At 35.6% G+C, this 57671-nt stretch carries 55 protein-coding genes and 1 other RNA gene (2 of these 56 only partly in view); 37 read left to right on the forward strand and 19 right to left on the reverse strand.

The window, feature by feature from the left end; translation table 11 throughout:
* The 8 genes from CES88_RS09170 to lon (CES88_RS09205) all read left to right on the forward strand — a co-directional run.
* Positions 1-1854 carry the 3' portion of an outer membrane protein assembly factor gene (locus tag CES88_RS09170; RefSeq protein ID WP_290733611.1) on the forward strand. 1020 nt of this gene lie to the left of the window's left edge, so 1854 of the gene's 2874 nt are visible here — the last part of the coding sequence; its start codon lies beyond the left edge, outside the window; it ends in the stop codon at positions 1852-1854.
* Positions 1855-2014: 160 nt separating this feature from the next.
* Positions 2015-2455 carry a 50S ribosomal protein L13 gene (rplM, locus tag CES88_RS09175; RefSeq protein ID WP_290733613.1) on the forward strand — a complete coding sequence of 147 codons (441 nt, stop codon included), beginning with the start codon at positions 2015-2017 and terminating at the stop codon, positions 2453-2455.
* A 15-nt stretch (positions 2456-2470) separates the two neighbouring features.
* Positions 2471-2875 carry a 30S ribosomal protein S9 gene (gene rpsI / locus CES88_RS09180; protein WP_290733614.1) on the forward strand — a complete coding sequence of 135 codons (405 nt, stop codon included), beginning with the start codon at positions 2471-2473 and terminating at the stop codon, positions 2873-2875.
* Positions 2876-2934: 59 nt separating this feature from the next.
* Positions 2935-5526 carry a hypothetical protein gene (locus CES88_RS09185; protein ID WP_290733616.1) on the forward strand — a complete coding sequence of 864 codons (2592 nt, stop codon included), beginning with the start codon at positions 2935-2937 and terminating at the stop codon, positions 5524-5526.
* A 103-nt stretch (positions 5527-5629) separates the two neighbouring features.
* A complete protein-coding gene (locus CES88_RS09190) occupies positions 5630-6370 on the forward strand; it encodes a hypothetical protein (protein ID WP_290733619.1) in 741 nt (246 codons plus the stop codon).
* On the forward strand, positions 6370-8160 hold the full coding sequence (locus CES88_RS09195; RefSeq protein ID WP_290733621.1) for a matrixin family metalloprotease: 1791 nt from the start codon (positions 6370-6372) through the stop codon (positions 8158-8160). The genes CES88_RS09190 and CES88_RS09195 overlap by 1 nt, the downstream gene beginning before the upstream one ends.
* Positions 8161-8238: 78 nt before the next feature.
* Complete coding sequence (locus CES88_RS09200) at positions 8239-8712, forward strand: hypothetical protein (protein WP_290733623.1); 474 nt, start codon at positions 8239-8241, stop codon at positions 8710-8712.
* A gap of 13 nt (positions 8713-8725) precedes the next feature.
* Entirely contained in the window at positions 8726-11218 is a 2493-nt protein-coding gene (lon, locus tag CES88_RS09205; RefSeq protein ID WP_290733625.1) for an endopeptidase La, read from the forward strand.
* Positions 11219-11266: 48 nt separating this feature from the next.
* Here lon (CES88_RS09205) and rpoZ read toward each other — a convergent pair whose 3' ends face one another.
* Both rpoZ and CES88_RS09215 read right to left on the reverse strand, forming a co-directional pair.
* The gene (gene rpoZ / locus CES88_RS09210) at positions 11267-11479 is read right to left on the reverse strand and encodes a DNA-directed RNA polymerase subunit omega (protein WP_290733626.1); all 213 of its coding nucleotides are present in this window, start codon (positions 11477-11479) and stop codon (positions 11267-11269) included.
* Positions 11480-11551: 72 nt separating this feature from the next.
* Positions 11552-13372, reverse strand: coding sequence for a long-chain fatty acid--CoA ligase (locus CES88_RS09215; RefSeq protein WP_290733629.1), 1821 nt, complete (start codon positions 13370-13372; stop codon positions 11552-11554).
* A gap of 108 nt (positions 13373-13480) precedes the next feature.
* On the opposite strand from CES88_RS09215, the gene CES88_RS09220 reads away from it, so the two are divergent.
* Together CES88_RS09220 and CES88_RS09225 are read left to right on the forward strand one after the other, a co-directional pair.
* Entirely contained in the window at positions 13481-13732 is a 252-nt protein-coding gene (locus CES88_RS09220; protein WP_290733631.1) for a hypothetical protein, read from the forward strand.
* Between the two features lie 31 nt (positions 13733-13763).
* Positions 13764-14015 (forward strand): hypothetical protein, encoded by a 252-nt coding sequence (locus CES88_RS09225; RefSeq protein ID WP_290733633.1) that lies wholly within the window; start codon positions 13764-13766, stop codon positions 14013-14015.
* Here the strand turns inward: CES88_RS09225 and CES88_RS09230 are convergent.
* The 5 genes from CES88_RS09230 to CES88_RS09250 form a co-directional block, all read right to left on the reverse strand.
* A complete protein-coding gene (locus tag CES88_RS09230) occupies positions 14008-14409 on the reverse strand; it encodes a hypothetical protein (RefSeq protein WP_290733635.1) in 402 nt (133 codons plus the stop codon). The two genes, CES88_RS09225 and CES88_RS09230, sit on opposite strands and share 8 nt — an antisense overlap.
* Positions 14410-14569: 160 nt before the next feature.
* A complete protein-coding gene (locus CES88_RS09235; RefSeq protein ID WP_290733637.1) occupies positions 14570-16294 on the reverse strand; it encodes an ABC transporter substrate-binding protein in 1725 nt (574 codons plus the stop codon).
* Between the two features lie 64 nt (positions 16295-16358).
* The gene (locus CES88_RS09240; protein ID WP_290733639.1) at positions 16359-16856 is read right to left on the reverse strand and encodes a RecX family transcriptional regulator; all 498 of its coding nucleotides are present in this window, start codon (positions 16854-16856) and stop codon (positions 16359-16361) included.
* A gap of 54 nt (positions 16857-16910) precedes the next feature.
* Entirely contained in the window at positions 16911-18038 is a 1128-nt protein-coding gene (gene recA, locus CES88_RS09245; RefSeq protein ID WP_290733641.1) for a recombinase RecA, read from the reverse strand.
* Between the two features lie 243 nt (positions 18039-18281).
* Complete coding sequence (locus tag CES88_RS09250; RefSeq protein ID WP_290733643.1) at positions 18282-18770, reverse strand: phosphatidylglycerophosphatase A; 489 nt, start codon at positions 18768-18770, stop codon at positions 18282-18284.
* 43 nt (positions 18771-18813) lie between these two features.
* Between CES88_RS09250 and CES88_RS09255 the strand changes: the two genes are divergently transcribed.
* Positions 18814-20040, forward strand: coding sequence for a TIGR04552 family protein (locus tag CES88_RS09255; protein ID WP_290733645.1), 1227 nt, complete (start codon positions 18814-18816; stop codon positions 20038-20040).
* Here CES88_RS09255 and CES88_RS09260 read toward each other — a convergent pair.
* Genes CES88_RS09260 through CES88_RS09285 form a run of 6 tightly spaced genes read right to left on the reverse strand, consistent with a single transcriptional unit; the run spans position 20037 to position 24562 of the window.
* Positions 20037-20921 (reverse strand): alpha/beta hydrolase, encoded by an 885-nt coding sequence (locus CES88_RS09260; protein ID WP_290733647.1) that lies wholly within the window; start codon positions 20919-20921, stop codon positions 20037-20039. The two genes, CES88_RS09255 and CES88_RS09260, sit on opposite strands and share 4 nt — an antisense overlap.
* Entirely contained in the window at positions 20911-21336 is a 426-nt protein-coding gene (locus CES88_RS09265) for a hypothetical protein (RefSeq protein ID WP_290733649.1), read from the reverse strand. Before CES88_RS09265 ends, CES88_RS09260 begins: the two co-directional genes overlap by 11 nt.
* 28 nt (positions 21337-21364) lie before the next feature.
* Positions 21365-23506 (reverse strand): ATP-dependent DNA helicase RecG, encoded by a 2142-nt coding sequence (locus CES88_RS09270; RefSeq protein ID WP_290733651.1) that lies wholly within the window; start codon positions 23504-23506, stop codon positions 21365-21367.
* Positions 23478-23954 (reverse strand): transcription elongation factor GreA, encoded by a 477-nt coding sequence (gene greA / locus CES88_RS09275; protein ID WP_290733653.1) that lies wholly within the window; start codon positions 23952-23954, stop codon positions 23478-23480. The genes CES88_RS09270 and greA overlap by 29 nt, the downstream gene beginning before the upstream one ends.
* A gap of 9 nt (positions 23955-23963) precedes the next feature.
* Positions 23964-24263 carry a hypothetical protein gene (locus tag CES88_RS09280; protein WP_290733655.1) on the reverse strand — a complete coding sequence of 100 codons (300 nt, stop codon included), beginning with the start codon at positions 24261-24263 and terminating at the stop codon, positions 23964-23966.
* On the reverse strand, positions 24263-24562 hold the full coding sequence (locus CES88_RS09285; RefSeq protein WP_290733657.1) for a hypothetical protein: 300 nt from the start codon (positions 24560-24562) through the stop codon (positions 24263-24265). Before CES88_RS09285 ends, CES88_RS09280 begins: the two co-directional genes overlap by 1 nt.
* Before the next feature lie 325 nt (positions 24563-24887).
* Between CES88_RS09285 and CES88_RS09290 the strand changes: the two genes are divergently transcribed.
* Entirely contained in the window at positions 24888-26606 is a 1719-nt protein-coding gene (locus tag CES88_RS09290) for an AarF/UbiB family protein (protein ID WP_290733658.1), read from the forward strand.
* Here CES88_RS09290 and CES88_RS09295 read toward each other — a convergent pair whose 3' ends face one another.
* Positions 26607-27635, reverse strand: a complete 1029-nt coding sequence (locus CES88_RS09295; RefSeq protein WP_290733659.1) for a GNAT family N-acetyltransferase — start codon at positions 27633-27635, stop codon at positions 26607-26609.
* A 273-nt stretch (positions 27636-27908) separates the two neighbouring features.
* Here CES88_RS09295 and CES88_RS09300 point away from each other — a divergent pair, with 273 nt between their 5' ends.
* The 3 genes from CES88_RS09300 to CES88_RS09310 all read left to right on the forward strand — a co-directional run bounded on the left by CES88_RS09300 (position 27909) and on the right by CES88_RS09310 (position 30956).
* On the forward strand, positions 27909-28757 hold the full coding sequence (locus CES88_RS09300) for a flagellin (RefSeq protein WP_290733661.1): 849 nt from the start codon (positions 27909-27911) through the stop codon (positions 28755-28757).
* Between the two features lie 277 nt (positions 28758-29034).
* Positions 29035-29868, forward strand: a complete 834-nt coding sequence (locus tag CES88_RS09305) for a flagellin (RefSeq protein ID WP_290733663.1) — start codon at positions 29035-29037, stop codon at positions 29866-29868.
* A gap of 89 nt (positions 29869-29957) precedes the next feature.
* Positions 29958-30956 (forward strand): sugar nucleotide-binding protein, encoded by a 999-nt coding sequence (locus tag CES88_RS09310; protein ID WP_290733665.1) that lies wholly within the window; start codon positions 29958-29960, stop codon positions 30954-30956.
* Here the strand turns inward: CES88_RS09310 and CES88_RS09315 are convergent, their stop codons facing one another.
* Both CES88_RS09315 and ssrS read right to left on the reverse strand, forming a co-directional pair.
* Entirely contained in the window at positions 30957-31490 is a 534-nt protein-coding gene (locus CES88_RS09315) for a hypothetical protein (protein WP_290733667.1), read from the reverse strand.
* A gap of 62 nt (positions 31491-31552) precedes the next feature.
* Positions 31553-31743, reverse strand: a non-coding RNA gene (ssrS, locus tag CES88_RS09320) — 6S RNA.
* Positions 31744-31981: 238 nt separating this feature from the next.
* Here ssrS and CES88_RS09325 point away from each other — a divergent pair.
* From CES88_RS09325 to CES88_RS09395, 15 genes are all read left to right on the forward strand, one after another.
* Positions 31982-32167: a hypothetical protein gene (locus tag CES88_RS09325; protein WP_290733669.1), complete on the forward strand. Its 186-nt coding sequence runs from the start codon at positions 31982-31984 to the stop codon at positions 32165-32167.
* Positions 32168-32287: 120 nt separating this feature from the next.
* Entirely contained in the window at positions 32288-32497 is a 210-nt protein-coding gene (locus tag CES88_RS09330) for a hypothetical protein (protein WP_290733671.1), read from the forward strand.
* On the forward strand, positions 32497-33003 hold the full coding sequence (locus CES88_RS09335) for a hypothetical protein (RefSeq protein ID WP_290733673.1): 507 nt from the start codon (positions 32497-32499) through the stop codon (positions 33001-33003). Before CES88_RS09330 ends, CES88_RS09335 begins: the two co-directional genes overlap by 1 nt.
* Before the next feature lie 32 nt (positions 33004-33035).
* Positions 33036-33287 carry a hypothetical protein gene (locus tag CES88_RS09340; protein ID WP_290733675.1) on the forward strand — a complete coding sequence of 84 codons (252 nt, stop codon included), beginning with the start codon at positions 33036-33038 and terminating at the stop codon, positions 33285-33287.
* A gap of 38 nt (positions 33288-33325) precedes the next feature.
* Entirely contained in the window at positions 33326-33799 is a 474-nt protein-coding gene (locus CES88_RS09345) for a hypothetical protein (RefSeq protein ID WP_290733677.1), read from the forward strand.
* Positions 33789-34319: a hypothetical protein gene (locus CES88_RS09350; protein ID WP_290733679.1), complete on the forward strand. Its 531-nt coding sequence runs from the start codon at positions 33789-33791 to the stop codon at positions 34317-34319. The genes CES88_RS09345 and CES88_RS09350 overlap by 11 nt, the downstream gene beginning before the upstream one ends.
* A gap of 87 nt (positions 34320-34406) precedes the next feature.
* Entirely contained in the window at positions 34407-35222 is an 816-nt protein-coding gene (gene cpaB / locus CES88_RS09355; RefSeq protein ID WP_290733681.1) for a Flp pilus assembly protein CpaB, read from the forward strand.
* The gene (locus CES88_RS09360) at positions 35222-36703 is read left to right on the forward strand and encodes a hypothetical protein (RefSeq protein WP_290733683.1); all 1482 of its coding nucleotides are present in this window, start codon (positions 35222-35224) and stop codon (positions 36701-36703) included. The genes cpaB and CES88_RS09360 overlap by 1 nt, the downstream gene beginning before the upstream one ends.
* Positions 36703-38931: an ATPase, T2SS/T4P/T4SS family gene (locus CES88_RS09365; RefSeq protein ID WP_290733685.1), complete on the forward strand. Its 2229-nt coding sequence runs from the start codon at positions 36703-36705 to the stop codon at positions 38929-38931. The genes CES88_RS09360 and CES88_RS09365 overlap by 1 nt, the downstream gene beginning before the upstream one ends.
* On the forward strand, positions 38931-39821 hold the full coding sequence (locus CES88_RS09370; RefSeq protein ID WP_290733687.1) for a type II secretion system F family protein: 891 nt from the start codon (positions 38931-38933) through the stop codon (positions 39819-39821). Before CES88_RS09365 ends, CES88_RS09370 begins: the two co-directional genes overlap by 1 nt.
* An 88-nt stretch (positions 39822-39909) precedes the next feature.
* Positions 39910-41538 (forward strand): DUF6531 domain-containing protein, encoded by a 1629-nt coding sequence (locus CES88_RS09375; protein ID WP_290733689.1) that lies wholly within the window; start codon positions 39910-39912, stop codon positions 41536-41538.
* Positions 41539-41652: 114 nt separating this feature from the next.
* Complete coding sequence (locus CES88_RS09380) at positions 41653-41841, forward strand: hypothetical protein (RefSeq protein WP_290733691.1); 189 nt, start codon at positions 41653-41655, stop codon at positions 41839-41841.
* Positions 41842-42028: 187 nt separating this feature from the next.
* A complete protein-coding gene (locus CES88_RS09385) occupies positions 42029-42223 on the forward strand; it encodes a hypothetical protein (RefSeq protein WP_290733693.1) in 195 nt (64 codons plus the stop codon).
* Between the two features lie 103 nt (positions 42224-42326).
* Complete coding sequence (locus CES88_RS09390; RefSeq protein WP_290733695.1) at positions 42327-43709, forward strand: aldehyde dehydrogenase family protein; 1383 nt, start codon at positions 42327-42329, stop codon at positions 43707-43709.
* Positions 43710-43834: 125 nt separating this feature from the next.
* Positions 43835-44023, forward strand: coding sequence for a hypothetical protein (locus tag CES88_RS09395; protein ID WP_290733697.1), 189 nt, complete (start codon positions 43835-43837; stop codon positions 44021-44023).
* Between the two features lie 34 nt (positions 44024-44057).
* Here CES88_RS09395 and CES88_RS09400 read toward each other — a convergent pair whose 3' ends face one another.
* The 3 genes from CES88_RS09400 to lon (CES88_RS09410) all read right to left on the reverse strand — a co-directional run bounded on the left by CES88_RS09400 (position 44058) and on the right by lon (CES88_RS09410) (position 47349).
* Positions 44058-44324, reverse strand: coding sequence for a hypothetical protein (locus CES88_RS09400; RefSeq protein WP_290733698.1), 267 nt, complete (start codon positions 44322-44324; stop codon positions 44058-44060).
* Between the two features lie 91 nt (positions 44325-44415).
* Positions 44416-44811 (reverse strand): response regulator, encoded by a 396-nt coding sequence (locus CES88_RS09405; protein WP_290733700.1) that lies wholly within the window; start codon positions 44809-44811, stop codon positions 44416-44418.
* 120 nt (positions 44812-44931) lie between these two features.
* The gene (gene lon, locus CES88_RS09410; RefSeq protein ID WP_290733702.1) at positions 44932-47349 is read right to left on the reverse strand and encodes an endopeptidase La; all 2418 of its coding nucleotides are present in this window, start codon (positions 47347-47349) and stop codon (positions 44932-44934) included.
* A 241-nt stretch (positions 47350-47590) separates the two neighbouring features.
* Between lon (CES88_RS09410) and glmU the strand changes: the two genes are divergently transcribed.
* The 7 genes from glmU to CES88_RS09445 all read left to right on the forward strand — a co-directional run.
* Positions 47591-48991 (forward strand): bifunctional UDP-N-acetylglucosamine diphosphorylase/glucosamine-1-phosphate N-acetyltransferase GlmU, encoded by a 1401-nt coding sequence (glmU, locus tag CES88_RS09415; protein WP_290733704.1) that lies wholly within the window; start codon positions 47591-47593, stop codon positions 48989-48991.
* A 137-nt stretch (positions 48992-49128) separates the two neighbouring features.
* On the forward strand, positions 49129-50952 hold the full coding sequence (gene glmS, locus CES88_RS09420; RefSeq protein ID WP_290733706.1) for a glutamine--fructose-6-phosphate transaminase (isomerizing): 1824 nt from the start codon (positions 49129-49131) through the stop codon (positions 50950-50952).
* A gap of 1 nt (position 50953) precedes the next feature.
* Positions 50954-53200 carry a UvrD-helicase domain-containing protein gene (locus tag CES88_RS09425; protein WP_290733708.1) on the forward strand — a complete coding sequence of 749 codons (2247 nt, stop codon included), beginning with the start codon at positions 50954-50956 and terminating at the stop codon, positions 53198-53200.
* A 98-nt stretch (positions 53201-53298) separates the two neighbouring features.
* Positions 53299-55563 (forward strand): hypothetical protein, encoded by a 2265-nt coding sequence (locus CES88_RS09430; protein WP_290733710.1) that lies wholly within the window; start codon positions 53299-53301, stop codon positions 55561-55563.
* On the forward strand, positions 55560-56615 hold the full coding sequence (mtnA, locus tag CES88_RS09435) for an S-methyl-5-thioribose-1-phosphate isomerase (RefSeq protein WP_290733713.1): 1056 nt from the start codon (positions 55560-55562) through the stop codon (positions 56613-56615). Before CES88_RS09430 ends, mtnA begins: the two co-directional genes overlap by 4 nt.
* On the forward strand, positions 56612-57520 hold the full coding sequence (locus CES88_RS09440) for a hypothetical protein (RefSeq protein ID WP_290733715.1): 909 nt from the start codon (positions 56612-56614) through the stop codon (positions 57518-57520). The genes mtnA and CES88_RS09440 overlap by 4 nt, the downstream gene beginning before the upstream one ends.
* Positions 57504-57671, forward strand: partial view of a cyclic nucleotide-binding domain-containing protein gene (locus tag CES88_RS09445; RefSeq protein WP_290733717.1) — the beginning only. It continues 303 nt past the right edge of the window; the window shows 168 of its 471 coding nt (coding positions 1-168); it begins with the start codon at positions 57504-57506; the stop codon falls past the right edge of the window. The genes CES88_RS09440 and CES88_RS09445 overlap by 17 nt, the downstream gene beginning before the upstream one ends.

Raw genomic sequence — 57671 nt, forward strand, 5'->3', positions numbered from 1 at the left:
CTCTCATTTGTCGGTAATTTTGACTTTTCTATTGAAGAGATTAGGACACATTATTTCGATAACGCTAGTGTCTTAGCGAGTAGAGGTTTTTTAGATTTAAACTATGTAAATAATTTCTCATCTCTCTTAAGAGAAAAGTATTTAAGAGCTGGTTATGTTCAAGTTGATATTTCTAAACCGAGAGTTTCTTATAATGACTTAAGGTCTAGAGTCGATATTGAGTATCGAATTAAAGAAAGGCAAAAAGCGATTCTGGCAAGTATCAATTTTTCGGGAGTCCCTTTAAGCTATAGAGACGAAATAAGAAGTATTTTGAAAAATAAGAAAAATTCCCCTGTTAATGTGTTAGAGCTTGATAGTGATATTGATACTTCCGTACAGTTTTTAAAGTCAAAAGGGTACTTCTTTGCAGTGGCCAATAAGTTGAAGCCTGATGAAGTATTGACCTATGATGCTACTTATAGCTCCGCGATTTTCAATATTGATATTAATATTGGAGATAAAGTAACTTATAATAATGCAGTAATTTCAGGATACTCTAAAACTAAGAGAATTGTTATTGAAAGAGAGATAGAGTTCGCCGAGGGAGAGATTCTAACACCAGGAAAGGTTCAGGATTTAAAGAATAGACTCACCTCATTGGGGCTATTCTCTAATATTGAAATTAAACCACTATTTGATAAAGAAACAAAGAATTACAATTTGTTAATTCAAGTACAAGAAAAAGATTTTGGAACAGCATTCTTTGCTCCTGGGTATAGAACAGATATAGGATATAAATTTTCTGTTGGGACAAATTATAATAATATTAATGGAATGAATAGGGTTGCTTCCTTGAGGGCCCAGGTAAACCGAAGAGATAGTTATCGTGCCTTCGATAATAGAAGAAGAACTGAAAAAAAAGATATGCTTGAATTTTACTTTAGGGGTAATTTGACAGAGCCATATTTCCTACCTGATATCTTTGGCAAAAAATTAGAAGCAGATATGGGATTTTCAATCGAAAGGAAGAGATATTATGAATTCGATGCAGATAGGTTGAGGATTTCTCCTACGTTATCTAAGAAGTTCAATGATTTCTTTTCAGCTTCTTTAAAATATCAGTGGGAAAGAATAAATCAATATGACGCCACAAGTGCTATCAATAATGATGACTTTAATATTGGTGGTATAACTCCAGGGATCTCTCTTGACTTTAGAGACGACCCTATTACTCCAAGGAAGGGAAGCTTCTTTAGTCTTTCAGTAGAGTTTGCTAATAGGTTCTTTGGTTCAATGGATAATGATACGATTAAGGTAAATTACTATAAGCTCGTTTCTCGTAATAGGTTCTATTACCCAATGGGAAATTTTGTTTTTGCATTAAGTGCGAGTTGGGGTGTTCAGAAAAACTTCGCCAATAAATTGAAAGTAGATAGCGCCGGTAACCCAGTTCTGGATGCAGATGGAAATACGCAAACAGAGGGCTATATACCGTCAATCAAGGTCTTTAGATTAAATGGTGTAGATATTGTAAGAGGTTTTGCGGAGGACGAGATTAACATCCTTCTAAATGATAGTGATATTGGTGACACGGTTATTAGAAATAAGGCCTATTTTGCAAACCTTAAGTTTGAAGCTAGATACTCGGTAACAGATACGTTTGTAATGGGGCCATTTTTCGATGCTGGACGAGTCTATGTTGATCAATTACAGCCACTTAAGCTTAGAACGGCTGCAGGGTTAACTTTAAAGTATATAACCCCAGTGGGATCCTTGGATTTTGACTATGGCGTTAAATTAAAGCGTTTTAGGAGAAGTGCTCAAGGTAGAGAAAGTTTTGGTCGATTTCACCTCTCAATTGGATTCTTTTAGTAAATTGTATCATCTGGGTTTTATTTCCATAAAAAAGGAAGAGTTTTATTTTAGTTCTTGACTAGTGGCCCAATAATCCAGTATAAGGTTGAACACTCGTGTTTTGAGTAATTAAAAATTAACATATTGCAGTAAAATATTTTTACTTGGAAGGTAGTTTATGTACACGCAGAAGTCTTTTGTATTGAAGCCAGCTGACGCAGACAAAAAGTGGCATCTTGTAGATGCTCAAGATAAAGTTGTTGGAAGACTTGCGACTGAAATAGCAAATATCCTGAGAGGGAAAAACAGTCCTAAGTATACTCCTCACACTGATTCGGGTGACTTTGTAGTCGTGATCAACGCTGAGAAAGTTAAGTTTACAGGTGCAAAATGGGATAAGAAAGTTTATCACTGGCACACTAACCACATTGGTGGATTAAAGTCTAGAACTGCTAAAGAGCAATTAGAGAGAAAGCCTGAGCAGATTCTTATGAATGCTGTTAAAGGAATGCTACCTAAGAATTCTTTAGGAAGAAAACAACTAACTAAGCTTAAGTTATTCGCAGGTGAGGCACACTCTCACGAAGCGCAACAACCTGTAGCTTTAGAAATTAAATAATTGAGAGGAATTGCAATGGCTACTAAAGGTAAAACTTACGATGCGCATGCTGTAGGAAGAAGAAAGACCTCTGTTGCTAGAGTCTACGTAAAAGAAGGTTCTGGAAAAATTACAGTAAATAAAAGAGAATTTAAAGAGTACTTTGATAAAGGGACTAACAGATATGTTGTTACTCAACCTTTAAACTTAGTGAAGCTTGCTGATAAATACGACATTAACGTAAATGTTAATGGTGGTGGAACTACTGGTCAGGCTGGAGCTGTTAGACTTGGAATTGCTAGAGCAATTTTAAAAGTTGATCCTGCTCTTAGAGCTGAGCTTAAGGCAGCTGGATTCCTTACAAGAGACTCAAGAAAAGTTGAACGTAAGAAATACGGTCTTAAAGGCGCAAGAGCTAAGTACCAATTCTCTAAGAGATAATAAATGTTATAATTTATATACTAAAGGCCCACTTTGTGGGCCTTTTTTATTTGAGAAAAATGAATCATACTCATATAAGAATAAAAGGGGCAAAGACTCACAATTTAAAGAATATCGATGTGAGTTTCCCCTTAAACTCTATTACCTGTATTGCAGGACCTTCCGGATCGGGAAAGTCTTCTCTTGCTTTTCATACCATTCTTACAGAGTCTAAAAGAAGATTCATGAACTCTTTTCCTAGTGATGTGAAGTTCTTTTGGGATATTCCTCAGTCTGCAGATGTGGATGAAATAACTCCTGTGTTACCAGTTTGGGGATTGGCACAACATAATCCAGTTGTTGGATCTAGACCCGCAGCAATTGATTTAATGAGTGTAGGAGATCTTTTTTCAAAGTTACTTTTTAACATGGGAAGAAATTATTGTTCAACTCACTTAGTTCCACTTGAAGTTAATTTATCTATAGTTGGAATTCTTGCCTTTTTGGAAGAGCAGAACTTGTCTGATAAGGATGTAGTACATTTCTTTTTAGACTCTGAGGATTATTTAAAGATTCATGGAGATGGTTTCTATCCCTCAAGGTCCTTCGGAGAAGGAGTAAATGAGTTTGATGAAGGCGATGAATATTGGGAATTATTTAGATTAAGGGCTTCTAAATTACAATCAATGGAGAAGAAGCTTGCTGATGTTGGCTTAGTTAATGCCTCCGGCCTGGTGCTTATTTATATACCAAATAAAAATTTAAAAAAGCTTTTTAGAATAAGTAAAAATAGGCAATGTCCAAAATGTGGAGAAGTGGAGAAAATAAATATTTCGTCACCATCTGTCTTTTCTCCCTTCACTCCATTAGGAGCCTGTATAGATTGTTCAGGACATGGAAGAAATTTAAAGTATGACAGAGTGAAGATAGTGAAAGATGAAAGACTTTCATTAAAAGAGGGAGCCGTGAATTTCTTAACGTATTCGAGATTCTCTCATTTAGAGCCTCTAATGCTTAAGGAGGCCAAGAAGGCTGGGTTTGATATAACAATTCCTTTTCACAAGTTGTCTCGAAAGGTTTGGAAGTTCTTAGAGGAAGGTGCAGGGCAATTCTGTGGACTGTTTGAGCTTTACGAGTACTTGGAGTCTAAAAGGTATAAGAAGAACGTCAGAATTCTTATTCGATCATTGAAAACTGAAGTCCTTTGCGAATCTTGTGAGGGAACAAGACTAAAGAAAGATGTTTTAAGCTTTAGAGTTCCAGAGGAAAAGAAGTATTCATTAAGAGATATTCTCTTGTTTAATTTTGAAGAGCTTTTTGCATTTATTGGAAGAATCAAGGAGCAAAGAGAGAGAATTGAGAATTGGGAAGAAGTTAAGAAGATAGTTGGCAGTCTTGAAAGAATTTTGAAAGTCGCTATTGATTTAGGACTTGGAAGAGTTCTGTTACAAGAAAAAGTGAAGTCTTTGAGTATTAATAACTACCAAAAAATATTACTTGTAAAATACCTGTCTTTCGTGGGGTCTGGATCTCTTTTCATTTTAGATGAAGCAAGCTTAGGTTTAGATGCTAATGAGGTAAAGGTTTTATGGAAGTATCTTCAAATACTAAAAAAGGAAGGAAACACAATTATTCTTGTAGATCATAATGATTACCTGCAGAAGAATTCTGATGAAGTTATTATCATGGGGCCGGGGGCAGGTCATAATGGTGGTGAAATTACTTATCAAGGAAAGTTTCAAAAAACAAAAAAACTAAAAGTTGAAAGTAGGAAAAAGAGAGAGCTTAAGAAGACGAATATTTCAGGAATAAGTATCGGCCAGTTTGTTCAAAAGGAAATAGAATTTAAAGTTCAGGGAGTTAATCTTGTTAGAGGAAAGAGCACTTCTGGAAAAAAAGATTTATATATTGAAGCTCTTGGAAATATTGTCTCTGAAGTTTTAGGGCTAGATAAAATATCCAATGTAGATGTTGAGTATAGGAGGCCAAAGAATTTATTTAAGTATGAAAAAGTATTAGTTCTAAATTCGAAATTTAATAAATTTAGTTCAAGATCAACAGTAGGGACAATGGTGGGTTTAACTCCTTACATTCGAAAGCATTTTGCAAATTTAGCAGTCTCAAAAAATTTAAACCTAAAAGAAGGTCATTTTTCTTCAAACTCAGATCTTGGAAAATGTTCTACATGCGAAGGGAGAGGTCTTCAAAGCATTGATATGCAATTTTTAGAAGATGTTCAATTTGTTTGTGACGACTGCAAAGGAATGAAGCTTAAACCATTTCTTGCAACAATTTCAGATGGCTTCCATACTATTTATGAAACCCTAAGTAAGCCTATGAATGAAATCTTACCAAATCTAAAATTAACTCCAAAAGGTAAGAGAATATGGGAATATTTGAAGTTATTGAATTTAGACTATCTAAGCCTAGATAGGTCGTTAAGCTCTTTGTCTGGTGGAGAGAAGCAGAGGTTGAAGCTTCTATCCGAGCTTCAAAAAAGTATTGAGAACTCATTAATCATTCTTGAAGATCTTTCTTTTGGGCTTTCTCGCCACGAAATTTATAGAATAGGAGAATTTGTCCAAGATCTAACGAATAATGGGAATACCATTGTCTTAATCGATGAAAACGAGCATTTCTCAGGCTTTGTGGACGAAATTATTCAGGTTTAACGTATTTCTAGTAGGTTGAGGATATTGATACCCGAGTAAAAGTGTAAAGTTTTGTCATTAATACCCGATAATATAGATAGGGTAATAAGTTTAGGACAAAAATATGCACCGAAAAACACTTCTTTTCATCACTTTTATTTTTAGTACTTCGGTACTCTCTTCCACTTTTATTCCAATTTCACTAGATAAACAAATGGAGAATGCGTCAGGTGTTCTAAGGGCGCAATTTAAAGGTGTTGAGTATAAGAAAGTTTCTGAAAACCAAATTATTACTGAAGCTACGTTTAGAATAATTGAAAGCGTGGGGATTAAGCAAAGTGAAATAATTAATAAGAATAATTTTAAAGTTATTTATCCCGGAGGAAAATGGCAGGATTTGGATTATAGAGTTTCTGGTGCGCCTCACTTTAGAGCGAGCGAAGAAACATTATTAATACTTAAGAAGACCTCCTTGGGTTATGCAGTGAAGGGCCTGGGAATGGGGAAGTATGATATCTATAAAAAAGATGATGTTATTTATTATAAATCATCAGTTTTTCCAGATCATGCAAGTCTGGGAAAAATTTCTCAAAAATCTTTTGATAATGCTCTTATTAAAAGGTTTGGGTCTGCCTTGCAGAAAGTTAAATCAGATAAATTTGTGAATATTCCGGTTGAGAATAAAGTTGAAATGGAGGCTAGGGGAGGAAGGTTTCCTGCAAGCCTCGAGAGAGACCCTGGTTCTGAGAGCTTGGATCATCACAGTGAGGAGCAATCGGGGAATCCGATATGGATAGTTGTAATTTTTTCTTTATTGGGAGCAATGTCTGTTTACACAATAAGAAGAACTAAGAGAAGAAAGTAATGAAGAGTGCTTTGATTTTATTGTTCTCTTTTTTCCAGTTTTCTGGTTACGCTTACGTTATAAATAGATCAGAGAGTGGAACAATTATAAAGTGGAGCTCGTCTAAAAACATTAATCTCTTCTTATCTACATCGACTCCAGATCTATCATCAATTGAGGTAAATAGTATTGTAACTGATTCACTCGGTGAGTGGTCAAGTCGAGTGAGTAACCCAATAAATATTTCTGTTAGCAATGATGGAGAAGTCTCTGGAAGAAATGATATTTACTTTCAAAGTGATAATGAATTCTTTAGTGACCCTTCAATCGTTGCTGTTACACAATATATTGTTAATTCTACAACTTCTTTCATTCAGGAAGCAGACATTGTTTTAAATGATTCTGCACATACTTTCTCTTCTAACTCAGCAAGCACAAAATTCTTGGGAAATGTTATTACTCATGAGTTGGGGCACTTGCTTGGAATGGGGCATAGTCAAGTAATCAGTTCGTCTATGTTTTATGAATTAAGAAAGGGACAGGCGACAATAAGTGCAGATGACGATAGTGGTATTCGTTACTTGTACGGATCATCAACTCTTGGAACTATTAGTGGAGTAGTTGCTGGTGGTAGTAATGCGACGTCTGTTTTTGGCGCACACGTATCGGCCTTTAGTTTAAGAGAGGGGAAAATTATTTCTGCTGCGGTGTCTGATTCTGATGGAACATTTACGATAAGCAATCTTCCTCTTGATGATACATACTTTATTTATACAGAGCCTTTAAATAATCTAAGCTCACTTCCAAATTACTATAGTGTGAGTAAGAAAGATTTTTGTGATTCAAATAAGGATTACAAGGGCTCTTTCTTTCAGAGATGCTTTGGAAGTGATAGGGGAAATCCTTACGGAATAAAGGTGAATTCTTCAAATAAGAATATTAATATCGGCACAGTTTCGATTAGGTGTGGGTTAGATGTCCCAGGAGATTACAACAGAGCGAAAGGAAGTTCATATGATATTTCTCTTGTAAGCGAAGATGTAAATAACTACTACATTGGTAGTTCGAGTGTTGGTTTTTTTAATTCTCGACTAGATGGCGGAGTTATTAAATTTGATGATACGGAAGATGAATATAATTTCGATCTATCTCTTTATGATCTTTATTCTTCGTTCCCAGGTAAAAACCTCTTTCTTGAAGTTCAAGTTCACTCACAGCCTTTCTTCTCTCCGTTACGTGTTGTTACAACCCTTGACCATGATGATTACATAACACCATCAGTTTATCCAAACCTTGGAGGCCCAGTCCCGGTTGATAGTGATGGAAATTATGATTTAGACGTTAAATTAAATATTCCTCTATTTGCAGATAGTTCAAAGAATATCTACTCTCTAAAGATTGCTCCAAAGAATATAGATCAACTTTACTCGTCAGGGGTTGTTTCAGATATATTTTCCGCAGGAAGATATAATTATAACGAAGAGAGGCACTTCTACTTTATAACGACTCGTCTCGTTGAAAAAGTTGGGAGTGAATTCTTCGGTGTAAGTGAGAAGAATTACGGTGAAATTACAGATAATAAATCCTGCCTTGATGGAAGTTCGACCTATAAAGTTACTGGAAATATAATTGGAACAGCAACTGAGACTCTGAGAAAATCTACTAAGAAAGATGATTCCTTAGGTCTTGCGTGTGGATCTATTAGTTATATGGACGGTAATCCTCCGGGGAATGGACCAGTTGCGTCACTCTTCTTTGTCATAATGTTTACAATTTTTGCAATAAAATTCAATTCTTCTAAGTTTGTTTAATAAAATCACTTGGATTCCTGTAGTATAAGTATCATAATATTAATGTGTTAATGACTGATTTCATTAGGAAATTACATTATGAGAAAATGGATTTTTTCAATTTTATTTTTACTTCTAACTTTTAACTCTTTCTCTCAAGATCTTATGGGTGAAAGAATTAGGCGCGTCTCCGGTTCTAAAAAGTCTGTCTACTTTGATAGTGGTATCTTTCACAATGGTGGCCCAAAGAGAAAGTCAGGACTTAAGGCCGTTCGGCATTCGTATACTGATAAGAAAGGCTATGAGAGAGTAGTTTTTGATTTTACTTCAAAAGAAATTCCAAGAGTGTATGGAAATATATCTTCCGGGGAAAAGAAGTTGTATATTGATTTATTTGATACAGACTTAGGTTCTAACATGGGATCTTTTGGTAAGAGTAAGTTTATAGACGAAATAAAATTCTTTCCCATCAGCAAAGATTCTCTATCTATAGAAATTACATTTAATAAAATTGTAAATGTAGATATTTTCTATCTGAATTCTCCAGGTAGACTAGTATTTGATATTAAATAATTAAGGAGACGTCATGTCAGATCATGAAAGTGATTATCAGGTCGAAATCAGACCTAGCGATATGGATGAAGCGACTTTTCCAGAGTCGGTAGTCATTATTCCAATAATGAATAGTCCAATTTTTCCAGGAATGATCGCACCGATTATTCTAACTGAAGATAAATTTACACCAGAACTTGATGAGCAGCTTTTAAAAACAGGTTACATTGCATTAAACCTTGTGAAGTCTGACTTAAAAGATGAGACTGGAGAATTCGTTCCTGAAGACGAGCTGGATTTAGAGTCGAGAGATATATCATCAAAAGATATCTATAAAGTTGGTGTGCTCTGTAAGGTTGTTAAAAAATTAAAACTTCCAGATGGATCTGTAAATATTCTTGTTCATGGAGTAAAGAGGTATAGGGCCTCAGGTATTTCTCAAGAAGCACCTCTTATTTTAACCAAGATTGATGTCTTTGAAGATATTCTCGAAGCTGATGAAGAGCTTGATGCTTACACACGATCGGTTATAAATCAGGTAAAAAAACTAAGTGAGATTAATCCATACTTTAATGAAGAGATGAAGCTTGCAATGCTGAATCCTCCATCTCCTGGAGCACTGGCAGATTTAGTAGCATTTGCAATTTCTCTAGATATTCCAGAAGCTCAAGATTTCTTAGAAACACTTGTTGTAAAAAAGAGATTTGCAAAGCTCCTCGTTTATTTAAAAAGAGAAAAAGATGTTGCAGATATCCAAAAGAAAATTTCTGATGAAGTTAACGATAAGGTTAATAAGTATCAAAGAGAATATTTCTTACGAGAACAGTTGAAGGTCATTAGATCTGAACTCGGAATGGATGAGGATGAGAAATCTCGTGATCTAAAGAAAATGAGAGAGCAAATTGAAGAAGCTGATCTTCCTGAGGATACAGTCAAGTCAATTAATGAAGAGCTTGACCGCTTGGAAGTAATTCCAGATTCATCTCCAGAATATAATGTTGCTAGAACTTATATTAATTGGATGCTTGATCTACCTTGGGATAAATCGACAGACGATAAAGTTGATATGCCAATGGCTGCAAAGATTTTAGAAAAAGATCATTATGGATTAGAAAAAGCTAAAGAAAGAATACTTGAGTTCTTAGCTGTTAGAAAATTAAAGCCTGGTTACGACGGGACAATTCTCTGTCTTGCGGGTCCTCCGGGGGTTGGTAAAACTTCACTTGGACGAAGTGTTGCTGAAGCTCTTGGAAGAAAGTTTTATAGATTTAGTCTTGGTGGTATGAGAGATGAGGCTGAGATTAAAGGGCATAGAAGAACTTATGTTGGTGCCATGCCTGGTCGTATTATACAGGCCCTTAAGAGAGTAGAAGTTAATAATCCAGTAATCATGCTTGATGAAATTGATAAGCTTGGGCAATCGTTTCAAGGGGATCCTGCTTCAGCATTATTAGAAGTTTTAGATCCAGAGCAAAACTCAACTTTCATTGATAACTACTTAGATATTCCATTTGATTTATCAAAAGTTTTATTTATTGCAACAGCAAATTATCTTGGAGATATCCCAGAACCACTCTTAGATAGAATGGAAGTAATTGAACTCAGTGGGTATACGATTGAGGAGAAAGTTTCAATTGCAAATAAGTGGGTAATTCCAAAGCAATTGAAGAAACATGGACTCTTAAAGGGGGACTTCTCTCTTTCTGCAACAGTACTTAAGAAATTAATTTCTGATTATGCTAGAGAGCCTGGTGTGAGAATTATGGAGCAATATGTGGCCAAGCTTTGTAGAAAAGCGGCCATGTTAAAAGTTTCGGCAAAGAGAAAGGCTAAGAAGTTTTCTCCAGGTGCGAGTGACTTAGAAAAGCTTGTTGGTCCAGCTCGTTATCAAAGTGATGTTGCCCAAAAGTCAGTTAAGCCTGGTGTAGTAACTGGTCTTGCATGGACTTCATTTGGAGGTGAGATTCTCTTTATAGAAACTCTTCCACTTGTAGGAAAAGGTGGCTTCAAGCTTACTGGTCAGCTTGGAGATGTCATGCATGAGTCAGCAAATCTTGCTTATAGCTATGTAAAGAAACTTCTTCAGCAAGAAATTGAAGAAGAGCTAAAAAAGAGCGGTAAGAAAAAGAAGAGATCCAAAGAGAGTGAGGAAGATGAAACTCCTGAGGATTACTTATCTGATCATGAGGTTCATTTGCACTTACCTGCGGGAGCAACTCCCAAAGATGGTCCAAGTGCAGGGATCACAATGGCCTTGGCCCTTTATAGTTTAGCAACGAATCAAAAAATTCGTCCACAGTTAGCAATGACTGGAGAGTTAAGTCTTACGGGTAAAGTTCTTCCTGTTGGTGGAATAAAAGAAAAAGTTCTTGGGGCTAAGAGAGCGGGAATCAAAGAAATAATTCTTCCAAAAGATTGTGAGAAGGATTTAATTGAAGTTCCAGATAGGCACAGAAAGGGACTTAAGTTCTATCCAGTAGAACATTTTGATGAAGTATTAAAAATTGCATTTAAAAAGAAGAGATAAAAAAAGGGAGCTACTAGCTCCCTTTTTTTATATGTGAATTTTTGTATTCTAGAATTCGTCAGAGTCGTACTCGCTTACAGGAGCATGTTTAACTTTTCCAGCAGCGATTTCTCTAAGAGCAGTAACAACTTCTTTGTTTTTGCTTCTTACAAGAGATTCAGAACCTTCTCTAAGTTGTTTAACTCTCTTAACGGCCAAGTGAACGAGCTCGTATCTGTTTTCAACTTTTTCCAAGCAATCTTCAATTGTAATTCTGGCCATATGTATCTCCGTTTTATTAAATATATGAATATTTCTAAATATGATAATTTTTTCTTAATGTCAAAAACTCTTCTAGTTATACATTGCATCAATCTCTTTATCAAACCTTTTTAATATTTCTTTCTTCTTTAATTTTAAAGAAGGAGTAATAAGCCCGCTCTCAGGTGTAAATTCTATTGGTGCAATGTAGAACTTCTTAATTGACTCAAAGCTAGCGAGGCCACCATTTACAGCTTCAATTTGCTCTTTGATTAAGTTAATAACCCCTTGATTCTTTGAAAGTTCTTCAAGTGTTACGTTTGGAGTAAGCTCAAGGGCCGGAAGAATTTCAAGAAATGACTCTTTTTCTATTCCAACAACTCCGCTAAGGAACTTTCTCTTATCCCCAATAACCATGAAGTGGGTAATATACTTTCGTATTTTGAGCAGATTTTCTATTTTTTGTGGTGCAACATTTTTTCCACCAGAAGTAATTATGATATCTTTCTTTCTATCTGTGATCTGGAGATATCCATTACTATTAAGTCTTCCGATATCTCCACTCTTAAACCAGCCGTCATTAAAAGATTTCTTAGTTTCTTCCTCATTTCTGTAATAACCACTAAATAGAGCAGAGGACTTAACAAGAATTTCACCATCATCATCGAATTTAAATTGTGTGTCTCCAAGTGGTAATCCAACTGTTCCTGCCATTTGCTTAGAGACTGGGTTTACGCAGCAGGGAGCTATGGTTTCTGTGAGACCGTAGCCTTCGAGAACTGTGAGATTAGCATTTCGTAGAAATTTAATTATATCAACACCTAGCGGAGCTCCTCCAGAAACGAAGAAGCGTATTTTGCCACCGAAGCGATTATAAATTTTAGAGAAGACCATTTGATATGCTAAATTTCTAGCGATGAGTATTTTACTTGGTGGAGATTGGTCTTTATCTAGATAATCAAAGTATTCTGTAGAAACATTTTCGGCCCACTGAAATAATTTCTTTTTAACTATTCCTTCACCTTCAATTGTTGCTTGTGTCTTTGCGTATATTTTTTCAAAAATTCTTGGAACTGAAATCATGACAGTTGGTTGTGCTAGCGTAATATTGTCGATGAGTTTATCAATGCTTTCGGCGTAAACATTCTCGATGCCAAGGGATAGATGTAGCATAGAGTCGCACCTTCCAAGAACATGGGAGAGTGGAAGAAAGGTTAGGAGTCGGTCAGCTTCATTTATATTGTGCCCGAGAGCCGATTTCACATTTTGAAGCATGGACCAAAAGGCATTGTGCCTAATCATTGCGCCTTTAGGCTGCCCTGTGGTTCCTGACGTGTAGACAATTGATGCAAGAGAATTATCTTGAACACTATCTATTAGTTCTTCTAACCTATTTGGTTTATCAAGGGTGATTAGCTTGCCTTTTTCAAGGAGTTCTTTATGAGTATAAATTTTGAAGTGTTTACTACATAATTGAATTAAGTCTTGATTCTTTATATCTTCTAGGATGACAAGAGACTTGATATTGCTCAATTCATCAATCACTTCGCAGACTTTCTTTAATTGTTTTTCATTGTCTAAAATGAGAAGGGAAGATTCAGAGTGATTTATAATATAGCTTATTTCGTCATCAGTGTAGGTTGGATAGATCGGTACAACTGTTGCGTTTAAGCAGAGGCACGACAGATCATAAATATTCCAAATGTAGGATGTGTCAGCGAGAATAGAAACTTTGTCGTTTGGTCTAAGTCCAATTTCTTCGAGTGCCGTAGTTATCTTTGAAATATACTCATAGTATTCATGTGTATTTAAAGTTGTAACCTTATTGTTCTTTATCCATCCAATAGCCTTTGATTGAGAGTTTGTTTTGTACTTATTAAAGAGTAGTGATGGAATATTTTTTTTAATTATCATTTATTAAATGTCCTCTAGAAACTATTTAGAAAAATCAGTTACTTATCAAATTAATTTATACTTCTAATTTTAATATATCTAAGGAGGAAAAGGAAATAGGAGAAAGTTTTGGATGAAATAATAGTTATTTCAATTTGTGAAAAGGCCATCAACAAAAAGAGACCTACTGGTTATGAATTTCACTTTAAGGGATACTTTAGAGGAGAGAGGATCAACAAAATAAATGTAAAGACACAGTGGAGTCTTTCGCTCGGAGAAGAGTATCTCTTACTGCTTTCTGTGGATAAGGTCATTTCAAATTGTCTAAACACTGAACTAATAAAGTCTACAGAGTTAAAAAAAATTAATTTTCCCAACTAGTAGTTATGTTATTATTGTTTAGGGAGTCTGTATGGAAATGACTATTGAAGAGCTGGCCTTAGGGGAAAGAAAATTCTTACATGAATTAAGTAATCAAATTGTTGTGGCACAAGGAATGAGTAATGTTGCTTTAAGGAATCTTCAGATTAGTGATGATCTTGATTCTCTGGACCCTAAGACTATTGATAAGCTTGAAAAATCAGTTAATGCTATTAATAAGATGATTATTTTGGTGAAAGAGCGTAGAGGAGTTCTACACTCTTTAAGTAGTAAGACTATTTAACTTTAACGTTAACCTTGTCTCCAATCATAAAACCGCCAATATCATATACTTTTAGATCTTTTCCAACATAGCTATCTTTTAAAGTCGCAATTGCTGTATCTTTTTCAGTATGAAGAACTTCTAGCTCTCCAATCTTTACTTGATATTGATAACGTTGTTTTGTTTCATATGGATCAAGTCTTGATATCGTTCTGTAAACATCGAGTGTTGTTCCCGAATCGAGTCCTTGTTCACTACCAATATTAACGTAGAAATTCTTATTTACGACTTCGTTCGTGTATCCCATAGGTAAATCTTGAACAATACTAAAAATAATAAAATCACGCGCAAATGCCATACTTGCGGTAAACATAAAAATTAATATAGCGATAATTTGCAGGTTTATCTTTTTCATTACAATTCCCAAGTAGCAGGTTAACCAAGGTTTTCTTGGTCATACTTACTAATCGTAAGAAAAACTCATAAACTAAAATGCTCAGGAGTTTTGATGGAATTGTGGGAAGAATGGTGGAGTTTTTTACCTAGTTAGTATGTGAAAGGGGCTACTTAGCCCCTTACTTTTGATTCAGTCTCAGGTATTTAAAGTTGTTATATATAAGATCTGAGTGGCGGTAATTATTAAGTCTTTCATGATAGAGAATATAGTTTCTTGAATAATACTGCATGACCCACGGTAAATCATGAACAATAATTCTTTCCATCTCTTTCATTATTTCAATTTTTTCTTCTCCATTTGGAAGAACTTTCATTTTATTAAACAATTTATCAAATTTTGCATTCGAGTAGAAAGTAGAGTTTGGGCCTGGTGCATGGTTCTTTGAAATTAAAAGTTGAAGAACATTTTCCGAATCTGGATAGTCTAATGCCCAACCATCTTGCCAGAATTGAAGTTTCCCCTGCCTCGCTTTTTCTAAAAAAGCAGGAAAATTATTAAGAGCAACTTGGACTTTAATCCCTACTTTTCCAAGCTCTGATTTAACGAAGTCTGCTTGTTGTCTATTGGTTGCACTAACTCCTCTTACATCATAGGTTAGGGTTGGTAGTCCTTTTCCATTTGGGTAGCCAGCTTTCTTTAAAAACTCTTTTGCCTTTTCCATATTGTATTCATATGGAAGCTGTGATGAAGGATCATATCCAGGAATACCCGGAGGGTAGATAGAGTTAGATTTTTGACCGATATTATTCGTGAATACTTTTATATATCTCTCTACATCAATGGCGTGTGCAATTGCTTTTCTGAGATTTAGATTTTTTCCTAGGAGTGGGTCCTGCATGTTAAATGACAGCCACCAATATGTTAGAGTTGGAAAAATCTGCAATTTAATTTTTTCCTCCTGCAATTCCTTTGTTAAGTTCCCATTTGGATCAACTGCGGAGCTATAGTTATCTTTTGGAATAATAAGAAAATCAATCTTCTTCGCTTTAAAGTTTAACCATCTTGTTTGTGCTTCTTTGTAGACGTTATATTCAACCTTATCGATAAATGGAATCACCTTTCCAGAGTCTTTTAAGAGATTTCTACTGTTGGCTATTCGATCCCCTTGTCCAGGGTAGAAGGACTTTCTATATTGGTCATTTTTAACTAGTCTTAATTTTGTTGAAGAAACCCATGAGTCTAATTTAAAAGGTCCTGTTCCTATAATCTTATCATTAAGATTATTTTCATACATCTCAATGGCCTCGATAGGCATTGGTGAAGTAAAGCTCATTGCTAGAGTATAGAGCATTTGAGGATAAGCTTCGTTAAGCTCAATTACTAACGTCTGATCGTCTATAGCCTTTAAGCCTTCAATATTTGTTCCCTTAAACTTTAAAAAATCTCTTCCTACAGTTTCACGAAATTTATTCAATCCTTTTATTTTCTGATCAAATAACCACCAACCATTACTATTTGTTGGTAAGAAAGCTAGTCTCTTAATTTGATTTATAAAATCTTCTGCCTTAACAAAACGTGGATTTCCTTTAAATGCAGGATCATCGTGGTATTTAATTCCTTTTTTTATTTTAATTGTGTATTTCTTCCCATTATTTTCAACTAAGGGAAGACTTTCAGCTAAAAGTGGTTGAAGAGTGTAAGGGCGTTTTAAGTAGTGATATTCAAATAATTGCTCGTATCCTTGATAGACAATAGACGCAGATATTGTATCGTAACTATTAGCTGGATCTAGAGTTGAGATTTCTCCAGAAATAGAGACATTTAAAGTATTAGAGTCATCTTTCTTCTTACATGAAAAAATTAATAAAGCCGATATCAGTATTAGTAACTTTGCAAAATTCATAATAATCCTTGGTTCATTAGAAATTTAACATAAATAATTTTGAGTGTGAACTTTGTTTAGTGGATCATTTTGATTTGAGACTAATTAACTCGTCAAATAAGAACTTTATTTCTTCTAAATCGTGACCCTTTGTTAAGATATAGCGTATTAGCTTAAATCTTAGCTGGTCCATTCTTTCTTGGTCTTTCTCAAAGTCAATTGAGCGCATTTTTTTAGAGAGAAGAGTTAGGATTTGATCTCTTGTTGTAACTTTATATTCTTTGAAAACCTCGTTAATCTCTTCGATTGTAATTTGAATATGCTCTTCTTCTAATTTTGTTTGAATAAAACTTGGATGAAGACCTTTATGTATCAATCCCTTTACCTTTGCAGTGGTATAGGTCTCTTCCTTTAAATAACCTTTTTCGATAATTTCATCAACGGCGTCTTGGATATGTTCCTCGTCGTAACCTCTTGTCTTTAATTTAAGTTGAAGTTTATGTTTTGAATAATCTCTTTTTGTGAGTAGCTTTATAGCGTAGAGATAGGCTGTTTTTTGAGTAGAGAGTTCTTGATCTTTCATAGTCTAAAAATCAAGGGCCAGATATTCATCTGGGCCCTGATTGTGTGATAGAAGTTATTGAATTACTTTTTCTGCTTTCTTTGATTTCTTTACTTTCTTTTCAACTGGGGCATCTTCTAGAATTTCACCAGTTGCTTCATCGATAATCTCTTCTTCCATTGCAATAAGACCATTCTTTGCGAGTACTTTATTTTTAATTTCTTCAAAGATTTCGGCATTCTCACTTAAGTATGTTTTTGAGTTTTCTCTACCTTGTCCAATCTTTGCATTATTATAAGAGAACCAAGCTCCGGCTTTTTCTACAACACCATGTTCAACAGCTAGGTCTAGAACATCTCCAGTCTTAGATATTCCTTCTCCATACATAATATCAAATTCAATTTGCTTAAATGGTGGAGCTACTTTATTTTTTACAATCTTTACTCTTGTTCTGTTACCAACGACTTGGTCACCATTTTTAATTGCACCAATTCTTCTAATATCAATTCTTACTGATGCGTAGAACTTAAGTGCATTACCACCTGTCGTTGTTTCAGGATTTCCAAACATAACACCAATTTTCATTCTTAATTGATTAATGAAAATTACTGTTGTGTTTGACCTTGAAATTGAACCCGTTAACTTTCTTAGAGCTTGGGACATAAGTCTTGCTTGAAGACCCATGTGAGAATCTCCCATGTCACCTTCAAGTTCAGCCCTTGGAGTTAGAGCAGCTACGGAGTCGACTATTAGTAGGTCAACGGCTCCAGAACGAACAAGCATATCAGCTATTTCTAAAGCTTGTTCACCTGAGTCTGGTTGAGATATAAGTGTGTTGGGAACGTCGACCCCAAGCTTCTCGGCATAATATGTATCTAAAGCATGTTCAGCATCAATGAAAGCAACTGTTCCACCAGCTTTTTGGCATTCAGCTGCCGCATGTAATGTAAGAGTTGTTTTACCAGAAGATTCTGGACCATATACTTCAATAATTCTTCCTTGAGGGATTCCACCAACACCTAGAGCAAGGTCAAGTCCAAGACATCCAGTAGAAATAGCAGGTACTTTTTCTAATTTAGTTCCAGCATCTAATTTCATGATTGCACCTTTACCAAATTGTTTTTCAATAGTGGCTAGGGCCAGGTCGAGCGCTTTAGTCTTGTTCGCATCAGTTGATGGTGTGTTTGTTGTTTTTGAAGCCATTTTTTCTTACTCCTGCATTAATTATTGAAATGTGTGATTACGTAACGCTATCACTTCTATTATCGTTAAGCACGACGAAACTTGTGCAAAAAAATTCTCTTTATTGAAATTCAAGTGCTTGTAATTAATGATTTTAATACAGACACATTCCAATATGTTCCAAACTTATTGATCAGTTTATATATTCTATTGTTTGCGTAAGTGGTGCGTAAGTCAAGAACAAAATGCGTAAGTTGCGTAAGTTTAAATGATGCCGAGCGAATTAATGGCTAAGTAGCTGAATCCTGCAAAAAAGCCGCTGATAATATCATCTAAAATAGTCCCTGCTCCATGTTTTACTTTCTTGTCGAAATAGCTTGCGGGCCATATTTTCACAATATCAAAGAATCGAAACAGAGCGAAAATTACTATATAATGTACTACCGATTGGTTTTGCAGAAAAAGCCAAGTTGTTGCGATGCCTAGGGATTCATCAATTACAATCCAAGAAGGATCATGTAGGTTGTAGGTTCTTTGAGTGAAGTCAGCTACGAAACATGCTCCAGCTGTCGCTATAACAAGAAATGGAATGTACATAAAGAATGGAGCGCCAAGAGTTCCAAGTCCGTAAAGGAAAGGCATAGTCACAAGAGTGCCAAATGTTCCTGGGGCCCAAGGAAAAAAGCCTGAACCAAATACTGAGAGGAATAAAATATCTATGTTTTTGACACTAGGCTTATTTTTTTCTGACATGAGTTCATGGTATTTTATTTTACACTTTAAGGAAATAGATTAAATGGTAAGACCAGATTATTTATCAAATTATATGTTCGATTGGGAAATCCTAGACGTAGTTGTTGGTGGAAGATCAGCGCTCGATTCTAAGTTCTTTGTATCTCCACTAATGGGCTCTGAGCAGGTAAACCAGTTTTTGAAAGGATATGGGCTTGATCCTAATGATCCTGTTAGTAAGGCAGAGCTATTTGGTAACTTCCAAGAGGCAATGCAGTTTGTAAGAAGATACTTTTTAAAAGAAGGCAATAATGAAGGCCTCGATTTAAAAATTCCAAACTCTCTTTACATGATCACCGATGTGGGTGAGCTTCTAACAATGGCAACTGGTCAGAAGGAAGGCATAGAGAGAGAAGATGAACTTTGGGCAGAAATAATTCTAAAAGTGATGCACACAATTCTTCATGTTGATAAAGATTTAAGATCAACTTATTTTTCTGTCATACAAACACAGATATTTGATAAATTTTATAAATATATTTCAAGGGACGCAGATAGCCTCTATCTTTCCAATGGTGTTGAGAAAATAAAGTTAGTCGATTTTGAAACGAAATCTAAGAAAGCTAGAGAGAGTGTAATTATTAAACTCCTCCATAAAGTTGAAAATGTTGCAGAAGAACTTTTTGATAGAGTCGGTGTTCGCTTCATTACAGAAACAAAGTTTGACGCCTTGAGAGTTGTTAATTTTCTTGTTAGAGAAAATATTATTATTCCACATAATATAAAGCCAAGTAGATCAATCAACACACTCGTTAATTTACAAGAATTAAAAGAAAAATATCAAAATATAATTAAAATGAGTCTGCGTAATGATCTTGCTGAAGATAGATTTATTAATGCAATTGAAAGAGAGATTGCTGAGAGTGAGTCATCAATTGATCAAGATAGAAATAAACATACTTCTAAAAAATATAAGGCCATTCAATTTACTTGTAGGCAGTTAATCAAATATAAGAATCCTTTCTTTAAAGAATTTAGTGCTGTGAGAAAAGCTGCTAAAGAAGATAAAGAGAGTGAGCTTGCAAAGAGTATAATGAACTTAGACTTATCTATGATCGCTCGTGATGTGAGGTTCTTCTATCCTTTTGAAGTGCAAATTGCAGACCTCAAGTCGCATAAGGAAAACACTGAAGGGGAAGCCTCTCATGCTGAATACAAGAAAGCGCAAACGCGATCGGCAATGAAGAGAGTTTTTGGGAGCTTAATTAAATATAAGAATTTAGAGGCCTAGGCTCTCTTTATAAAAGCTTCTATCCGCGAGTTAGTCAGTTCTGGAAAATCTATTTGAGGGACATGGCTTCCATCTTTTAAAATATATAATTTAGAGTTCGGTAAGTATTGGTGAAGTATCCTCTGCAAATAGTTTGGAATAACTTTGTCTGAATCTCCTCCTATAATAAGTGTTGGTGTGAGGATATTCTCAAGTGATGAAATAATATCGTGCTCTTTCATCTGTTCCAAAAGGTGAAAGAAAATATCCTTTGGAAGCTCACTTATTTTCTTCATATATACTTGGACAAATGAGTCTTCTACTTTCTTAGTATTAAATCCACCGTCGAGAACAATCTTTCTCGCAATTGGATTTTTATAAGAGTTCTTCCATATAAACTCAAATATTCTTGGTCTAGTCTTTGCAAATTTCTGTAGGAAAGGTGAGGCAACATCAACAACATTTGAGTCGAACATAATATCCTGAGGAGGAAGTACTGTCCCTGAAATTAAAATTGATTTATAAATTGCATTTGGATAATTTTTAGCAAATTCAAGAGTGACATTCACTCCCATACTATGACCTATCATAATTGGTTTAGTTATTGTAAGTATGTCGAGAACACCTTTTAGATCGGAGGTTATATTCTTAAAGGTACAACTTTCAATTTGATCTTGCCCGGAAGAGCTGTAGTGTGCACGGTAATCATGTATAAGAATCTTATATCCTAAATCGTCAAAATATTTTTCTTGAGGAGTGAAGTGACTTCTATTGCAAACAAGTCCGTAGTTAAAAACAATAACTTCTTCATCTAAAGCTAGCTCCTCTCTCTTAAAGTTTGTAAGATAGAATATTCGAGTGCCGTCTTGAGCGTAATAGTAGTCAGGGAATTCATTTTTCATGATATTTTAGCTTCTCGAGATGAATAAATTCTTGCTCAATATAGATTAATATTTGTTCAATTTCCGGAGATTCTTCAATTCTCTTCTTGTATAGATTGTCGATGTCTGTCATTGGGTCTATATGACTATATTCAAATGCAGAAATTTTGAAATGAAATTCCTTACATCTTAATTCATCGCCTATGTTAAGAGATTTTTTGCCGGATATTTTCTTTCCATTTATATTGTAAAAAACTCCGGCGACAATATTTTCAATGTATAACTTATCTCTTTCAACAGAAAGTTTAAAGTTATCAAAAGAGGGGTCTGTTAGATTATATTTACTAGATTTTCCAAATAAGAAAATATTACCATAGTTCTTATGGTGGCCTAGAAGATAGGGATTAATCGAATTTAATACTTCTATTTTAATCATGAATCTATTTTAACAAATAATAGAAGGGCTATACAGTAGAAAATACCTTAGCATCTTTTGCCAATTGATCTAGCTTTTGGTCGATGATTGTACTTTTTTGCTTAAGTATTGTGAGAGCATCTTCTCGAGCTTGTTGTAGAAGAGGAAAGTCTGTAATAATATTTGCAATTCTCTTATTGTTTGAGCTTCCGGATTGATCCTTACCAAAAATATCGCCAGCACCTCTTATTTTTAAATCTTCTTCAGCAATTTTAAACCCATCAAGATTATTTTCAATTACCTTGAGTCTGTTATTACTTTCTGCTGAAATACGACTATCAATAACTAGAAAACAAAATCCTGGCTTGTCACCTCTTCCCACTCGGCCACGAAGCTGATGTAGTGAACTTAGTCCAAATCTCTCTGGGTTCATAATGGCCATAATCGTTGAATTAATAATATTAATTCCTACTTCGATAACACTAGTTGCAATCAAAATCTTAATATCTCTATCTTTAAAAGATTTGATGATATCATTTTTCTCTTGAGACTTTTGTTGTCCATGAAGACCTTGAATATTAAAGTTTGGAAAAAATGTCTTAAACCTTTGAAGAACATCCTCTAGATTTAACATATCTTGTGCGGGGTTATCAGTGATGGCGGGGACGACAATATAGGCCTGCTCTCCCATTTCAACTCGCGTTTTAACAAAGCTTAAAAACTTTCCAAAGTTTTCGGGCTGTACGATACGTGTCTTACATCCCTTTCTTCCACTTGGAAGAGTTGTTATTGTTGATATATTCAAGTCTCCAAATTGAGTCATGCTAAGACTTCGAGGAATTGGAGTCGCAGACATTATTAAACAGTGTGAGCCAAGACCTTTCTTTACTAATTTTAGCCTTTGTTCAACACCAAACTTATGTTGTTCATCTATTATTGCGAGACCAAGGTTTTTAAAGTTAATCGAGTCTTGAATAAGAGAGTGGGTTCCGATAATGAATTGAGATTCACCTGTACTACATTTTTGAAGAACCTCACTTTTCTTTTTAGGAGTGAGTGATCCAATAAGCAGAGAAACCTCAAACCCCATAGTGTCGCAGTAGCTTTTTACTTCTTGGTAATGTTGGACAGAGAGTGCTTCTGTAGGGCACATCAATGCAACTTGGTAGCCTGACTCAATTGCAATAAGGCCAGCGGTAATTGCGACAGATGTTTTTCCACATCCAACATCTCCTTGTAGAAGTCGCATCATTGGCTTTCCAGATTGAAAATCAATACTAATTTCTTTTAAGACTTTCTCTTGATCTACTGTTAGGTCATAAGGGTAAATAGAGGAGTACTTCTTTAGAGTGCTGTCGCTACACTTTATTTCAAGACCTTTTGGTCTTAGGTTTTCTTTTCTTCGTAAATGAATTTTAAATTGTTCCTCTAGAAACTCTTCGTAAATAAGTCTTTTACGAGCTTCTTCATAGAGTCCTAAATTCCACTCTTTTAGCAGTAGAGACTTTCCATGTATTAGTAAGAATGATTCTCTTAAGTTTAAGAGTTTTCTACTTTGTATTAAGTCTTTGGGAAGAATATCTTGAATGTTTTCCCAAAGAGTATCGGGAATTTTGTCTATAATATTTTTGATATTTGTCGAATTAACACCATTGGTAGTCGGATATTGTATCTTTAATTCTGGAAGTAACTCGTCCTTTTCTTCAGTGGAGGGAAGGCTTTCTTCCAAGTAGCTTTCAAAGTCTGGATTAATAATTTGTTTACTATCTTGATAGATTTGAACTTTTCCTGTGAACTTTATAAAGAGTAGTTTTTGAATATTTTGAGATAAAGAAGGGTAGGCATTAAACCATTTTAGCTCAATGATATTCTTTGATAAATGATCTTGCACAAGAGCTGTAATATTTAATAGCTGCGCTCTATTTTTTCCTTTTCCATGAAAGCTTGGTAGGGATCTAACTGAGAGAACTTTTGCTATTCCGGTAAAGAGGCATTCTTCATAAGCGTGTTCAAAATTCTTTATAACTGGTGTTGGCAATATTCGAAGCGGGAGTAACCAAAGTAGAGAGTTAAGGGTAGAGTAGCCAGAGTCAATTAATGCTTGAATGCTCTTAGATGGACCTTTGTGAGAAAGGTCCAAGAGGCTTGAGTTCCAGGAAAGTTTAGATGTATTCGAAGGACTCGACTTCATATTCTATGTCGCCTTTGGGTGCCCTAACAATAACAGTGTCACCCTCTTCTTTACCAATAATTGCCTTACCTAGTGGAGACTTATATGAAATTTTTCCTTCCTTCATATTTGATTCAATTTCACCAACAATTTTATAAACAACGGTTTCGTCTTTTTCTACATCTAATAACGTAACAGTAGCACCAAATACAACTTTATCAGTTGAAACTTCTTTTGGATCAATAACTTGAGCACTTGCAATCACCCCTTGAAGTTGCATAATTCTTCCTTCAAGTACTGATTGCTTTTCTTTTGCTGCATGATATTCTGCGTTTTCTTTTAAATCACCCAAATCTCTAGCGTCAGAAATGATAACTTTGAGCTCCTCTCTTTCAACTCTAATTAGCTGATCGAGCTCTGCTTGAACTTTGTCATATCCTTCTTTTGTAATTGGTGTATCGTTATTCATAGTTAACCCTTAATTTTTAAATAGTGAATTAGCAGCACTTAATAAATCATCTTTATCGTTTCCGCCAGTACCATTTCCTTTTAAAATGAAATAGTCACAGAAGTTTGCTTTATTTTTTTCTACAATACGGTCAGCACTAGTTTCTCGGCACTCATTATAAGCTGTTTTATCATAGAATCCACACATTCTACAGCAATGCACACTGGCATAGCAATATGGGCACTCTTCACTTCTGAGAACTCTAGCGTTTTGTTCAAGTTCTAAGCTTTTGTTACATGAATGGCAGTTAATAGTATTTTCTTGAACCATTAGAAGCTCCAGTTTTTCTCAAAATATACCGTTTTATAGCTTTTACTCTTCTCATTGCCTAGACTTGTTTGGTTATATTCTATCTGAGGTAAGTTCCTCTTGTTATATTCAAGAATTGCTCTATCTAAGTTCTTTTCGTTAGAAGATTCAAACGTTCTCGCCATTAGAAAATTGACAACAATTGAAGTTATTCCACCGATTAGTAATGTTTTCTTATTACTTCCTGTTGAATTTACAAAAAAGCTTGAAATAATCATTGTCGTACCAATTGTTCCGAGAGCAGCGTTGTGCCATTTCACTTTAGTACCATCTTGATACTTCTCTAGGAAGTCTGAGGCTACCTTATCCTTTTCAAGATAGTGACGTAGGCCTTCTCCTTTTTGCGTTGAGTTCGAATCAATTAGAACTTCTTGCTGATTAATGGTGGCAGTTCTTGAGCACGTATCTTGGGCAAAAATATTTGCAAAAGTGAAAATAAATATAAATATGACTTTGATTGTTTTAATCGGTTACTCCTAAAATAGTTCCTTAAATTCTAGCTTAATTTCCCTTCTTTTTAAATAGACATCGGTGGGAGGCTTTTGCCCGTTATTTGTGTAGTGTGTAATGAGTTAAGATAAGTCTATGGATTTAATTAAAACAGGCATTGGAATTACAAAGACATTTCGAAATGTTTCTCGTTTGAGAGAAATTGTTCTCATATTTGCGAGGCATGGTTTTGATGAATTCATATCAGGCTCTATCACGCAGCTAATCCCCAATTTTGTACTACCTAGAAGTAAGAAAAGCATAAAGAAGGAGCTGGAAGAGCAGGGACATAAAGACTGGGGGGATCTTCTTGGTTTTAGGCTTAGAAAGTGTTTTGAGGAACTTGGGCCGGCCTTCGTAAAGTTTGGCCAACTGCTCTCGTCTAGAGAAGATATATTTGATGAATCATTTATTTCTCAAATGAAAATTCTTCGCGACCAAGTAAAGCCGGTTCCATTTGATGAGTCAGTTAAAATTATCAATGAGAGTTTAGGTGAGCCATGGAAGAATGTTTTCACAGAGATAAACCCTCACCCTATTGGGACAGCTTCTATTGGGGTTGTTTATAAGGGAAAACTCTTAGATGGAACAAAAGTTGTTTTAAAAGTTCAAAGACCTAATATTAAAAAAGAGATGATAACAGATTTTTCAATTATGAGCTTCGTTTCTACTCAGATTGAAAAAGTTAGTGATGAAATTCGCTTCTTGGGAATCTCTAGAATAGTAAAAGACTTTTCAATTTCTCTCCAGAACGAGCTTAATTTTAATATCGAAGCGCTTAATAGTGAAAAGTTGAAAAAGAATTTAAAGAATCATGATGCTGAAGAGCTATTTTACATTCCTAAGGTTTATAAGGAAATAAGTTCGGAGAAAGTTTTAGTCATGGAGCTTCTAGATGGAACTCCTTTTAGTGAAGCAGAACATATTGAAGGTTTGGTTGAAAATATAGCACCACTCCTTCAAAAGGGTCTAAACACATTTATTAAAACATTCTTAACTGATGGATTCTTTCACGCTGATCTTCATGGTGGAAACTTCTTCTATTTGGAAAATGGAAAGATTGGATTGATTGATTTTGGCCTGATGGGGCACTTAAGTAAAAAGGGACGCGAAAACTTTATCGCCATAATTTATGCTCTTCTAACTTTTAATTATGAAAATCTGGTCTACGAGTTCTTAGATGTCGCTGAATATGAATCAATTCCTGATATTGATGAACTGACTTCAGATATTAGAGATGCTCTCTCTCCCTTTGTTGGGCTCACTGTTCAGCAAACAAATTTCACCGTTGTTTTAAGAGAAGTCATAACGACACTTCGAAAACATGAAATTTTTCTCCCTAGAGAATGGTTTATTGTCTTTAGAGCTTTAATTACTTTAGATGGTGTTGGAAAGAGCTTAAATATGGATATAGATCTCTTTTCTCTTATGGAAAATGATATCTATAATATTGTAAAAGATAGTTTTAAAAAAGAAGATCTTATTGAAGAAGCGGTCTGGTTAGGGCGAGACTTTCTTTCAAGTTCAAAAGTTTTACCAAGACATATAAAGTGGTTCTTAAAAGATTTTTCTAAAAAAGGGTACGCCTTTGAGGTAATTCATAAAGGGCATGAAAAGCAATTCGATCAAGTGACTACAGCAATATTATTCTTAAGTCATTCTCTTCTTGCTTCGGTGTTCTTTGGATCGGGTGTATTTCTACTTGGTGAGCGTGTTATAAATCACTTTGTGGATATTCCAACTGTGACCTATATACTTTGGGTTATTGCCTTTGCTTTACTCATGAAGGGATTTAATCTTGCGCGAAAATTATAATTAAATAGAATCAAGCCCGGCGATATAAAAGTTGGGCATAATTTCTGAAAACTCTTCAATTGGGTTCGGCCCAAAGATTCCAGTTAAAAATTCTTCAACTTTAAAATCAAATTCAGCTTCTTTGTATTTTACAGTTATTTTATCTCCTTCAAGTTTGGAAATAGAAAGTTGGTTCTTTGTGAGATCACTTAGGAAAATTGAAAGTAGTTTAAAGTTAGAAATTCTAAGAAACGCTCCAAAGAAAATATCTTTCTTATTAAAAACTTTGTTGAAAGATTCTGGGAGCCATAGCTGATAATCGATAAAGTCATCTATGGCCTCAACGTATGATGCATTCTTTGTGACAAACTCGTGAATAATGCCGTTTAAATCATTTCCTTTGTCTTTTACAAAGTAAGAGACGATATTTTGATTCTTTCTTTTTATATATAATGATGCAGAGGAAATCTCTTTAATTTGATCCCAGTCACCTTCACTTCTTTCAAGAGTGAGAAGTTCCTGATCTTTGTAGAGAGTTTTTATTTCTTCAAATTCTTTTACATTAAGGTCTTTAAAGTTATGAATGGCCCAGCCGTTTGGAAGGTTTTCATTAAGTAATTTCTTTTTTCCAGTTTGAATAACACCGCCGGCTTCAAAGAAGTTAAATCTATTATAAAGAGGCTTAAGGTCTGACCATAAAAGAAGAAGTGAATTTTCTGCACTATAGATCTCTATAACTTTCTGAAAGAAAGGAGTGAAGTTTCCCTGCTGTTGGTATTTTTCATCTAGGGCAATGGCTCCAATAAGAGCGACTCTAGTGCTTGTATTTTTAAAGCTTAATATTCTTTCTTTAACAGCAATATGACCAATAACTTTATTGTCATCTATAAGGATGTGACAATGTTCGTGATTTAAAGGGCCCATTAGAGGATAGAAGTCGGTTAAAAATTTGTGATGAGTGGGATATTTAAATTCTCTCTCAATTAACATAAGAGTTTCTTCGAAGAAGTCGGGAAATTGAGCAAGTGTACTTTGAATAAATTTAGTCATACTAATATTTTAACTTTAATTTTATGAAAAATAATTTTATTTTTGCCTATTCTTTAGGCATATAGTCTTGGGTGAAGGCCTTGTTTGTAGCATTTTATCTGTCTAACCTCGCGTTTTTATTGGCTATGAGGCAAGGTTTGCCTGTCTAAAGATTAAACACTTTTTTCTAAAGAAAGAAGTTTATGCGTCGAAGAGACTCATGAAGGATATGTCACGGACGACATATTAGTTAGTAAAACGAGTTTACTGACACTCACATCAAGGAGGATGAAAATGGGACTTCGAATAAACACAAACGTTGCATCACTTAATGCACAAAGAAATTTAAGTGGTACACGTATCAACATGAACAAGTCGTTAGAGAAACTATCGTCTGGTCAAAGAATTAACAGAGCTGGTGACGATGCTGCCGGTCTCGCAATTTCAGAAAATTTAAAAGCACAAATCAAAGGGCTTGGACAAGCTAAGAGAAATGCTGAAGATGGTATTTCATTAGTTCAAATTGCTGAAGGTGCACTTGGAGAAGTTTCAAATATCTTGATCCGTCTTAGAGAGCTATCAGTACAAGCAGCTTCTGATACAATTGGTTCAACAGAGAGAAAGTTTCTTAACGTTGAATTTGAGCAGTTAACTTCAGAGATGGACAGAATCGCAAACTCAACAGAGTTTAACAGAGTTCCACTTCTAAATGGTACTGGTGCAGTATTTGATATCCAAATCGGAACGAGAAATGACCCTATCAGTGACAGATTAACATTTGATGCTTCAAGCGCAGACGTTAATGTGGCTGCTTTAGGATTAAACCTTGCTTCAGTTGCAGATAAGATTTCTTCACAGAACTCTCTATCATCAATTGACTCGGCGATTGTCTCTGTTTCAGGAATTAGAGCTGACTTCGGTGCTCTTCAGAATAGACTTCAATCAACAATAAATAACATTGCTGTAAGTGTTGAAAACTTATCTGCAGCTAACTCAAGAGTTAGAGATACAGATATCGCTGCAGAGACTGCAGAGCTAACTAAGCAAAACATACTTATGACAGCAGGTACATCGGTTCTATCACAGGCGAACTCTAGTACAAAGAATGCACTAAGCTTAATTCAATCGGCCGCTCAAGGGTAATCCAGTGACTTCGGTCACTAGGATTTTGAATTAACTTAAACTTTGTATGAGGAGGCCCAGATGTTTGGACCAAACGGATAAAATTGATCTAGCAGTTGCTTATCCTGCAAGATTCAATTGCTTTATAAAATAAGATTACAAAAGAACAAAGAATAAGAACAAGTAATTAAAGAATAAAGAATAAAGAAGAAAGAATAAAAAACTAATAATAACTTTTTTTGAACAAGAAGTTCGAAGTACGCCACAGGAGGTTGCAGATGTTTGAAGGGGATTAATCATGGGAATGAGAATTAATACTAACGTGTCTTCGCTATCAGCACAGAGAACGTTAAGTACTACAAATAGAAATATGAATGACAACCTGAGAAAATTATCTTCGGGTGAGAGAATAACTAGAGCCGCAGATGATGCAGCAGGACTCGCTATAAGCGAAAACTTGAGGGCCCAGATTAGAGGGATGAGACAAGCAAAGCGTAACGCAAATGATGCTATCTCTCTAATTCAAACAGCCGAAGGTGGATTAAATGAGATTTCAAACATTGTTATTAGACTTCGAGAACTCTCAGTACAAGCTGCCAACGACACACTTGGACCAGAGGAAAGAAAGTTTTCCGATATTGAATTTCAAAACCTCAAAGAGGAGATTGACAGAATATCTCAATCAAATGAATTCAATGGAGTTAAACTCCTCGACGGAACAGGTGGAAGGATGGAGTTTCAAGTCGGTATCCACAACGATCCTATCAATGACAGACTTGTCTATGATGGAACTGGTTCGGACGCTACGATTGCAACTCTTGGACTCGCAGTTGATAATGTTGCCTCTAAAGAGGGAGCTCAGTCTTCTCTACAGAAACTTGATGATGCACTTGTGCACATCAATGGAATTAGGGCCAATATGGGTGCCCTACAAAACAGACTCTCGTCAACAGTCAACAACTTGGGGATTAGTGATGAGAATTTAAGTGCGGCTAAGTCAAGAATTAGAGATGTGGACATCGCTGCTGAAACAGCAGATTTGGCCAAAAACAACATTCTAATTCAGGCGGGAACATCTGTGTTATCGCAAGCTAACCAGCTCCCGGCCATAGCTAACAAATTACTTGGTTAAATATTGTTCTTTATTGCCCTTGCTTCGAATGAAGCACGGGCATTTTTTCGTTTATTCACCTTAAAATTAAATAGTGGTATGATATTTCTATGGAAAATGTCACAACTCTCGTACCTAAAAGAGAAAAAACAATTTTAATTTTTGGTCTGTCATCTTTTGTGGGGTCAAACCTTGCTGAGTTCTTTAAAAAGGACTTTAGAGTTGTTGGTACCTACAATAAGAATCCAATTTTTATTCCAGGAGTACTCGCTCTTCCATGTGATGTTTTAAATAAAGAAGAAGTACAATTAGCGCTCTATGCGTTTAAGCCAGATATTACTATTTATGCAATAGGGCTTTCATCGATAATGGAGTGCTCGAGAAGCGCAGAGCTTGCAGATGCTTTAAATGCAAGTGGGCTCTATAATGTGGTTGAGTACTGCCAGAGATATAAGTCTCAGGTCTGTTATTTGTCTTCAGGGTTTGTCTTTGCTGGTGAGGATAAGCAGTATATTGAAATGGATATTCCTGATCCAAATACTAGTTATGGTAAGAGTCAGGCTTCAGCAGAGTTCTATATTCAGAAATCATCCCTTAATTACATTATCTTTAGAAGCTGTAAGCTTTACGGAAGAGGACATCTTGAAAATAGATTAACCTTCTTTGAAAAAATCCAAAAAGACTTTATGGATAGAAAGAATGTTTCCTGTGATGACAATGTCAGAACAGGATATTTAGATATCTATTATCTTGGGATGATTTTAAAAATTTGTTTTGAAAAAAGTGTAAAGAATAGACTCTTTCAAATTAGCTCGAAAGATACTTCTACTTTTCACGACTTTGTTAAAGAGTATTGTTCCGTATTTTCCGAGGGAACGGGGTTGGTGCAAAGAGGAAGGTGGAGTTTTCCATTCTTGCCATCGGCGGCGACTGTTCCAGCAGGCGATAAAATTATTTTTGATTTAGATATTTCTAATATAGAAGGATTTTTAAATATAAATATGCCATCCGTTAAGGAATCTTTGGAATTTACTTTTAAGAGATTTATGGGAAAAGCAAAAACCGGTAGAGGAAGCTCTTCCGGTGGTGATGACGTAACTTTTATTTAATTATCTAGCAGAGTTTCTAATAAATTCTGAAAGGTAGTGCCTAACTAACGCTTCAGTCTCTACTATTTCACCATTGAATCGCCAAGTGATATCATTGAATGGACCTAAGTGGGCCCTAACTTCATGAACACCTTGAGAGCCTGTAGAATCAGTTGATCTCAAGCGTGCAGAGAAAACTTCTTTTCCATTTGCTAAGAAACCAATGGTAATGAGGTCAGCGGCTTTTCTGGCTACAATCAATCTTAAGCTATTTCTAAAAAGCATGAAGTCGTTAATAGTGTTTGAGATCTTAAAAATTTTGATTGCTGAACCAGATTGTTGAGAGCCACGATATTCATTAAACTTTGAAACAAAGATTTCAAATTTTTCTCGTAGCTCATCCATGAAATCAATAGAAGATTCTTCCAACATATGAAGAGGGTTTAGATGGTCGTTGAAGTTTACAACCCCAGACTCTTCCATATTTATCTCTTCAAGAGCTAGGCTCTCTATCCACTTTGTTGAAACTTCTTTTTGCTGATTTATTTGATCCATATAACAATCATCGGTAACTGTTCGTTTTCTGTCAAATTTTTAGTGGAATTAAAGAAAAGAAAAGAGGGTCAGGAGCTGTCAATTTGGAGTCTTCCGCCCGCCATTAGACAGGTGGTTGCAGTAAGTAATTATTTAAGGCTTCTCACTCCTTAAGATTTCTCTAAAGTGCAAGCTTGCTCACCATAATCAGGGACCGCCTCCGTGAAAGAAATTGTAGGGCGAAAAAACTATTATTGCCAACTACAAGACCCATAATCATTATACCGTTCTTTCTGAGGATTTATATAATAAAGAATACATTTGTGTAATTTTAATAGGTTGATGGAAACGTGTGGGAAAATGTTGAAAATGCTTTGGTGTGTCACGGGGTGGGTGTATAATTAAGTATAAGCTTGAGTGATTTGGTATGTTATTGAAATATCTAAACTCAGAGAATTTTTTCTTAAGTTTAGCAAGATAATGACCGACAAAGTTATTCAAAGGAGTAAGTTATGAAAAAAACTTTGCTGGCCTATTTAAAAGACGAAAGTGGGCAAACTTCAACAGAATATATTCTTCTGGTTGCGGTTGTAGCGTTAATTGTTTTCAAGTTCAAAGATGTTGCCTCAACTAGATTAAATAAGATCACTGAGGACGTTTTTGGTAAAGCAGAGAGCTTTGTTGATCAAATAGAATAGTAGACTAGACTACCTAAAGTTTTGGTTGTTAGTCTATTGTTCTAGTTGAACAGCACTTCATTGCTAGGAATTATATTCCTAAGCGTCTTTTCGTATTCAAAATTCTGTTAATTTAGATACATGGTAAAAGGTAGAGCCGGACAGGCCCTCATTGAGTATCTCATTCTATTTGCATTCATGTCCCTAATTGCTCTTAATATGGTCAAGGGAATGGGTGGAATGATGTCTAATTCTATTAGAAGTATTGGTTATCAACTTACTCAGCAGTTAACTATTGGAGTATGCGCTGAAGAGTGTTGGTATTCTGATTATCAAAATAGGACTAGATAATGCCAATCGCAGTCTATCTCTTCTTAGTCGTTCAACTCTTCTTCGTCGCCTCTAATGATATTGCACATAAGAAGATTTCAAACTTCTGGCCACTTATTAATATAGGATTTTATATTATCAGTGTCTTTCTCTTTCCAAATCAATATATGTTCAGTTTTTCAACGTTTGTTTTTCCTATTGCATTCTTTGTGGTGGGAGTATTTCTTTTTAGTTTGAAAATTATGGGAGCAGGAGATTCAAAATATCTTCTTTCTTTTTATTTATTAATTCCTGTTTCTTTTCATGAATCAGCATTTATTTTCTTGGCATACTCAACTGTTGTTGTCGGACTCTCTCTTCTGTTAACTAATATAATGAAAAGATTTGATATAATTAAACTTGCAATAAGAACAAGAAATATAAGATTAATAAAAACAATATTTGGACAAAGATTTTCTTATGCTCCAGTAATACTTGTTTCATGGCTGTGGTTTGGATGGACAATAAGACAAAAAATATTTTATTAAATGAAGTGGGGCAGAGTGCTGTGGAGTACATAATGCTTTTGGCCATAATAAGTGTCATTACTTTTTCTATTATCAATTCTGATAGGTTCAAAAACTTCATGGGTAAAGATTCTTCATTCTTTGCTGGTCTTAGATCACAAGTAGAGTATGCTTATAGACATGGTTATTTAAATAACGAAACAGATAGAAGTGATAATAATTATAGTGGTCCTCATGAGACCTATTATAATATTGATGATGGACAGACTCGATTTTTCTCAGGAGGAAAGCAATATCCACGATAATTAAAAGAGAGGAAGGTCAATCAACGATTGAATTCTTAATGACATTTGTTTTCTCATTTGGATTTATTCTTCTTTTCTATAAAATATCAATTGATGCAACAAGTGGATTCTATATTCACTACGCGAATTATATGGCGTCTAGAACATATCTGACGGTTGAAAATAATAGTGCCAATATTGCAGGATCTGATAACTTTGCCTTTGAAAGAGCAAAGGCCGTATTTGAGAGCTATAAGCCGGAAGTTATGATTGTTGGATTTAATGGTGTGATGAGTGTTAATGATCCTGAGGCAACCCCAAATAAGCTCTATGTTGGAACAATTGTTGATTACTCTATTCCATTTTCTTTTAGTGAACTCGTAGGTGGCAGAGATCCTGTCTTTTATAAATCAGAGTCATTCTTGGGGCGAGAGCCAACTAGAGCGGAGTGCCTCGCAAGAGTATGTAAAACGATGCAAGAAATTGGTGCGGAATGCAATACTCATATAACTTTCTTTGATAATGGCTGTTAGAAACAAAAAGAAGAAAATTCTAAATGAAAAAGGTCAGGCGATATTTGAATTCGTTGTGTTTCTTCCATTTATTATTTTTCTTTATACAGTTTTAATAAATTTAACGAACTCAATAAATGGATCCATCAATCAACAGAAGGCTACCAGAGGCTACTTCTATAGGCTCTTAAAGCAAGACTCAAGAACTCCAAATAGAATAGATATAGACTTTCTTATAGGAAGTGGCTTAAACGTTGTTGGACCTGTAAGTGTTGGCTGGAGAAGAAAGTCGATAGGACAAACGCAATCTTTTGGAACCTGCTATAAATTTATGAACTTCTTTGGAAATGAAACTGATGAAGAGTGTGATGAGCCTAGAGATGGCGAAGTATCATCTAATTTTGTGAAGCTCTTTACGTTCTACGGTGTTTGCGGAGAAACCTATATGAAATCTGATGATGGATATGTAGAGCAGACTAATTTCCTCAGGAATGGCCGCTTTGCAGACCAGCTTGGATACGATCAATGTGTTCAAAAATAACTATTTAGACTGACACTTCTTTCCCCATTCTCAACTACTCGTAATTATTTGCTAAAATTAATGGTAGTCACTTAATAAGGTAAGAGAATGAACACTAGAGCACTTACATTAGCCTTGATTATCGCAGTCTTTGCGATGTTTATGGTTTACACGTATATCGACGATGAAAAGACAAAGATCATAAAGAAGTATGGTAAAGAGCAATCGGTCGTAATCGCGAAGGTAGATATCAAAGAACTCGAGTTGATCGATGATTCGAAGGTTACAGTAACTTCGATGCCATCTAACTTTGTTCATGAGAAGGCCTTTAAAACAATTAAAGAAATTCAAAATACTGTGGCAACAGTTCCCATTCTTAAAGGGGAGCAGATTACAAAACCTAGAGTGAGTTGGCCCGATGAAAGAAGTGGTCTCTCTAGACAAGTTGCTGTTGGTAAGAGAGCGATCTCGCTCGATGTTTCTGAAAGAGCTTCCGTTGGTAAGTTAATTAAGCCGGGGGATCGCGTTGATATTCTTGCAGGTATTGATTATGCCGGAGGTAGAAAAGACTTACAAAAAATGAAAACAATTCTTCAAGATGTACTTATTCTTTCAACAGGTAAGAGTATATCAGGGAACCTACCGATCATTGGAGTGAAAACGCCAAGGGTGATTAAGCAAATGAAACTTAATACATATAGTGATTACGGAACTGTTACCTTAGAGCTTGATCCATATGAAGTTCAAAAGCTCGTTTTTATTCTGAGTTATAACTCTGGTACACCACCATACTTAGCTCTTAGAAATAATACAGATAAAGAAGTTGTTAGAATTAAATCAACGAAGTTATTTGATATTCTTGGAGAGGATGCTTCAGAAGCTAAAATATTCTTTTCTGAAAAATATAAAAGCCAAGGCAATTAATGAAATTAGTAAGCTCAATTTTAATATTCATGATTTCTCTAAGTTGTTTTGGACAGCAAGGAAAGAATGTACCTGAGAAGAAAGTTGAGGTTGTCTTAGGAATTGATCATGTTGAAAAATTGGACTTTGCACCCTCGACAAAAGTTCAAGTAGGTAATGATACTATTTTAAATCATGTGATAATTCCTCAAAAGAGAGAAATTACTTTTAAAGGATTAAAGCCAGGACAGACTTCTGTCATGATAAGAAATACTGTTGGAGATATAAAAGCTAAATTTCTTGTGAATATAACTGCAACTGATCAGTCAAAGGTCGTACAGGAGCTTAAAGAGTTTCTCGGTGATGTGGAAGGTTTAGAAATAGGAATTAAGGGAAACAAAGTCTATGTTGGAGGAGAAATTGTTGTTCCTTCAGATATTGGAAAGGTGATTGTTGTTCTTGGTGGATATCCCGACGTTGTTCAGCTTGTAGAACTCTCTCCGCAGACTCAGAGAGTTATCGCAAGAAATATGCAAAAAGAAATTCAAAAAAGTAATATGCCAGATGTTACGGTAAGAGTGGCCAATGGACTCTTTATGTTAGAGGGCGTTGTAAGTGCTGATGTTGATAAGACAAGGGCCGAGCAAATTGCAGCCGTCTATGTTCCGGACATGATTCAAAACCTTGCAAGAAGAACTGAATCTGTTAAGGCAGCAGAGAAAGATATTATTCAAAACTTCATTAGTGTGAATTCAAAGAAAAAACCAGCACCAATTCCAAAGCTTATAAAAATATCCGCTCAATTTGTTGAGCTAACAAAAGATTATAATAAAATTTTTGGATTTAAGTGGGAACCTGTTCTGGCCGGAGGCGGGGGAACAATTAATATTGGGAAGGGGAATGATGGTGGAGTCACAAGTTCATCTCAGGGAACCCTTGCTGGAACAATTTCAAACTTATTCCCAAGACTTGCTTCGGCTAAGAGTGCAGGATACGCGCGTGTTATTCAGTCTGGGGTTATAATAACAAAAGATAAAATTGCAAGTAAGATTGTGAAAAGAAGTGAGAAGCCTTTTGCAATTGGTACGGGAGAATTTGTTCGTACAGAGAAGGCTTCTGCTGGATTTGACTTAGCAATAACACCGACAATACTTCCGCAAGAAAAAATTGATTTAAGTATGGGGATTACTGTTAGCGCAAATGTTGGAGACCCTCCAGAGACTACTTCAAATACTATACAAACAGCTTTGGTTGTTAAGAGTAAAGAAAGTGCTGTTGTTGGTGGAGTCGTGGTCAATAAGTCTTCTACTGACTTTGATAGAAATCCTCCTGGAGGAGTAGATGATGTTGAAGACGGAAATAAATTATTCTCTTTTGTTAAGTCAAAAGCTTATTTAACCAATAAATCTCAATTCGTCGTTTTTGTGACTCCTGAAATTATTGAGTCAGCTTCAAGCGGAACGGAAGAAATTAAACGTAAGTTTAGAAGTAGAAGAAGATAATGGCCGGACATATAATTACAATTATTGGTGGAAAAGGTGGACAGGGTAAGTCTCAGGTCGCAGCAAATTTAGCTTTTGCTTATGCTGCAGAATCGAGAGCGAAGGTTCTTCTTCTAGACTTTGATAAGAGAGCTAGTGGAGATCAGAACTTCATTACTGGGATGAAGTCAAAGAAGACAGTTAAAGATCTCTCGGAGTTTAGTGGTGCAATAGATCCAAGATCTATTATGCAATTTATTACACCACACCCTGCGGGAGTTAGTTATATTGGAATGCCAAGTGATCCAACTGCAAGTGATGGTATCAATGCAGATGGGCTTGGGAAAAGTCTTAAGGCCATAACTAATATTTTTCCTCTTACAATTATAGATGGTGGAAGTGAGATGAATGATCTCGCCGCAAAGGCGTTAGAGTTTTCAACAATGATTTTTCTTGTTGTGACTCCTGATATTCTTGCTCTCAATCAAACCAAGAGGCTGTACTCAGACCTTGTTACGATGATGTTTCCAAAAGATATGATGCAAGTGATTTTAAATCAACATCAGAAAGGTCACCCTGTTACTCCTGAGGTTGTTGGAAAGGCGATGGGAAAACTACCCTTCGCAAATATTCCAAAAGATGATCAAACCTGTGTTATGGCCTTAAATCAAAAGAAGCCCGTCATGGTTATTGCAAAGAAGAGTAACTTTGCTAAAGGGGTTGTTGAGTGTGCAAGAAAGATTATTCAAAAAAATATTCTTAAATCTCTAGCAAAGCTAAATAAACCTACAAACGTTGGGGCGAGTACTGATGCAAACGCTCCAATGGATGGAAAAGCAAAGAGTGCTTGGACTGAACTTAAATCTAGAATACATAAAGCTCTTGTGGATGAAATGGATTTAAAGAATTCAGATGATAATGACCCTAAGGCCTCTGTTATTATGAGAGAACAGACAAAGAAAATGGTCGTAGAACTTCTTGGTAAAGAAGACACAAAGAGTATCTTTCAGTCTAGAGAAGATATGAATAGAATCGTAAAAGAAATCTTAGATGAGGCTCTTGGGCTTGGTCCTCTCGAAGATTTACTCGCCGACAAAGATTGTTCTGAAATCATGGTAGTTGGGCCTGATAAAATATTCTATGAAAAAGATGGAAAAGTTAAAAAGTCTGAAATTACATTTACTAATGATAGACAAGTTTTAAACGTTATCGAAAGAATTGTGGCTCCCATTGGTAGACGAATTGATGAGAAGACTCCGTATGTGGATGCTCGTCTAAAAGATGGATCAAGAGTTCACGCTATTATTCCACCATCAGCACTTGATGGTTGTTGTATTACAATTAGAAAATTTCCTGAGGAAGTTCTTACTTATAAAAACTATGTTCAGTGGGGATCTCTCACTCAAAATATGGCCGATTTTTTAAGGATCGCTGTTGAGGGGCATAGAAATATTGTTGTAAGTGGTGGTACGGGTTCGGGTAAAACAACACTAATTAATATTCTTGGAGGGTTTATTCCTGCCAATGAACGTATCATTACATGTGAAGACTCGGCTGAACTTAATTTTCCTCAAGACCACGTGGTAAGACTAGAAACAAGGCCTCCATCTCTTGAAGGTGAGGGCGAAATTGATATTAGATGTCTTGTGAAGCAAACACTTAGAATGCGTCCTGAAAGAATTGTTGTGGGAGAGTGTCGTGGTGGAGAAACTTTAGACATGCTTCAAGCAATGGGGACCGGGCACGACGGTTCCATGACGACAGTTCACTCTAATAACCCAAGAGAGTGTATCGGACGATTAGAAACACTTGTTCAATATGCAGGAGCAGGTCTAAGTCCAAAAGCAATTAGAGAAATGATTGCAAACTCTGTTCATATGATTATTCAGCAAAAGAGATTAGATGACGGTTCCAGAAAAATTACACACATCTCCGAAATCGGTGGAATCCAGGGAGAAGTAATTACTCTTCAAGATATTTTTCTCTTTCAACAAAGAGATATAGACAAGAATGGGAAAATTATTGGTGAATTTCAGGCGACGGGTTTTATTCCAAAGTTTATCGAAGTCTTGGAAAGGAAGGGCTATAACGTTCCGAGAGGATTGTTTAGCAATAGTACAAATGAAAATAAAGGAGGAGGATCGACGCCTCCTGCAAGCTCTGGTGGCGGTTCCACAGGAGGAGATGGGAAACCTAATCCAAAGCAAAGACCTCCAGGCGCTCGTCCAGTAAAGAAGAGGCCTAGCTAATGAGTTTCTTTCTTGCTCTCATTGGTAAATCTGGGCTCATAGGGCTTATTGGCCTAGCCCTCTTTCTTCTTTGTTATAAGTATTCTCAAGGTATTTTTGATTGGATTGAAAATCAAACTTTTGGAACGAGAAGCTACATCATGGAGAAGTTAGAGCTTCTCTTTATTGAAATTCCTGAACAAAGAATTACTTATGCACTTCTTGGATGCTCTGTAGGGCTAGGGTGCTTTATGTTCTTATTTCTAGGGCTATTTAGTCAGTGGGTTCTAGGCTTTATACTAGGGTTAGTATTTGGTTTTATAGGATTTAAAATACCAAAGCCCATTATAAATTATCTTGTTGAGAGACGAATTAATGAATATTCAGGTCAAATGGTAGATGCTCTTACTCTCTTGTCTAATGGAATTAGGGCAGGACTCTCAGTTCCTCAGGCCATTGGAATGGTTGTAGACGAAATGCCAGCTCCAGTTTCTCAAGAGTTTAATATGATTCTTCAGCAAAATAGAATTGGTGTTCCCCTCGAAGAGTGCTTTGATAACTTAGCAAAGAGAGTTCCTACAGAAGACAATGACATGTTTGTCTCCTCTATAAATATCCTAAGAGAGACAGGTGGTAACCTTGCAGAGGTCTTCGACACAATTGTTGAAGTGATTAGAGAAAGAGTTAGGCTTAAGCAGAAGATTGATACCTACACTGCTCAGGGGATGTTTCAGGGAATGACAATTTTTCTCATGCCTTATGGAATTGGACTTATCTACTTTGTATCAGATCCTGATTCAGTGAAGCCAATGTTTACCCATCCCCTTGGAATTTTACTTACTTTGGTGGCGCTCGCCTTTGATTTTGCCGGAGGCTTTGTCATTATGAAGATAGTAAAAATAAAGGTTTAGCTTCTTTCTAAAAATAGTTTAAAGTTTTAAATTTGAATTACCGATATAATATACGAGAGAATTATAGTGCTCAAAAAAGGATTAATACATGAAGCTTGTTAAATTACTCCTATTATTATTTTTAATTCCAGCGACTGTGTTTGGTGGGGTTAATCTTAAGAACGGAAACTTCTACATTTCTTATACTGACATCATCGTTCCAGGTGGAGGTCATGACCTTGAAGTTGTAAGAACTTACAATTCAAAATCTACCGAAAAAGGCTGGTTTGGTTTTGGCTGGGGTTCTGATTATGAAACATTTCTTACAGTATCAGCTGATGGCTCTGTGATTGTTCATGAGAATGGTAGCGGTGCTAATACAAGATTTGTTCCTAAGGAAGCGGTTGATCCAGTTTCTGCAGCTCAAAGAATTATTGAGGCCATGAGAAAGAGAACAAGTGTAACTGAACAAGTTGCAAAGTCTTTAAAAGTGAAGTTAACAAATGATGCTGAACTTAGACAGGCCTATGCAAGAAAATTTAGTGTTAAGGCACAGATTGCGAATGGAACAGTTCTCTATTCAAATACTAGGGGACTACAACAAGTTCATAAAGTAAAAGATGGATTTAAGCGTGTTTACAATGATGGTAAAGTTCAATTCTTTAATAAAGATGGAAAACTTGCTCAAATTAAAGACAAGCATGGATATACAATTTCTTTTGAATACAAGAATGGAAACCTTCTAAAAATTAAAGATTCTCAAGCAAAGCAACTATTCTTTGATTGGTTTCAAAATGGAAGAATCAAGAGCATCTCTTCTACTGCAAATAAAAAAACAGCGTATAAGTTCGAAGGTGATGACCTTGTAGAGTCGAAAGATGTTGCAGGAAATATCTTTAAATACTCTTACGATGCAAACCATAATATGAAAGCGATTAGCTATTCTGATGATTCTAAAATGGAAGTAGAGTACACTCCTAGAACTCAGTTTGTTGAATCAGTTAAAAGTAGAAGTGGTGATTTAACAAGCTATAAGTATGACTCTAATCCAAAAAATCCTGATTTTCACTACTGGACAGTTGTGACGAAGAAGTCTCCAAACGGAAAGTCAGTATCAAATAGATATGAGTATGAGATCAAGGCCAGACCTGATGGTTCACAGTATACTTATAGAATCTTAACTCAAATTAATGATCTTAAGACAGAAACTATTTATTCAGAGTGTTGTTCACTTCCACTTAAAATTACAAGAGGAAATCACGTAACTTCTTTTGAATATAATAGTAAGGGTCTTCTTACTAAGAAAACTTCAACGAAAGGTGATTACATTGAACTTTCTTATCACAAGAAGTTTAACAAAATTACTAAAGTTGTGAATAAGAAAGGTTGGACTAACTTTAAGTACGATGAGAAAAGTGGGAACCTAGCTAAAGCTGAAAATAGTTTTGGTAAGTCTGTTCTTCTTATCTACGATAGAAAGGGACGTATCACAAAAATGCACGACTATGACAAGAATACTAAGAAGAAAAGATCACTCTCTTTTGTGTATAACGCTCAAGGGAAACCAGTTGAGATTAAAATGGACAGTATTGGTAAAATCAATGTTCAGTATGACAACTATGGTGAGATCAAGAAAGTTGAGTCTAAAGCAGGTCACAAAATGGCTTTACAGGTCACACAAGCTTTCCAGTCTCTCTTAGCGATTGTTAAGCCAGCGGGTGTTAACCTTAACTTATAATAGTGCCCACTATTTGTGGTGGGAGGGCTTTCGAACTTTAAGTAGGTTAGCCCATTGAGTGAAAAGATTTAAGAATAAGAGTATAATAAAGTTAGAAATAGTTAGGAGAATAACATGAAAAAAATAATAGCTCTTTTACTTGTCCTAGGTTTTACGATGCCAGCAATGGCCGATGGAGTAGGTGAGAACAAAGATGATAATGTTAAGTGTGAAGAGATCTTTCAAGGTTCTGAAGCAAAGGCTGCTGATGTTCCAGCTGGTGAGGAAACACCTAAAGGAACAAATAAAGAAACGCAAAGATAATTCTTACTAAAAGAAAGTATAAAATAATAAAGCCTAGACTTTGCGTCTAGGCTTTTTTATTTTTAGCTGTTTAATTCTTTGTCAGTGTCATGTAATTAACAAATTTCTTCATTGTAAGCTCCCATAATTTCGAAGAAATATTGGCATGTTTTGTGCTCTTAAATAAGAACACACATGGGAGATATTTATGAAAAAATTAATGACTTTTACAATCCTTTCACTTCTATCAATCTCTTCGCTTGCAAGCGTTGGAGAAGGCTCAACAGAATGTTCTAAGAATCAGTCTACTCAAGCGAGAGTTTCTGGTAAGTCTAAGTCAGTGCAAGACTCAAGCTCTAAGCCGTCTGAGAAGCCCGCAGAGTCAACTTCTCGCGAAAGTTAGGGAAATGCAAGAGGTGTAAACAAGTGCTGAAATAGGCCTTGTTTACCTTTAATCGTCTATCTATAAGTGATATAATTCTAATTCTTTCTTAATTAGGATCTATATGAAACTCGAAGATATTGATAATGCTGTTCTATTACAAAGACAAAAGTACCTGGAAAACTCTTATATCGAATTAGATAAGCGTTTAGAGCTCTTAAAGAAGGTTCAAGAGTCTATTGAGGACAATGAAAAGGAAATACTAGAGGCCCTTAAATTAGACCTTGGTAAGCCAACCTACGAGTCTCAATTATCTGAAATTCTCTTTGTTCAAAACGAGATCAGATCAATTAAAAAGAATTTAAAGAAATGGATGAGAAAGAAGAAGGTTAAAACACCTCTCATTCACTTTCCAGCAAAGAGCTATATTCAGCCTGAAGCTTACGGGAGTATTCTTATTATTTCTCCTTGGAACTATCCTTTTCAACTTCTTTTTTCTCCTCTCATTGGAGCTATCGCAGCAGGAAATAGAGTCGTATTAAAGCCTAGTGAAATCTCTAGTAATACATCAAGGGTAATTAAGAAAATAATTACTGAAAACTTTGAGACTGAATTCATCACTTGTGTGGAGGGAGGAGTCGAGGAGACGACGCGTCTTTTAAACAATAGGTTTGATTATATTTTCTATACAGGTAATGGGCATGTCGGAAGAATTATTATGGAAAAAGCCGCGAAAAATCTTACTCCTGTAACATTGGAACTTGGTGGAAAGAGCCCTACATTTGTCTTTGGAGACTCCAATTTAGATTTAGTCGCTAAGAGAATAGTTTCCGGGAAGTTTTTTAATGCAGGGCAGACTTGTATTGCTCCTGATTATGTACTTGTTCAGGAGAATAAGTATGAAGAACTTGTGGATAAGTTGAAGATATATATTGATAAGTTCTATGGGAAAGATCCCCTTAAAAGTAAGGACTATGGAAGGATTATTAATAGCTCTCACTTTGAGAGATTATTAAAGCTTATTTCTGAGGATAAAGTCTTGTATGGAGGAAAGCACTCCGTTGAAGAGAAGTATATTTCTCCAACGATTGTAAGTGTTGAGGGCGAGGATACTTGTATGGAAGAGGAAATTTTTGGACCTATTCTTCCAGTATTAAAAATGACAAACTTAAAATCTGCTATTGATTATGTTACTGAAAGAGAAAAGCCACTTGCTATGTATATTTTCAGTAATGAAAAAAAGGTTAGAGACTCTATTTTAAAGAGAGTGAGCGCAGGAGGAGTTACGATTAACGATACCCTTATGCATATAACAAATGAGCATTTGCCTTTTGGTGGTGTTGGAGAAAGTGGGATGGGAGCATACCATGGAAGAAATTCCTTTGATCTCTTCTCTCATCAAAAATCTATTTTTAATGCTTCAACAGCTCTTGATTTGCCGGCCAAGTATCCTCCTTATTTTGGTAAATTCCGTCTTGTGAAGTGGTTGTTGAGATTTTTTGGCTAAAGTTTAGACAGGTGTTGGAAAACATACAGGGTGGACGTACCTAAGTAGCTGTAAATATAATGGTTTGTCTTGGCACAATAGGTGCATTAATAGTAGTAAAACAATATTATCCTCGGGAGGGATTTATGAAAAAGCTACTATTACTAACAGCACTTATTGCAGGATTTTCAACAACTTCATTCGCAGGAACTGTAGGTGAGTCGTCTACAAGCTGTGTTAAGAATCAATCAACTCAAGCTCGTGCTGAGAAGAAAGTTCAAGAAGCTGAAGTACAAGTTGAGCAAGAGAAAAAGAGCTCAGACAAAGAATCGTAATTATAAATTTCCATGTGTAATAATAAAAGCCGAGTTAATATGACTCGGCTTTTTTTAGGACTTTTTTCAAGAGTTCTTTTTCTTCGACAGTAAAACTATCGTGATTCTTTTCAATTTCATCATCAATTTGCTTCATTGATTTCTTAACTGAAGAATACTTCGTTTTTACTTGGTCACTTTTGGCCGAAGTATTAGAGAATAGGTCTTTTCCCATCTGCGAGCCCTGCTCAATACCAGAATTAAAATTTGATTTAACAGCTTTATATATATTGGCCGTATAAGGCTTTGTGAATTGATTCATATATTCAAATATAGGTTTATTCGCTAGTGGAAATGAGAGGATGATAAAACTTATTGAAAAATAGAGACAAAATTTAAACATAAAAAACATCTTAACTATCCTTTTCCATTTCAATTTCAATTTTTTCAATTGAGCGTATTAAATCTTTTTCTCCAAAAGGCTTAGTGAGGAAATCAACAGCTCCGTTTGAAATTGATTCTATAATAATACTTTCCATATTTAAGGAAGACATCATTATGATTTTAGTGTTTTTAGAATTTTCAGAAATAATTTTTGAGAGTTCAATTCCGCTTACTTCTGGCATCACTATATCAATTAGAAAGAGATTAGCCCCTGTTCCAAGAAGAGGAACGGCCTCATTTGCGCTAGAAGCTTGTCCGACAACACTGAACCCATTTTTTTCAAGAATTTCTATAAGTGAGTTTCTGGAAAAGTCCGAGTCGTCTACTACGACAATTTTAAGGTCTTTATTTCTTGTGTTGCTCATAAATTACTCATCCATGTGTTTTTTAATAATTGTAGCATATTTTTTGAGAGTTAAAAGGAGGTAGGTTCTTATCTAGCAATAGGAGGAATAAAAAAAGGGAGCTATTAGCTCCCTTTAAAATTATGCCGCAACTGGCGGTAATGTGTTCTTACTTTGTTTTCGTTTTGGCTTCTCTTCTTTCTTTTTCCAACCAACTAGTGCTACTTCTAGTACTTCATCAATTGTTTTTACAGGAATGAAATTAAGCTTCTTTCTATACTCTTCAGGAATGTCGATAAGATCTTTCTTGTTCTTCCACGGAATAACAATTGTCTTAATATTCATCCTCATGGCCGCAAGAGCTTTTTCTTTTAATCCACCAATTGGTAGCACTTTTCCAGTTAGAGTAATCTCACCAGTCATAGCAACTTCTTTACTGATTGGAGTATCAGTTAGAAGAGATACGATTGTCGTGGCCAGTGTGATACCGGCACTTGGACCATCTTTTGGTGTCGCACCAGCAGGTAAGTGAATATGAATTTCATTTTCTTCAAAGTCTTGTTCATTAACACCAAGTTCAGCCGCTCTACTTCTAATATACCCAATTGCTGTTTGAGCAGACTCTTTCATGACATCTCCAAGCTGACCTGTAAGAGTTAGTCCCTTACCCTTCATTTTGGTAGACTCAATGTATAGGATTTCTCCACCATGAGCTGTCCATGCAAGACCTGTTGCTACACCAACTTCATCAAATTCTTTTTCGTCTTCCTTTGTATAAATTGGAGGACCGAGAAGAGTTTCAACTTCATTTGGTATAATTTGTGTTTTGGTGACTTCACCTTTAGCGATTTTAGTAGCAACTTTTCTACAAAGAGCACCAATTCTTCTCTCTAGATTTCTAAGTCCAGCTTCTGAAGTAAAGTTCTTTATAACTGTTTGCACACCTTCGTCGGTGAACTCAATATGGTCCTCTGTAATACCATTTTCCGTCATTTGCTTTGGAATAAGGTACTTCTTTGTAATGGCAACTTTCTCTTCTTGTGTATAACCAGAGAGATTAAGTACTTCCATTCTATCTCTGAGTGGTCCCGGTATTTGCTCCAGAACATTTGCTGTCGCAATAAACATTACATTTGAAAGATCAAATGGAACATTTAGATAGTGATCTCTAAAGTTCATATTCTGTTCAGGATCTAGTACTTCTAAGAGAGCACTTGAAGGATCACCTTTAAAGTCTCCGCCAAGTTTATCTACCTCATCAAGTAGGATCACTGGATTATTTGTTTTTGCTTGCTTTAGCGCCTGAATAAATCTACCTGGCATTGAACCAACATATGTTCTTCTGTGTCCTCTAATCTCTGCTTCATCTTTTACGCCACCGAGAGAAATTCTAACAAACTCTCTTCCTGTTGCTTTTGCGATAGATTTCCCAAGAGAAGTCTTACCAACACCCGGAGGTCCTGATAGACAAAGGATTGGTCCTTTCATTTGACCGTCCTTGAGTTTTCTAACAGCAAGGTACTCTAGAATTCTTTCTTTAACCTTTTCAAGGTCAAAGTGATCTTCGTCTAGAATTGCTTGTGCTTCGTCAAGGTCATAAATTTCATCTGAAGATGCTGACCAAGGAAGATCTGTTAACCATTCAAGATAAGATCTTAAAATGCTAGACTCCGAGGAATCCGGGTGCATTTTCTCTAGTCTTAGAAGTTGTTTAAGAGCTTCTTTATTGGCCTCTTCTGGCATTTTACAATCTGAAATTTTATTTCTAAATTCTTCGAACTCATCTTCTGGCTGATCAGATCCTTCGTCTCCGAGTTCACTTTTTATCGCCTTTATTTGCTCTCTAAGAAAATATTCTTTTTGTGATTTATTTATTTCATCTTTAGCAACATGCTTAATCTTTTGTTGCATGGCCAGAATCTCTAGCTCTCTTGAAAGGATATCATTAATTTTATGAAGTCTTTCAACAGGGTCTAGAACTTCTAGAATCATTTGTGCTTCACCAACATGGAGATTGAGGTTTGAAGCTACTAGGTCAGCTAGGCGACCAGGGTCTTGGATATCTTCAAGAACCATTAGAATATCTGGAGAGAGAACTTTTCCAAGAGTAATCACTCTTTCAAGTTGTTCTCTAATATTTCTCATTAAAGCATTAACTGCAACAGCTCCCGATTCAACAGCTACATCTTCAACTTTTGCAACTTTAGTTACAAAGAATGGCTCTGTTTGATCGAAGTTTACAATTCTTGCTTTTGAAAGTCCTTGAACGAGAATTTTAATTCTTCCGTCTGGGAGTTTTCTCATTCTCATAATCATGGCAACTGTACCAAGCTCATAAATTTCAGATGGCTCTGGAGCTTCGGCCGTAATATCTTTTTGGCTGGCCAAAAGGATTAATCTATCCGTCTTATTGAGAGCGTGCTCGACCGCTTGAATAGATGATTCTCTACCAACAAATAACGGCAGGATCATAAATGGGTAAACAACGATATCTCTGATCGGTAGGAGGGGAAGTTCCTCTTTGAACTCAATGTTATCACCCTCGTAGTTAGTAACCATATATTCTCCTTCAGATGGTCTATTCTTGTAACCTTACTTCTTTCACATAAATCATCGGGGAAATGCCTCTAAGTCTTTAAACTTTTTATAATTTTTGGTATATTTTTTTCTAAGTATTTAAGTAACTTAGTCGGGTATTGACCCAAACTTGGCTACTTAGACTACGTAGTGTTGTGAATTGATCGGATGTTTCAAATATGCGATCATTTCCCTCTAGTTCTATTATAGATAAAGGATATTTATGAAATATGAAGTTGGTACGGTAATTCTTTCCGCAGGAGCGGGGACTCGAATGAGTCTAAGTCTTCCAAAACCTTTGGCGCCTTTTCTAGGGAAAAGCTTAGTTGATTACCCACTAAGTGAAAGTCTTAAAATGATGAGCTCTATTGCTGACTCAAAGTCTTTTACGGGGCTTGTTACAGGACATGGAAAAGAGTTAGTTGAAGAGTATGTTAATAAGAATTATGGGAATCATCAAATTTCGTATGCTTACCAAAAAGAGCAGTTAGGAACGGCTCACGCTCTAAGATGCTACTTTGATCAAATTGAAGATGCTAAAGAGTGTGAGTATACGCTCGTTATGTGCGCAGATACCCCTTTGATTGAAAGCGAATCATTAATCTCTTTATATAGAGAAGCTAAGGATAAGAATCTGGATGGTGTTGCGGCAACTTTCAAAGTTGCTACACCAAAAGGTTATGGAAGAATCATCAGGTCAAAAAATAGTGGTTTTCATATTGTTGAAGAGAAAGATGCTAATGATGTAGAAAGGCAGGTTCAGGAAGTAAACTCTGGAATGTATGTTTTAAAGACATCGTTTATTTTAGAACATCTCTATTCAATTGGATCATCTAATAAAGCAGGGGAGTTCTACCTCACAGATCTATTTAAAGATGAGTATAATGTTTCACCAATTCTCTTTGAAAGTGCTTCCTCATTTGTGGGAGTGAATAATTTAGAGCAACTTGAAAAAGCTGAAATAGCAATGAGGAAGCGTATTATTTCTTCCCTACGAGAAACAGGTGTTCGCTTTGTCGATTCAAGACATACTTATATAAATACAAGCAATATTGGAAAAGGAAGTTTTATTCATCCTAATGTCTCTATCGACAATTTAAGTAGGGTTGGAGAAAATGTCACACTTGAGCCTGGTTGTATTATTGTAAATTCGACAATTGAAGACGGAGTTACAGTAAAAGCCTATTCACACCTTGAAGAAGTTATTCTTAGAAAAAGCTCGGTTGTCGGTCCTTATGCTAGGTTAAGACCCGGAGCAGATATTGGAGAAGAGGCGAAAATTGGAAACTTTGTTGAAGTAAAGAAATCCAAGCTCGAAAAAGGTGTTAAGGTCTCTCATTTAAGTTATGTGGGTGACGCAGAAATTGGTGAAGAAACAAATATTGGTTGCGGCTTTATCACTTGTAATTATGACGGAGCGAAAAAACATAAGACGATAATAGGAAAGAGAAGCTTCATTGGTTCTGACTCTCAAACTGTTGCACCTGTAACAATAGGTGATGATTGCTTTGTGGCCAGCGCCTCAACTATTACCCACGATATGAAGGATGGAAGTTTCGCTATCTCTAGGCCAAAACAGGCAACAAAAGAGGGAATGGCCAAGCGCTTCTTAAAATCTAAATAGAAAATTTAAAATAATGGTCTTCTAAGAGGTGTTTGTGCACCTTTAGAGGCCTTCTGAATTGGCAAAAAGCCCTCCAAGGTGATATCTTCATTCGATTATAATTTGTTTAATGGCGCGTAGCGTACCAAGGAAGATATATGTGTGGAATTGTTGGCCATATTGGTCCTAAAGATTCAGTTAATATTGTTTTAGAAGGTCTAAGAAGATTAGAGTATCGTGGCTATGATTCAGCCGGTGTCAGCTTTATTGATGAAAGTGATGAACTTCAAATATATAAGAAAAGTGGAAAGCTAGATAATTTAAAAGGACTCCTAGAAGGCAAGGACTTTAAGGCGAGAATGTGTATTGGGCACACTCGCTGGGCCACTCATGGGGAAGTGAATGATACAAATTCACATCCACATATGAAAGATCATATTTCTATTGTTCATAATGGAATAATTGAAAATGCATCAGCTCTTAGAAAAGAACTCGCGGCCGGGGGATATGAATTTCAATCACAAACAGATTCAGAAGTCTTTCTCTCTCTTTTAACAAGAGAGCTTGCTACAGGAAAAAGTTTTAAACAAGCAATGCTCGATAGCTTTTCATTAGTTGAAGGAAATTCTGCTTTTGTTGTTTTAAATAAAGACGTCTTTGAAATTATGTCTATTAAAAAAGGTGCGCCGCTTGTTTGTGGAATAAATACTGTGGACTCAGAAGCATTTGTTTCTTCTGATCCATACGCTCTCGCTGGTATGGCCTCTAGACTTTACTTTCCTGCTGATAATGTTCTCTGCCATTTAAGCGCTAAGAATAAAAACTTAATTAACTTCTATGATTCTGAGGGAAATCCAACAGAGAATTACATGTCTAAAAAACAAGATATGTCTGTAGGGCCTACAGATAAGGGTGAATTTGAGCACTTTATGCTTAAAGAAATTCACGAACAGCCAGAGCTTATTCGCTCTCTTACTCAGTTCTATTTTCACGGAGAAGGGTTAGAGAGTTTATTAAAAGCAGGTGAGTTTGTTCCTAGTAAATTTCATATGACTGCCTGTGGAACTGCTTACTACGCGGGTCTTTTAATAAGAGATTTCTTAGAAGCCTATAATAGAATTCCTTGTTCTCCTGAGCTTGCAAGTGAATTTAGATATAGAAAGCCTCTTCTTCAAGAAGGTGAGAGTGGTCTCTTTATCTCTCAATCAGGTGAGACTGCTGATACTCTGGCAGCTCAAGAATTATGTACAGAGAACAACATTAAAACACTTTCAATTGTAAATGTTGATGGATCAACTCTCTTTAGAAATTGTGATAATAACTTACTAATTAGAGCAGGAATGGAAATTGGAGTTGCTTCAACAAAGGCTTTCACCCAACAAGTGTTAACAGGAAGACTATTATCACTTGCCTTAAGTAAAGAGATGAATGAGGAAGCATCTAGAGTGAAGCTTACTGCTAAGTTTTCTCTACTTGCTGAAAAAATTGATCATCTTATTTCAAGATCAGAAGAAATTAAAAATATTGCAGAGTCTATTTATAACCATAAAGGCTTCTTTTATACAGGAAGAGGTATTTACTTTCCTGTGGCGTTAGAGGGAGCACTTAAGCTTAAAGAAATTGCTTACGTTCATGCAGAAGGCTACGCCGCTGGTGAGTTAAAGCATGGTCCAATTGCGATGATTGATGAAGATATGGTTAATGTTGCACTTGTAGGCCCAGAGTTATTTGAAAAGACAGTGTCAAATATTCAAGAGATTAAAGCTAGAAAGGGAGTGATTCTCACAATTGGCCCTAAAGATCATGAAGAGTTAGCAGAACTTTCTGACTACTACTTTGGAATAGACTTTGATGGGCTTGAGGAACTTTCTCCAATCTATATCAATATTGTAAATCAATTATTGGCCTATTATATTGCAAAATATAAAGGAACAGATATTGATAAGCCTAGGAATTTAGCGAAGTCAGTAACGGTTGAGTAATATGGACTTAAATGGATTAAATGAACAACAAAGAAAAGCAGTTTTAAAAACTGACGGTCCAGTAATGATCTTGGCCGGAGCGGGCTCAGGAAAGACGAAGACCTTAGTCACAAGAATAGCTTATCTTTTAGAAGAGTTGCACGTTAGTCCATTCCAGGTCTTAGCTCTCACATTTTCTAATAAAGCCGCCAGAGAAATGCGTGAGCGTATTAGCACAATGGTTGAAGCAGATATTGGCTCTCTACAAATTACGACCTTTCACGCTTTTTGCGCGAGAATACTTAGAAGTGAAGCGAATTACTTAGGACTTTCTAAGAACTTCACTATTTATGATACATCTGAACAGAAGGCCGTTGCTAAGGCAATTCTTGGTCGTCACGGAATATCTACAAAAGAGATTTCTCCATTTGAAATTCTCTACTATATGGATGATTTAAAAAATCATGGACACTATCCTGGAAGAGATATTTCTGAGTGTGATTATGAAATAGATGAGAGTGATTCTTTTTTCACTTTCTATCAAGAGTATGAAGCAGAACTTCATAAGGCGAATGCAGTAGATTTTGGAAGCTTAATTACAGGGGTTATTCAGCTCTTTGAAAAATTTCCAGATGTGCTTAAGAGGTATCAAGAACGCTTTAAATACCTATTGGTAGACGAGTATCAAGATACTAATAGGGCCCAGTTTGAATTAGTTAAAATGCTTAGTGAAAAATCTCGTAACGTCTGCGTAGTAGGAGATGAAGATCAATCTATCTATTCATGGCGTGGAGCAGATATAAGAAATATCCTAGACTTTGAAGAGATGTTTTCTGATGCGAAAATTTTAAAGCTAGAGCAAAACTATAGATCGAGTAAGAATATTATTGAGGCAGCCACTCATGTCATCGCTAGAAATTCCCAAAGAAAAGGGAAGGAGATGTGGACGAATAATCCCCATGGTGAGGACATCGAAATTATAGAGTGTTTCAACGATAAGACAGAAGCAGAGTTTATTGCAGATAAAATAAAAACTCTTTCAAAAGAAGGGCACCCTCACAAAGAGATGGCAGTATTTTATAGAACGAATACTCAATCTAGACTTATTGAAGATTACTTAAGAAAGAGTAATATTCCTTACAGGGTTGTTGGTGGTGTAAAGTTCTATGAAAGAAAAGAAATTAAAGACCTAATCGCCTATATAAGAGTTGTAGTTAATGAAAAGGACTCTTTGGCCTTAAGCCGAATTATAAATGTTCCAGCGAGAGGTATTGGTGCGACGACTCTTCGTAAATTAGAGAATGAAGCTGTTACAAATGGTTGCTCCCTCTGGGAGATGTTAGATACCGTCGTTTCAAATCCAGAAGACTATAAGCATATTAGATTATCAGCTAAAGTTAAGTCGGCCCTCAATCACCTGGTAACTCTTATAAATGAAGTGAAGGTATCTGTTGATTCAGTTGCTCCAAGCTCTCTTTATGAAAAGCTTCTTCACGAATCAGGTTATTGGGAGTTTTTAAAGTCTAGTAAAGATTATGAATCACAAGCTCGAATGGAAAATCTTGAAGAGCTTCAGAGTGCACTTGTGCAGTATGAAGAATCAAATAAGGCCCCGACTCTAATAAATTTTCTCGAAACGATTACTTTAGATACCACTAGTGAAAGTGACGAAGTCACAAATACTGGTGAAGTTTCTCTTATGACTATTCACGGAGCCAAGGGACTTGAATTTCTCTACGTCTTTGTAACAGGAGCTGAGGAAAATATCTTCCCGAGCTATAAGAGTCTTGAAAATGGAGAGACTGCTATAGAAGAAGAGAGAAGACTCTTCTATGTGGCAATGACAAGAGCAATGGAGAAGCTTTATATAACTTTTGCTCAAGGACGAATGCTCTTTGGTCAGTTGCGCTTTAATGGACCGAGTAGATTCTTAAATGAAATTCCTGATAAATTCTACCAATGGAAGAAGCCAAGTGGTGGAACTATGACTACTGGAAGTTCTTGGGGCGATGGAAATGACTTCGATGATTTCAATCAAGATCAATCGTTTGATGATGAAGCTGTGTTTCAGGTCGCTTCATACGAAGATGAGAATAGAGCACCTAAGGCAAAATTTCCAAAAGGCGTAAGAATTGTTCATTCTCTCTATGGTGAGGGGACTGTTCTTGATTCAAGTGGATTTGGTCCAGACGAGAAAGTTTCAATTAAATTTTCCGATGGAGCTCGCAAGAAGTTCCTCGTGAAATTTGCTCCTCTAGTACTTGCCTAGTAACCACCTTCTTTGGTCAAGCACCTAGTATTAGTGTTTGACCCAACCCCTCTAAATTGTGATAATGACTTCTAGCAATACTCAAAAGGAATTGAAGCATGAAGTCAAAAAAGCTAGTCATTATAGCCTCTATTATAGGTGTTCTGTGTCTTGGAACTTTTGTTGGGGCCTATTTCTATGCAAAATCATTAGTGACACCCGAAAAAGTTAGAGAAATGTCGCTAACATTTCTTAAGAAGACTTTTCCAAAATCAAAGATAGAACTTGGAAAAACGGAAATTAATTTTGGTTTTTCCATAAAAGTAAATGTTGATAGTCTCTCAATTCATGGGCCGAAGTATAATCTTGCTTCACTTGAAAATTTAACAATTGATGTTCCTATTTTCTCCATTTTAACTGGTGGAGGAGATTTAACAATCTCTTTAAATTCTCCAAATATACATTATATTGAAACAGAGAAATCAAATAATTGGAGCATTGCCTTAGAGGGCCCAATTAAGAAAGCTTCAAAGAAAGATGCTGGAAAAAAAGCAACAGAGGATATTTCAAAAGCTGCAACAATTGGTATTCCTACTTTTCTTTTAAATAGTACCGCAAGTTTAAATATTAAAAATTTGATTCTTCATTATGAACTCAAGGATAGTAGTAAGGGAAGTGTAACCTTAGAAAAGGTTCTCTTTAAAAAGATTGGTATAAAAAACTCTAGTGCTTACGAAATAAGTTCTAAGTTAGATTATAAAATGAAATCAGGAGAATCACTTAATTTAGATGCACTTCTAATTGGACAATTTAATTTAACGGAAATTATTTCAAAGCAAAAAATAGAAACAGTTTCAGTTCTAAAAATTAAAAATATGAAAGTCCCTGGAATTAAGAATACTCTTCCAGAAATAAAAGCAGAGATTAATACTGCTATTGAGAAAAATGGAAAAGTTCTTGTAGATTCAAATATAACTTTTCTTGATAAGAATAGAATTGCGATGAAGATCAATATTGATAGTGGGAGAGTTAGGGTTGATAAAATTGATACAGAGTTAATTCTTAAAGACTTATTAACTATTAGTGGAATAAGTATTAGCTCCCTGGACCCTAAAACAAGTAGTATTAAATTATCTGGAAGTGTGAGTGTAAGTAAGAAGGGAACTATTACACCCAATCTGAATTTCTCTCTAGGCCCAAACCTTACTTATGTAGATAAGAACTTTACAACCAGAACTACTTTGGCAGGCTCTCTCGTCAATAAGAGTTTCAAGGCGAAAGCTGAAGCAAAAGTTTTAGATGGAACGATAATATTTCAAAACGTGATGACTATTGATTTAAATAATCTGCCAACAGAAAAAAATCTTCCAAAGAGTAATACTCTTCTAAATATTCAAAATATTTCTCTTACTGAAAACCTTATTCAAGAGATGCTCTATAGTGGTTCTCAAAGCACTTCTGCTGCAGAAGTAGATTCTTCAAGTAGGGAAGCTGAGCAAGTGAAGAATACGGCTCCAGCCTCGGCACCAATCATCATTCCTCCTGGAGATTTAACCGTTAAGATGAATAATGTTAAAATTGGAAATAAACCATTTTCATTAGAATCAAAGATAAATCTCTCTCCAAAAAAGATCGAAGTAAGCGATACGACATTTCATTTCTCAAGTGGTAGTGGTTCTTCATCTGCAGTCGTAAGCTTAGGAAAGAACGCAACAACAGGTGTTTTTGATTTTGATTTAAAAAACTTTGATCTTATTGCTCTGAAGCCATTTCTTCCAAAGAATGTTCTCTCTGCAGTTCTAGGAGTCTTTTCAGGTAAGGCAAATGGGAAATTTACAGTAGGGGCTAAAGGGGCAAGTTATGATGTTCTCACAAATGTTAAGGCAGTAAATGGTGAATTAAAAGATATAAATATTGGAGATTATGTAAAGCCAATACTTAATTCTATTCCAAAGCTGGGGGAAAAGTATGCAGGTAAAGAGATTGATGTAGATGGAAAGTTTTCAAGCCTTTCTTTAAATGGAAGATTTACAGACTCGATGTACTCAATCAAATCTACAAAGTTTATAGATGCAAAGAAGTATCTTGAAATTACTGGAAATGGAAATGTAAGTCCTCTACCGACTAAGAATAGTGTTTTTAATGTGAATTATAGAGATCTTTCGGGAAAGATTTCGAAAGTATTAACGAAAGAAATCGGAACGAATATTGTCCCATTAAAACTTGTTGGGAAGGGATTTTCTTTGAAACCTGATATTGAATATACTCTTAAGAAAGTTTCAAAAACAGCAGTGAAAGTTCAAGCGAAGAAGCAAATAAAGAAGCTTTTAAATGAAGATGGGAAGAAGAAGATTAATAAACTATTAAAAGGATTATTTAATTGAAGAATATAATTAAACCACTCTCTTGGAACAATGGTGTTTTAAATTTATTAGATCAAAGACTTCTACCTCTTGAAGAAGTCATTATTGAAAATCATACTGTTGAAGATGCTTTTAACTCAATTAAAGATATGGTTGTGAGGGGAGCTCCTCTTATTGGCTTTACGGGTATTTTTGGAATGGCCTTATTTGCAAGATCTAAGAAAGATGCGAGCTTTGAGGAATTTCAAAATGCAGCAGACTATCTAAACTCTTCTAGACCTACTGCAGTTAATCTTGCCTATGAGTTAGATCGTTGTATGGAAATTATTAAGGAAGCTTTTGAGGCCAAGACCATAGACAAAATAGAAGTAGATCTTGTGAATTTTGGGCATGCTCAACTTGAGCTCATTCATAGAGATAACCTGTCTATGGCCAATACTGCGCTGAAAGACTTAGAAGAAAGGTTAGGGAAGAGAAAGTACCGAATCATGACTCTTTGTAATACGGGGTATCTTGCCTGTGGTCCAATGGGAACTGCCCTTGGCGTAATTTCTCACTTATTTGAAAATGATAGAATTGAACACGTCTACGCTTCTGAAACAAGACCTTATATGCAAGGAATTAGGTTAACTTCGTATGAGCTTAAGAAGCAAGAAATCCCCCATGATATCGTAGTAGAAGGATCTTTTTCTTATCTTATGAAGAATAAATTAATTGATGCCATTTTTATTGGAGCTGATAGGATTGTTCGAAACGGGGACACCGCTAATAAAATTGGGTCTTCAACTCTTAGTATCGTGGCCAAGCATTACGGAGTACCATTCTTCGTTGTTGCTCCCACAAGTTCTTTTGATTTTACAGCAGAAACAGGAATAGAGATTCCTATTGAAATGAGAGATCAAGATGAAATACTTTCTATTAGAGGTAACAGGGTAGCTCCTCTTGAAACAACAGCTTTAAATCCGAGTTTTGATGTTACAGATGCTAATTGTATAACAGGAATTATTTGCGAAGAGGGAATGATTTCTCCTGTGAGTAAAGAAAAACTATTAATGGTGACAGGTAGAGAATGATAAGAGCAAGTATTGATATTGGCTCTAATAGTTGTCTTCTCTTAGTCTTAGAGGTTGAAGGACATTCTTTTAAAACTCTAGAAAGTCATTCAAGAATTACCTCTTTGGGAAAGAATTTAGATATAAATAAGAAGTTTTTAAAAGAGTCAGTCGATGCGACATTAAATGCTCTTAGAGACTACTGTGAAATTTTATCAAATTATAAAATTAATCTTCCTGACGTCATCGTCACCGCAACTGAAGCATCAAGAGTGGCTTCAAATTTTAATGAATTAGCAGATCCTGCTAAGGATAGTCTTGGTTTAAAAATACAAAGAATTTCTGGTGAAGGAGAGGCCTATTACACTGCTCTTGGCGTCGCCAAAGGTGTTCATGGTAATTCGTCGCTAATCACAATAATGGACATTGGTGGAGCTTCCACAGAATTAATTAATGTAGAGCTAAAAGATTTTAAAATTTTAAACTCGATTAGTCTTCCTGTTGGTTCTGTTAGGGCGACTGATTGGCTCGCTGAAGGTCGATTCAAGGATAAAATGTTAGAGATTTTTAAAGAATTTGATTTAGAGAATTTTTCAGTTGATAAATTAGTTTGTGTTGCAGGAACGATGACAACACTTGCTGCACTTCTTTCGGGTATGAAGAAATTCGATGAAAATAAAGTTCACGAACAAGTATTTTTTAAAGATGACTTAGAGAATATTTTAACAAAATTAAAAGAAAGAACCTCTACAGAGATTCTTGAAGAATTTCCTATATGTGGGAAAAGAGCTTTCAGCATCTATGGTGGAGCCCTTGTGGCAAGTGAGATCGCTAAGCATTTAAATATATCGCAGTTTGAAATCTCTACATATGGACTTCGTTACGGGGTCGCACTAGAAGGAAGGGTTGATGAACGATTTATCTAAAAATGATAACTTTAGTGATGTCATAAAAATTAAAAAAGGTGCAGTTCTCTTTCATGAAGGAGAAAAATCTAACTTTCTCTACATTATTGCAAAGGGAAAAATTCAACTTATAAAAGAAGATGATAATGGAATTCATCCATTGGCCTCAATT

The sequence above is a fragment of the Halobacteriovorax sp. JY17 genome (genome assembly GCF_002753895.1).
Lineage (GTDB): Bacteria > Bdellovibrionota > Bacteriovoracia > Bacteriovoracales > Bacteriovoracaceae > Halobacteriovorax.

What these genes read in the sequence shown, in the direction of transcription:
- rplM (WP_290733613.1), top strand. Translation starts at nt 2,015, where the DNA reads ATGTACACGCAGAAGTCTTTTGTATTGAAGCCAGCTGACGCAGACAAA.
- rpsI (WP_290733614.1), top strand. Translation starts at nt 2,471, where the DNA reads ATGGCTACTAAAGGTAAAACTTACGATGCGCATGCTGTAGGAAGAAGA.
- CES88_RS09185 (WP_290733616.1), top strand. Translation starts at nt 2,935, where the DNA reads ATGAATCATACTCATATAAGAATAAAAGGGGCAAAGACTCACAATTTA.
- CES88_RS09190 (WP_290733619.1), top strand. Translation starts at nt 5,630, where the DNA reads ATGCACCGAAAAACACTTCTTTTCATCACTTTTATTTTTAGTACTTCG.
- CES88_RS09195 (WP_290733621.1), top strand. Translation starts at nt 6,370, where the DNA reads ATGAAGAGTGCTTTGATTTTATTGTTCTCTTTTTTCCAGTTTTCTGGT.
- CES88_RS09200 (WP_290733623.1), top strand. Translation starts at nt 8,239, where the DNA reads ATGAGAAAATGGATTTTTTCAATTTTATTTTTACTTCTAACTTTTAAC.
- lon (WP_290733625.1), top strand. Translation starts at nt 8,726, where the DNA reads ATGTCAGATCATGAAAGTGATTATCAGGTCGAAATCAGACCTAGCGAT.
- rpoZ (WP_290733626.1), bottom strand. Translation starts at nt 11,479, where the DNA reads ATGGCCAGAATTACAATTGAAGATTGCTTGGAAAAAGTTGAAAACAGA.
- CES88_RS09215 (WP_290733629.1), bottom strand. Translation starts at nt 13,372, where the DNA reads ATGATAATTAAAAAAAATATTCCATCACTACTCTTTAATAAGTACAAA.
- CES88_RS09225 (WP_290733633.1), top strand. Translation starts at nt 13,764, where the DNA reads ATGGAAATGACTATTGAAGAGCTGGCCTTAGGGGAAAGAAAATTCTTA.
- CES88_RS09230 (WP_290733635.1), bottom strand. Translation starts at nt 14,409, where the DNA reads ATGAAAAAGATAAACCTGCAAATTATCGCTATATTAATTTTTATGTTT.
- CES88_RS09235 (WP_290733637.1), bottom strand. Translation starts at nt 16,294, where the DNA reads ATGAATTTTGCAAAGTTACTAATACTGATATCGGCTTTATTAATTTTT.
- CES88_RS09240 (WP_290733639.1), bottom strand. Translation starts at nt 16,856, where the DNA reads ATGAAAGATCAAGAACTCTCTACTCAAAAAACAGCCTATCTCTACGCT.
- recA (WP_290733641.1), bottom strand. Translation starts at nt 18,038, where the DNA reads ATGGCTTCAAAAACAACAAACACACCATCAACTGATGCGAACAAGACT.
- CES88_RS09250 (WP_290733643.1), bottom strand. Translation starts at nt 18,770, where the DNA reads ATGTCAGAAAAAAATAAGCCTAGTGTCAAAAACATAGATATTTTATTC.
- CES88_RS09255 (WP_290733645.1), top strand. Translation starts at nt 18,814, where the DNA reads ATGGTAAGACCAGATTATTTATCAAATTATATGTTCGATTGGGAAATC.
- CES88_RS09260 (WP_290733647.1), bottom strand. Translation starts at nt 20,921, where the DNA reads ATGAAAAATGAATTCCCTGACTACTATTACGCTCAAGACGGCACTCGA.
- CES88_RS09265 (WP_290733649.1), bottom strand. Translation starts at nt 21,336, where the DNA reads ATGATTAAAATAGAAGTATTAAATTCGATTAATCCCTATCTTCTAGGC.
- CES88_RS09270 (WP_290733651.1), bottom strand. Translation starts at nt 23,506, where the DNA reads ATGAAGTCGAGTCCTTCGAATACATCTAAACTTTCCTGGAACTCAAGC.
- greA (WP_290733653.1), bottom strand. Translation starts at nt 23,954, where the DNA reads ATGAATAACGATACACCAATTACAAAAGAAGGATATGACAAAGTTCAA.
- CES88_RS09280 (WP_290733655.1), bottom strand. Translation starts at nt 24,263, where the DNA reads ATGGTTCAAGAAAATACTATTAACTGCCATTCATGTAACAAAAGCTTA.
- CES88_RS09290 (WP_290733658.1), top strand. Translation starts at nt 24,888, where the DNA reads ATGGATTTAATTAAAACAGGCATTGGAATTACAAAGACATTTCGAAAT.
- CES88_RS09295 (WP_290733659.1), bottom strand. Translation starts at nt 27,635, where the DNA reads ATGACTAAATTTATTCAAAGTACACTTGCTCAATTTCCCGACTTCTTC.
- CES88_RS09300 (WP_290733661.1), top strand. Translation starts at nt 27,909, where the DNA reads ATGGGACTTCGAATAAACACAAACGTTGCATCACTTAATGCACAAAGA.
- CES88_RS09305 (WP_290733663.1), top strand. Translation starts at nt 29,035, where the DNA reads ATGGGAATGAGAATTAATACTAACGTGTCTTCGCTATCAGCACAGAGA.
- CES88_RS09310 (WP_290733665.1), top strand. Translation starts at nt 29,958, where the DNA reads ATGGAAAATGTCACAACTCTCGTACCTAAAAGAGAAAAAACAATTTTA.
- CES88_RS09315 (WP_290733667.1), bottom strand. Translation starts at nt 31,490, where the DNA reads ATGGATCAAATAAATCAGCAAAAAGAAGTTTCAACAAAGTGGATAGAG.
- CES88_RS09325 (WP_290733669.1), top strand. Translation starts at nt 31,982, where the DNA reads ATGAAAAAAACTTTGCTGGCCTATTTAAAAGACGAAAGTGGGCAAACT.
- CES88_RS09330 (WP_290733671.1), top strand. Translation starts at nt 32,288, where the DNA reads ATGGTAAAAGGTAGAGCCGGACAGGCCCTCATTGAGTATCTCATTCTA.
- CES88_RS09335 (WP_290733673.1), top strand. Translation starts at nt 32,497, where the DNA reads ATGCCAATCGCAGTCTATCTCTTCTTAGTCGTTCAACTCTTCTTCGTC.
- CES88_RS09340 (WP_290733675.1), top strand. Translation starts at nt 33,036, where the DNA reads ATGCTTTTGGCCATAATAAGTGTCATTACTTTTTCTATTATCAATTCT.
- CES88_RS09345 (WP_290733677.1), top strand. Translation starts at nt 33,326, where the DNA reads ATGACATTTGTTTTCTCATTTGGATTTATTCTTCTTTTCTATAAAATA.
- CES88_RS09350 (WP_290733679.1), top strand. Translation starts at nt 33,789, where the DNA reads ATGGCTGTTAGAAACAAAAAGAAGAAAATTCTAAATGAAAAAGGTCAG.
- cpaB (WP_290733681.1), top strand. Translation starts at nt 34,407, where the DNA reads ATGAACACTAGAGCACTTACATTAGCCTTGATTATCGCAGTCTTTGCG.
- CES88_RS09360 (WP_290733683.1), top strand. Translation starts at nt 35,222, where the DNA reads ATGAAATTAGTAAGCTCAATTTTAATATTCATGATTTCTCTAAGTTGT.
- CES88_RS09365 (WP_290733685.1), top strand. Translation starts at nt 36,703, where the DNA reads ATGGCCGGACATATAATTACAATTATTGGTGGAAAAGGTGGACAGGGT.
- CES88_RS09370 (WP_290733687.1), top strand. Translation starts at nt 38,931, where the DNA reads ATGAGTTTCTTTCTTGCTCTCATTGGTAAATCTGGGCTCATAGGGCTT.
- CES88_RS09375 (WP_290733689.1), top strand. Translation starts at nt 39,910, where the DNA reads ATGAAGCTTGTTAAATTACTCCTATTATTATTTTTAATTCCAGCGACT.
- CES88_RS09380 (WP_290733691.1), top strand. Translation starts at nt 41,653, where the DNA reads ATGAAAAAAATAATAGCTCTTTTACTTGTCCTAGGTTTTACGATGCCA.
- CES88_RS09385 (WP_290733693.1), top strand. Translation starts at nt 42,029, where the DNA reads ATGAAAAAATTAATGACTTTTACAATCCTTTCACTTCTATCAATCTCT.
- CES88_RS09390 (WP_290733695.1), top strand. Translation starts at nt 42,327, where the DNA reads ATGAAACTCGAAGATATTGATAATGCTGTTCTATTACAAAGACAAAAG.
- CES88_RS09395 (WP_290733697.1), top strand. Translation starts at nt 43,835, where the DNA reads ATGAAAAAGCTACTATTACTAACAGCACTTATTGCAGGATTTTCAACA.
- CES88_RS09400 (WP_290733698.1), bottom strand. Translation starts at nt 44,324, where the DNA reads ATGAATCAATTCACAAAGCCTTATACGGCCAATATATATAAAGCTGTT.
- CES88_RS09405 (WP_290733700.1), bottom strand. Translation starts at nt 44,811, where the DNA reads ATGAGCAACACAAGAAATAAAGACCTTAAAATTGTCGTAGTAGACGAC.
- lon (WP_290733702.1), bottom strand. Translation starts at nt 47,349, where the DNA reads ATGGTTACTAACTACGAGGGTGATAACATTGAGTTCAAAGAGGAACTT.
- glmU (WP_290733704.1), top strand. Translation starts at nt 47,591, where the DNA reads ATGAAATATGAAGTTGGTACGGTAATTCTTTCCGCAGGAGCGGGGACT.
- glmS (WP_290733706.1), top strand. Translation starts at nt 49,129, where the DNA reads ATGTGTGGAATTGTTGGCCATATTGGTCCTAAAGATTCAGTTAATATT.
- CES88_RS09425 (WP_290733708.1), top strand. Translation starts at nt 50,954, where the DNA reads ATGGACTTAAATGGATTAAATGAACAACAAAGAAAAGCAGTTTTAAAA.
- CES88_RS09430 (WP_290733710.1), top strand. Translation starts at nt 53,299, where the DNA reads ATGAAGTCAAAAAAGCTAGTCATTATAGCCTCTATTATAGGTGTTCTG.
- CES88_RS09440 (WP_290733715.1), top strand. Translation starts at nt 56,612, where the DNA reads ATGATAAGAGCAAGTATTGATATTGGCTCTAATAGTTGTCTTCTCTTA.